Genomic DNA, 55,811 nt, shown 5'->3' with positions numbered 1-55,811 from the left:
GTCAACGGCACCCCCGGCCCCTACCTCGAGGTGTCCACCCGGCTCATCCGGCTGCGGGTGCTCAACGCTTCCAACACCCGGACCTACCACTTCGTCTTCGACGACGAGCGGACCTTCGACCTGATCGCCAGCGACGGCGGTCTGCTCCCCGCACCGACCCGGCTCACCGAGCTCACCCTCTCCCCCGCGGAGCGCGCCGAGATCGTCGTACGGATGAAGCCCCGCGAACGGACCGTCCTGCGCAGCCTCGAGACGCCCGGCGACAACAACCCCTGGTCGGGCGGCCAGGACCGCCTCGACGTCATCGAACTCCGCGCCGCCGACTCCCTGACATCCTCCCCCGATCTGCCCGCGCGCCTCGCCGAGCCTCCCGACCGTGCCGACGACGAGATCGTCGCGACCCGCGAGTTCCGCCTCACCGGTTCAGCGATCAACGGGGTCGACATGGACATGTCGCGCATCGACCTCGCCGCCGAGGTCGACACCACCGAACGGTGGGTCGTCCGCAACCCCGACGGGAATCCGCACAACTTCCACGTGCACGACGTGCAGTTCCAGATCTCGTCGTACGACGGAGCCGAACCGCCCCCCGAACTCGCCGGCTGGAAGGACACGGTCTGGCTGCCGCCGGGCACGGACGCCGAACTCCTCGTCCGCTTCGAGGACTACACCGACCCGAACCTGCCCTACATGTTCCACTGCCACGTGCTGCGCCACGAGGACGACGGCATGATGGGCCAGTTCGTCGTCGTCCGGCCCGGGCAGCAGCCCGGCGCCCCTCCCACCCACCACCACTGAGGTCGCCCGATGGTGCCCGTCTGTGTACAGCAGACGTGTGAGGTCTATGCGCAGACTTGCAGTGGCTATGCGGCGGCTGCCGCGGTCGGGGTGGAACGCTTCTCGGTGACGAAGTGGATCGCGGCCGGCGGTGGAGTCCGTCCGCGTCAGGGAAGACAGGCAGGCAGCGGAAAGCGGTTGCCGTATGAGGATGGCCTCGCGGATCGCGGCACTGCTGCGTGAGAAGGACTCCGCCGCGGTCGTCCAAGCATGGTTCCAGGGCATGAACCCGCGCCTGACGACGTCGCGCCCGCGCGGCTGCTGCTGAGGGGGACCTCGACCAGGTCTGCCCCAGTGTCCTCGCCGCCGACCGCGCGTTCGCCACGGCCAGATAACCCAGCCGGTGACACATGGCCCCAACTGGTTGTTGTTGACGCGGCCGAGCAGGTGTGGCGGGTCGGCTTCAAGCCCGGGAGCCCTGGGCCTGGTCGGGTTGGGAGTGGTCTGGCGCCGATGGGCGGTTCCATGGCCGCTGGGACGACCGCCAAGGCAACTTCCGCACCATCTACGCCGGCTCCACCCTTCTGGCTTGCCTGATCGAGGTCCTCGCCCGGCTGGTACCTCCTCGGGCCAGCGATTCCGACTGAGGCAACGGTCTTCCTCACCAGCAGAGGGCACGGCCCGACATCGAACCCGGGCGAGAGGATGGGGTCATGCGCAGCCTGAACCTCGACTCCCCGATCGTCGCGGCCCCGATGGCCGGCGGCCCGACCACCCCACAACTGCTGCACGCGGTCACCGCCGCCGGCTCGCTCGGCTTCGTCCCCGCTGGATACCGAACCGCAGCGCAGTTGTCCGATGACATCGCCGACGCCCGCTCTGGGAGTGGTCAGTTCGGCGTGAACCTGTTCGTACCTGACCCCAACCCGGTCGACATTGCCGCGGTCCGCCGCTACCGAGATCTCATCGCCGCCGAGGTCGAAGCGCTCGGCGCCGAGGTTGGACCGATCGTGCCGGAGGACGACGACGACTGGGACGCCAAGGTAGACCTCCTAGCGCGGGACCCGGTGCCGTGGGTGAGCTTCACCTTCGGGCTCCCCGACACCACCGTCGTCTCGAGGCTGCGAGCGGCCGGTTCACGACTCCTGATGACGGTGACGAACGTCGACGAAGCACGCGCCGCGGCCAACCTCGACCCGGACGGCCTCGTCGTGCAGTCGGCAGATGCCGGCGGACACCGCGGCACGTTCGACCAGCACCGCAACCCCGGCACAGAGAACCTAGTCAGCCTGGTGAGGGCGATCGTCGCAGCGACAAGGATTCCGGCCATTGCCGCCGGCGGCCTCGCGGACCAGGACTCCGTGCGTGCGGTCATGGACGCAGGAGCGGAAGCGGTAGCGATCGGCACTGCGCTGCTGCTCGCCGATGAAGCAGGCACCCGATCGACGCATCGGGCGGCGCTCACCGACCCGACCGCGACGACGACCACGATGCGCGCCTACACAGGTCGCGTCGCGCGTGGCGTTCGAACCGCCTTCAGCGACCGCTACGAGCCCCATGTCCCGGCCGCCTACCCCGCCGTTCACCACTTCACCTCTCCGATGCGGCGCTGGGCCGCACAGAACGACGACCCAGCCCACCTGCATCTGTGGGCGGGAACTGGGTTCAGGGGAGCCCAGGAAGTGCCCGCGTCGAGAGTGCTGGCTGCACTGCAGCCATGAAGTCATCCGCGGATCCACGGTTCCGCGATCGGCCTTGGTAACTGGCCCCACCGCGCGCTCCTGTAGTCGATGGGCTCGCGGAGCGACCCGGTGCCCGATCCCTAACCGGAGTGCCGCGTGACGAGGACGTCGGTGACGTTGCTCGTTCATAGCTGCCGGGTCTGGGTGCTGGCGGGAGGTAGGCGGCACGCACGCGCCAAACGGTCAGATCACCGCGGTCACGTTAGCTGGTGATCCGGTGGCGCCGGGGACGTTGAGAGGTTTGATCGTGAGGAAGGCGTCCCAGCGCTGCAGCTCACGCATACGTTGTGCTAGAGGTCCTAGGCGCCATAGCTCGCCCAATGGCATGCCGAGTTTGGCTAGGAATTCCTGGTGCATCATGCCGCGATCATTAGGGGCGGTCTCGCGGAATGGGGAGTTCGCCACTGGGGGTAGGCACTCGACGGCGAAGTTGTCTGCTGCGAGCACGGCCAGGCCGTTGTCCCATGCCCAGTCGAGGATGTCTTCACTCTGGCGGAGGCCCGAGGCTCGGCCGCTTGCTTGCTGGTCCTTCCGGGCTTCCGGTGAGAGACCTAGGAACCACTCGCTCCATCCCGTGTGCAGCATTACGACGTCCCCTGGCTGGGGCCTTACCGCCTGCGATGTGAGTGCGGACTCGATCGATTCGACTCCGATGCATTGTCCCTGCCGGTGGTCGATGCCACCGTTGGCTTTCATGTGTCCGGCTAAGTCGACGAGCAGTCCGCGGGTCGCGATTGGCCGATCCGCCCAGACCTGGATTCCCAGCTCTGCGGTGCCCGGCGAGATGCGTTCGTCCGGTACGCCGGCGTAGTTGCCGACGTCGTCGGCTCGTCGGTGGCGGAGACCGTCGATCTGCGTGGATGACTGGAGGTAGTAGTCGGTGAGGTAGTCGTCGCGATGGGCGGGGTGGTTGCTGTAGATGACGTGCCCGGCGGGCTTGCGGGCCTTGGACATGCCAGGCATGAACGCATTGATCGGGTAGTCCAGACCGAATACCTCTCCGAGTTGGATCGAGGCGGCTGCGGAGCGGATCGCGTCCTCATCCGCACGTGAGGGGGTGCCTCGCCAGGGATCGGTGAAGAGTCCCCAGGATGTCTTGTCGGGGAATCCTGCTCGGGCCTGGAGCTCCGAACGCCGAGGGAGACGCGGCGTGCCGGCGGACGTCATCGGACGGTCTCCTGGTTCGGCTGCTCGACCCGTGGCTTGGCGTAGAGAAGCAGGTAGGCGGCCACGGCCGAGACCGAGGACGCGATACACAGCACGGTCTTGAAGACGCCGTTGGGTCCGCCGACGATTCCGCCTGACCCCAGAATCAGGCCGAGTGCCTGCCAGGCGATCAGGAGGACACCGCCCAGCAGGGCGAGTACCAGTGACCCGATGAACACGGTGCGCAGAAGGGAGTGAGCCATGAGGTTCCTGTCAGACGGGGATTACGCCCGCTGCGACCATGACGCCGATGCCGAGGAGCGGCAGCGCGTAGTAGGTCAGCATGCGGCGGAAGGTGTGCAGTGGGTTGACGCCGGCGATCCCACAGGCGACGTACAACGGAGCGCCGCCGGGTGGGACCGCAGCTTCGCACGAGGAGAAGATCAAGACAGCGACTGCGGCCGTGGTCGCAGGCACGCCGGCTGCAACTAGGGCGGCGACGCCGACGGTACCGACCGCAGCCATTGTGGCGGTAGACGAGAGCGGGGCTGCGACGGCAATGACGATGATCCCGATGACCACGGCAAGCAGCCACACGGGGAGGTCCAGCCCGTTGAGGATGCCGGAGAGTTGTTCCGGCAGGCCGGTGGTGGCCAGGGCGTTGGCTCCGGCGAAGGCGAACAGGACGGTGACGCCGACAATCCCGAAGCGGGGAGCCGAACTGCCGATGAGCTCGAGCCAGGCTGCGGGGCTAGTTGGCAACTGCCCGCGTCCGAGCACCAGGCCGATGATGATCAGGATGACCGGCATCCAAAAGATCGGGCTGACAGCCTCGGCGACGTCGAGCCCTGTATGGTCGGTGAGCGCCTCGCCCACGGCTCCGGTGGTCAGGACCATGGGCACCGCGATGCCGACGAACAGCAGGATGGTCGGCCATCCAGCCCTGAACGCCACCCGCAGGCTTTGCCCGGTGGGCATGGGTGCCTCGGAACCAAGGCTTCGTCGGACGAAGATGAAGGTGACGATGAGCCGGTGAAGGACGCACCACAGGCCACCTACGAGCAGCGGGACGATGAGGTCATCCAGGTCGAGCATGGCTCCGGTGGCGGAGGAACCGACCAGGACGAACATCGAGGCGCTGAAGGGAAATGTGATTCCCATCCCGGCATTGCCCGCGACGATCGTGGCGGCAGTGGTGCGGTCGATACGGACCCGATCCATCCAGGGAATGGTGACCGAACCGACTGTCGCCGCGATGGCGGCCTGGTTATGGACAATGCTGCCCAGACCCGCTGAGGCGAGGGTAGAGACGTAGGCCGCGCCTCCTCGGCGGCGACCGATGGCCGCGTCAAGGAGGTTGATCATGCGGTGCGTGACGCCTGCCCGCTCAAGCAGGAAGCCCATGAAGACGAAGACCACGGTGGCGTAGACGATTTCATCGGTGAGTGCGGCGTACAGTGCCTCCCAGCCTGCGCTGAACACGTGTGTCCCGTTGAACAACGCAGCCACGAGGAACCCGAGGATCATCGCCTCGCCGACGTTGCGTCGCAGCAACGTGGTCCAGGCGAGAATGACGGCGAGATAGATCACCAGTGCCCACACGCCGATCATGAACCGACCCTTTCGTCCGGGCGGCTCTGGGCGGTCATGCGTTCCATAGCGGTTGCGGATGCGTCGGTCATCTCTGAGGGGACGCCGAGTTCGGTGAGGTAGGCGCTGGTGGAGCGCATCTCGGCGGAGCGGCGGCGAGCGTGCTTGACAGTTCCGTTGAGGAATCGATCGATGACGGCTTGGCCGTCGCCGGCGAGGACGTCGGTGATCTGACCACGGATCCAGTCTTCCATCCCGGCGGCGCGCCCGGCTGCTACCGCTTCCACGACGACGGAGGCCAGTCCCTTCATGAAGACGCTGCGGAGCAGCTTGTGGGCCATGGCGTCACCGACAGAGCCTTCGATGACCTCGATCCCAGCACCGATCGACTTCATCACTTCGGCCACCACGGCGGCACCGGGCCCCACGGCCATCAGGGGTGTGGCCACGCCCTGCTGGATGACCGGTCCTAGGATCGCGACGTCGGTCAGGGAGACGTCGGGTCTGTGTTCGAACAGGGCGATCAACCGGCGCTTGTCGACCGGACCGGATGAGGTGAAGTCGGCGTAGATCGCCCCTTCGGGCATCGCAGCTGCGGCTTCTGCAGCCACGGTGTGGCTGGCGGAGGCCGCCGTCAGCGTGATGACGAGCTCTGCCCCCTTCACCGCATCGGTCAGTAAGCCATGCACCGTGACGCCAGCCGGAGCGGTGTCGATGAACGGATCGTGACCGGAGACCCGGTGACCGGCAGCTACGAGAGCGGAACCGTAAACGCGGCCGACTTCGCCGAGTCCGACGATGGTGACTGATCGCGGAGTGTTCTCCTGCTGACCGGCAGGATCGTTCGTGGAGAGAGACATGTTGTTCTTTCGTTCTGTGGAGCGAGGTAGCGCTAGTGGAGGTCTCAGCCGTGGTCGAGCAGTCGGACCCCCAGGACGTTGCATGGAGCTTGGAGCAGCAGGGTCTGGGCCGTGCTGCCGAGCAGGAACTTGCCGGTTCGGGAGCGATGCCGCAGGCCGATGACGAGCAGATCTGCCGAGACCCGCCTGGCCTCGAGGAGCAGGGACTGAGCCACGGCGACGGCGTCGGGGATCTGCACGACCTCAACGTCCAGTTCTTGGCGGCGCAGGTGATCACGGGTCGCCAGTAGTTGGGCCTCGGGGACGAGTCCGCTGTCGGCATAAGCGGCGCCGGTCGAGGAGTTCACGATCACGAGTGGGGCGCGCTGGATTCGGGCCTCTGCCACGGCGGCGGTCAGGACCTGCTCACCGGCTCGGCCCGGCATGTAGCCGACCACGATGGTCACGGCCGGTTCCCTGGGTCGATGCCTGCCAGGGCTGCGTCGATCTCGTCGCGAGTGGCCTGCTCGGCGGCCTGCTTGGCCTCGGCACGAGTGGCGATCAGCTCCGCCGATTCCAGGGGGACGACGACCACGCCGTCCGCGTCGCCCAGGATGATGTCCCCGGGACGAACCACCACGCCACCCACGGCGACATCGACGTCCAAGGCATAGGGCCCGTCCTTATAGGGGCCAGCTGGTGTGCGGACGCGGGCGAAGACGGGCATGTCGTACTCCGCGAGTCCCTCGGCGTCACGCACCGCGCCGTCCAGCAGGAAGCCTGCGACTCCGCGGATCTTCGCCTTGCCGGCAATGAGCTCACCGATCAGAGCTCGTGACTCGTCACCACCGCCGCTGACCACGATGACATCGCCTGGCTGGACATGTTCGAGCGCCTGGTGGATCCCGAGGTTGTCGCCAGGCCTCGTCCAGACGGTGAAGGCAGTGCCGGAGAGGCAAGCACCGGGCCAGGCCGGTGAGATTCCGGCGTCGACCATGCCCAACCGCTGCATGGCATCGCCGATGTTGGCCACAGGGAGCCGGCGTAGCCGCTCCACGGTCTCGGGGGCCGGGGAGCCAGGTCGGGCAGAGGGCTGCCTGCCACCGGGGAGCATGGTGTCTGGGCGGACAACGGTGGAAGCGTGGTCGGTCATCAGTTGTTCTCCTGAACCAGCGGGTAAAGGTCGCTGAAGAGTTGTTCGGTCTCGTCCCAATACGCGGAGTAGTCCTCGGCGTTCATGTACGAGGCGGCCAGGCCGAGTTGGGTCATCTGCTTCTCGAAATCGGGGTCCTCCATCACTTCTCCGATCGCAGTCGAGACCTTGTCGACGATTTCCTCAGAGGTGCCAGCAGGGAAGGCGAATCCGCGTGAGGAGGCGATCTCCACGTCGTACCCGGCCTCTTCGAACGTCGGGACGTCGGGAAGGAAGGAGCTACGCTCGGCGTCCATCACCCCGACCACTCGGATTTTCCCCGATTCCTCAAGCGGTTTGAGGTCGCTGACGTTTGCCATCAGGAGGTCGGTGTTGCCACCGAGGAACGCCGTTGTGGCGGCCGAGGCGCCGTCGGCAAAGTGCACCGGCGCGATCTCCGCACCCGTCTCCTCTTGCAGTTTGGCCAGCGCGAAGTGTTCGTTGCTGGCCACACCAGTGGTGGTGGCCGTGAGCTGACCCGGCTCGGCCTTGGCGGCGTTGACGAGCTCTTCTGGCGTCTTGATGTCGCTGTCGGGAGCGACGGCGACCGCGGTGGGGTCGACGACTTGCAGTGCGACCGGTGCGAAGCTGTCTCGGTCGTAGGAGGCGTTTCTGCTCTCGTCGAGCACGGTCATGATCGCGGAGGGAAAAGTGGTAGCTGCCATGGTGTAACCGTCAGGTTCGGCGTTGGTCATGTACGTGTAGGCGATCTGGGAATTGGCGCCCGGCTTATTGACGACAGTGATGGTCGCGTTGAGCTTCTCCTCGAGCGCCGTGGCCACGAGTCGGGCGCCGGCATCTGTCGGGCCGCCGGCGTCGTATCCGACGACGAGTTCGATGGGTTTGCTTGGGTAGTCGCCGGTCTCGGCGGAGGTCGAGTTCTGCTGGGCGCAGGCTGCCAGCGGCAGCCCCACGAGTCCGATGACGGCCAGTGTGAGCGCCCGGGGTGAGCGGGTCATGGGAGTGGCCTTTCGTGTGTCGGGAGAGGTAGTCGGTGGATCAGACTTCGGCGTCGGTGGGCAGTCCTGCCTTCCGCTTCAGACCGCTGCCGAACAGGGACGCCGCCAGGATCAGTACGGCGACGAGGAGGAAGACCAGGGAGAGCGGCCGGTCGATGAAGATCGCGAAGGAGCCCTGGGAGATCTGGAGTGATTCCCGCAGCGCCCCTTCGATAAATGGACCGAGGATGAGGGTGAGCACCAGCGGTGCCAGGGGCAGGCCGACCTGACGGAAGACGAAACCGACCAGGCCGAAGAACACCATCACGTAGATGTCGATCACGCTGTTGCTGACGGCGTAGGAGCCGATCACGATGAACGCGAAGATGACGGCCCGCAGCACCGAGTAGGGGATCGCGAGGATCCTGGTCCACAGACCGACGAGAGGAACGTTGAGAAGCAGGAGAAGGAGGTTCCCGACGAACAGGCTCGCGATGATCGTCCAGACCAACTCCGGTTCGCTGCTGAACAGTTGAGGTCCCGGGGTCAACCCGTTCTGGAGGAACGCCCCCATCAGCACGGCGATCGCAGGCGAGGCGGGTATCCCTAGGGTGAACAGCGGGATGAAGGCGGCGTTGCTGTGGGCGTTGTTGGCGGTCTCCGGTGCGGCGACGCCCTCGATGGCACCCTGACCAAGTTCGTCGCGGTGCCGCGAGACCTTCTTTTCGGTGCTGTAGGCGAGCAGCGAGGAGATCGCGGAACTGACTCCCGGAATCAGCCCAATGACGGTTCCGATCCCGGAGGCACGGCCGATGGCGGGGGCGCTGCGCCGTACATCGGTTCGGTTTGGAAGCAGCTCCCGCAGGGTGGGTGCCTTGGGCCGCGGGGCGGCACCGCTAGTGGCGAGCATCTCGCCGAGTCCAAAGATGCCCACCAGGACGGGCACATAGCTGATTCCGTCGAAGAAGTGTGGGAGCCCGAAGGTGAACCGTGGCAGGCCCATCACCGGGTCGATCCCGACCATGGCGATGAGTAGGCCGAGACAGGCCGAGATCAGCCCCTTCAAGACAGACCGGCCGACCAACCCGACCAGCAACGCGAGACCAATCATCACCAGGGAGAAGAACTCCGGCGGGCCGATTCGCAGACCAAGCTCGGCCAGAGGCTGGGCCGCCACCACCAGTGCGAGGGTTGCGATGGTCCCCCCGATGAAGGAACCGACGCCCGCCGTCGTCAGCGCGACCCCAGCGCGACCGCGCAAGGTCATCTGATACCCGTCGATACAGGTGATGGCGGATTCGCCCTCGCCAGGGATATTGAGCAGGACGCTGGTGATCGTGCCGCCGTACGCGCCGCCATAGAAGATCGCAGCGAGCATGATGATCGCGCTGGTCGGGTCCATCGCCAGTGTGAGTGGGATCAGGATGGCCATGCCGGCCGTCGACCCGATCCCCGGCAGGATCCCGAGGATGGTGCCGAGTAGGCAGCCGATCAGGGCGAAGAGCAGATTCTGTGGGGAGAGCGCAGCGCCGAACCCTTCGGCCAGTGCGGTGAAGGTATCCACGTCTCACAGCCCCAGGTCTCGAAGAAACGGGATGGAGGACGTGGGAAGCGGCACCGTCAGGAACCGTGTGAAGATCGTGAAGACGCCGAAGCTGCCACACAAAGCGATCACGATCGACAGCACGGGCCCTCGTCGGCCGAGCACCATCAGGTGGTAGAGCAAGAACACGAGCATGCTCAGCTGGTAGCCGATCGGCTCGAGGCAGGCCGCGAGCACGCAAAGGCTTCCCAAGATCGCGATCACGGTGGACAGGTCGTACTCCGGCGTCGCCTCCTCGGCGGACACCTCGGCCACGTCAGTGCCTGAAGGGCTCCGCCAGGCGCGGACTTCCATCACCAGCCAGATGCCACCGAGCAGTGTGAGCGCGACTCCCAACCACAGCGGGAAGAAACCAGGGCCAGGTCCCAATTCGACCCAGTAGCCGAGCGTTCGCGACCCGAGTATCGCTGCCACACCGAGGCAAGTGACCAGGGCGGCGACCACGGCGTCAAGCCGCCGGGGCGACCGGTGCTCCGCGGTGACGGCGGCATCCGGGGTGGTCTTTGAACTACCCATGATTCTCATTCCGTGATAAGGTCTATCAAAACATGAGAACTATGCGTGACGGTACTCACGCTGTCAACACCCGGCGTGTAGGCGACCCGGCCGGTGGAGGACATCGGACGGAGTGGTCGATAATCGATCGCTGTGACCCGCCGATTCGGGACGAGAGAAGAGCAGTGACTCCAACCAAAACGTCGAACACGATGCGCTCCCTGGACCGGGCCATCGACGTCCTCGAGGTGCTCGAAGCGGCCCGCGCGCCCATCCGTCTCAGTGAGGTGGCGAGGCGAGCAGGACTCCACGTAGCCACAACGCAGCGGATCCTGAACGCACTCGAGGAGCGCGGGAGAGTCGAACATGATGAGGCCGGCTATCGCACCGGCGTTGCCATGCTCTTTGGGGCACACGCCTACCTGGCAACGAATCGGGTGGCCGCGGCAGCGCCGATCGTGCTTCAACAATTAGCGGCCTCGACAGGCCTGACCAGCTCTGTCTTCGTGCGCGCTGGCATCTCAAGAGCGGTAGTTGCCCGCATCCAGGGTGACGACCCCTTGAGGTACGTGCTGCCCATCGGTGAGCGACTTCCGCTCTACCTAGGCGCCGGCAAGGTCCTGGCGGCGTACATGGATTGGGATGCACTCCGGCCCGAACTGGAGGACACCCTCGGCCGCCCCGCTTTCATCCGCGCGAATGGCGTAGAGGTGACCCTCGACGAGTTCCACGAAGAGCTCAAGGAACTCCGCACGCGAGGATGGGTAGAGTCGCGAGACGAGCGGGTCAGTGGTGCCTCATCGGTGGGAGCCCCCGTCCTGACATCCCCCAACGTGTGTGTGGCCGCAATCCAGGTCGCGGGGCCAAGCCGCAATCCTGCCTTCGAAGACCCGACCTCACTCGGTGATGAGGTGCATCAAGCTGCCAGCGCGCTCGCCGCGCGCTTGGGCTGACAGGTTGTCGCTGCGCGATCACGACGTCACGACGGTTGGTCGGCCACCGGAGACTCAGCCGTGCGAATTGCTGGACCGCGCGGAACGGGATGGTCCTGATCGCGGCCGCTGCGCGTGAGTAGGCCGACTCTCCGTGCAAGGCTCCGCGGCTTGTGATCGAGCTCCTTCCCACGGCGCCGGGAGCAGTCGATGGCGACGAGCTACGTCAGGCTCTCGGCTCGTAGCCCTAACATCAAGGCGAGCCCCGACTCCGCCCGACGACTGTGAGGAAGGGAATGGGTGTGCGTAATTATTTCACCCGGCGCAGCCAGGAGCCTGACCCGTCCACAACTGCGTCGGCCGCGGCAGAACCAGCTCAGCACGGCGCTGCCGATGCCGCTCCTGGACGCAGCCTCGGCCGGCAGCGACGCAACCTTAACTCGGACGACCCGGCGACCATGTCCGAGGACCGGCTGGACCGCGAGCGACTTGCCGACCAGATGGCCCGCATTCTGCAGACCGTGTGAGCAGTCCGAGAGCTCCGTCGCAGCGCTGGTCGGCTCCTGGGGGTCCAGCAAAACCACCCTGATCGAAGAGATTGGGAAGAGCCTGATCGAAGAGATTGGGAAGAGCCTGGCGGAGTCGGGCTGGTACGTAACCACCCACAATCCGTGGGCGTACTCCGACCATGCGGGTGCGGTCGCTGGGTTCTTCAGCGCCATCCGTGACGCCGTTCCCGACGACGTTGTTGGCAAGCGGTGGCGCGAGAGCCTCGGCGGCTGCGTATCGCGCGCAGCGCCCATCGGTGCGGCCGGTGGCGCGCCACATTGGGCCGATGTGCAGTTCGTCAGCGCGGGTCCAGTCTCGTCCCGCAAGCCGAACGGCTACCGGTCCCCGACGCGAAGCCCGTCTGGATCGCTCCCAAGACTTCGCCTTACCCGATTGCGGATCGCTGTGTGATCGAGGCTGGGCTCGTGGTGCGGGAGGCCCGGACATCGAGCGGGGAGCGGATCGGGTTCGACAAGTCGACGGTCTCGCGCGAGAGCCGCCGGGGAAGATGGCGTAGTCAGGCCCGCCAGCGAAGGACCCAGTACATGACCCCGAACGGGTCCGCGGCGTAGTCGACCGCGGTGGTGCGAGCGCCGTCGAGGAGGTCGGCGAGTCGGGGGAGACAGGTGAGGTCGGCCCAGAGCTCCTCGGCGAGGGCGGGGTCGACGGAGCGGAGGGCGGCGGGGTCGGGGGTGCCGGTGTCCACCCCCAGGGCGAGGGCGATGCGCCGGTCGAACAGGTCGGCGCGGGGGTCGAGGTGGCCGGGCGCCTTCTCGGTGCGGCAGGCGGTGCCGTTGCCGACCACGAGGTAGGCCGCTTCGCGGGGACCGTCGAAGGTGTCGGGGACCTCGGAGCGGGCGAAATCGGCGGACAGGAGGGACCCGGCGACCCGTTCCCCCTGGGGCGAGGCGACCACGCGGACGTCGGGCCCGAGCCAGGCGACGGCGTCCAGGCAGGCCCGGCGCAGCGGTGCGACGGGGTCGGTTCGGGAGGCGTATTCGGGCAGCAGCGCGAGAGCGCCCGGCACGAGGGCGATGCGGGTCACTGGATCCCCCTGATCGCGTGGGTGGGACGGCGGCGCCCGGCGATGCTCCAGACCATGTCGACGGTGTCGCGGGTCTCGATCACCTCGTGCACCCGGAAGATCCGCGCGCCGGCGAGGGCGCAGACCGACGTGGCCGCCAGCGTGCCGGTGAGCCGCTCGCCGACCGGGCGGTCGAGGGTCTCGCCGACGAAGTCCTTGTTGGACAGCGAGACCAGCACCGGCCAGCCGGTGGCGACCATCTCGCCGAGCCGACGGGTGAGTTCGAGGGAGTGGAAGGTGTTCTTGCCGAAGTCGTGGGCCGGGTCGATCACCAGGGACTCGCGTGCCACGCCGGCGGCCAACGCCCGCTCGACGTACCCCACCGTGTCCTCGATCGCGGCGCGTACGACGTCGGCGTACTCGATCCGGTAGGGCCTGGTGCGCGGCGTGACGCCGCCGGTGTGGGTGCAGACCAGGGCGACGTCGTGGGCGGCGGCGACGTCGACGAGTTCGGGGTCGGCACCGCCCCAGGCGTCGTTGATCAGGTCGGCCCCGGCCCGGCAGACGGCGTCGCCCACCTCGGCCCGCCAGGTGTCCACGGAGATGACCACGTGGGGGAACGTGTCCCGCACCCGGGCGACGAAGTCGACCACCCGGGCCTTCTCCTCCGCCGGCCCGATCTCCACGCCGGGGGCCGCCTTGATCCCGCCGATGTCGACGATCTCGGCGCCCTGCTCGACGACGGTGCGCACCCGCTCGAAGGCTGCGTCCTCCGCCCAGGTCGCGCCCCGGTCGTAGAACGAGTCCGGGGTGCGGTTGACGATCGCCATCATCAGCGGCTGATCGTCGTCGAAGTGATGCCGGCCGAGCCTCATCGAACCTCCTGCGCCGGCGGCCGCTCAGCCACCAGCACCGATCGAGTGTCCCGGGTGATCCGGTCACCGGGCACGAACTGTTCCAACACGACCCGCTCCCCCTCCGCCTCGGCACCCACCCGGCGCGCCATCGCGGCGAGCAACTGGGTGGCCATCACGCCCAGGTCGAGCAGGTCCTGATGCCGGTGACCGCGGCGGCCCAGATCGACCTGGGCGAGCGCGCTCATCCCGTGGCCGGCCACGGTGTCGACCAGCGAGGCCAGCTCGACGGCGTACCCGGTCGGCACCGACAGCGTCTCGAAGAGGCTCCGGCGTACCGCCCACTCCCCCGCCAGCGGCTGGACCAGGTCGGCGAGTTCGGGGGCGAGCAGCGCGATCAGCGGACGGGCGACGAGTTCGGTGACCCGGCCACCGTCCAGCCCGTGTTCACCGGGGCGACGGTAGAAGCCCTTGACCAGGCTCACCTCCGGCCGGGTCAGCAGCGGCCCGAGCAGGCCGGGCACGAAGTGCTCGTCCCATTCGGTGAGGTCGGCGTCGATGAAGACGATCAGGTCGCCGGTGGCCACGAACAGCGACTTCCACATCGCCTCGCCCTTGCCCGGATGGCTCCCCAGGTCGGGACGGATGCCCGCGGCGGCGTGCACCACCGCGCCGGCCTCCGAGGCCACCCGTGCGGTGGCGTCGGTGGAGTCGGAGTCGATCACCACGACCTCGTCCACCAGCCGCTGTCCCGCCGGCGAGGACCGCAACCGGCGTACGACGTCACCCACCGTGGCCGCCTCGTTGCGGGCGGGCACGACCAGGCTGATCCGGTGCTCGCCCTTGGCCACCAGGAGCTCGTCCAGCGACCAGTCCTCCCAGTGGTGGGTGTTGTCCTCGAACCACCCGGCCATGCTCGCGACCCTATCCACCGGCCGGAGCGCGGCCGCGGCGGGTGCCCGCCAGGGCTTCGGACCGTGCGTCGAACCAGGCGTCGGGCCGCCTCGACGTGCGCTGCCGACCTCGGTGGGAGCCGGCGGTGCGACAGCCGATGCCGCACCGCCGGCCGCGACGGACTCGGCCGCGGAACGCCGGCTCAGCCGGCCTGGGAGGTCAGCTGCGCGGACATCAGTTCGATCACCTTCTGCAGTCCCTTGACCGGCCGGACCATCACGGTGAAATCGGTGATCAGACCCTCAGCGTTCCAGGTGAACATGTCGATGCCCTGCACCGAGATGCCGTCGAGGTCGCAGCTGAACTCGAGCACCGCGGAGTCCTCGGCATACCACTCCCGCTGGTAGACCAGGGTGGGGTTGAGCACCGCGAAGGCGGCAGCGAGGTACGCCGTGGTCCTCTCGATGCCCTCCTGCGGCGTGAAGACCGCGGGGCTCTTGAACACGACGTCCTGCGCCAGCAGTTCGGGGATCCGGGCGGGGTCCTTGCTCGCCGCGGCGGCGTGCCAGCGTCGCACCGTGTCCGGGGCCTCGGTCACGGCGCTCACAGGACGTACTCCGCCATCATCCGCATCACCTCGGGGTCGTTGTTGCCGACCAACAGGGTCGTCACGGGCGATTCCTTCCAGGCCTCGAGGTCATCTCGGATCTTCTCCTTCGGGCCGATCAGCGAGATCTTCTCCACCATCGAGGTGGGCACCGCCGCGATCGCCTCGGCCTTGCGCCCGGCCAGGTAGTGCTCCTGGATCACCGCGCACTCGGCCTCGAACCCCATCCGCGCCACCGCGGCGTAGTGGAAGTTGGCGCCCTTGGCCCCCATCCCGCCGACGTAGAGCGCCAGGAAGGGCCGCACCTGGTCGGCCGCCTTCTCCAGGTCGTCGTCGACGACGACGGAGGTGAGGCAGGAGATCTGGAAGTCGTCGGGCCGACCGCCCTCGCGGCGGGCGAAGCCCTCGGCCAGGGCGTCGTCGTAGTACTGGGTGTGCTCGGGGCCGTAGAGCATCGGGATCCAGCCGTCCGCGATCTCCCCGGCGAGGGCGACGTTCTTGGGTCCCTCGGCGGCCAGCAGGATCGGGATGTCGGTACGCCGGGGGTGCAGGGTCGACTTGAGCGGCTTGCCCAGGCCGGAGCTGCGCGGGCCCAGCGTGCCGTCGTAGGGCAGTCGGTAGAACTCGCCCTCGTAGGTGACCACCTCGCGCGCGAACGTCGCGCGCAGGATGTCGACGTACTCCCTCGTGCGGGCCAATGGCTTGGGATAGGGCTGGCCGTACCAGCCCTCCACCACCTGTGGTCCGGAGGCGCCGATCCCCAGCACCATCCGGCCCCCGGAGAGGTGGTCGAGGGTCATCGCCGCCATCGCGGTCGCGGTGGGGGTGCGCGCGGAGAGCTGGACGATGCCGGTGCCGAGCTTGAGGCGCGAGGTGTGCGCGCCGAGCCACGACAGCGGGGTGAAGCAGTCGCTGCCGTAGGCCTCGGCGGTCCACACCGAGTCGTAGCCCAGCTCCTCGGCGGTCTTGGCCGCCTCGACCATTCCCTGGGGCGGGCCCGAGCCCCAGTAGCCCTGGCCCAGTCCCAGCTTGAGTCCGCTCATGGGCTCACCCTAGTGCGAGCGTGAGCCGGGTCTCACCCCAACCGGGAGGCGAGATCGCCCAGGGTGACCTCCGGGTCGGTGGTGCCCTCGGGGGCGGGGCCGCCGACCAGGGCACGCAGGTCGTCGATGGCGTCCCAGTCGTTGGCGTGCATGCCGGCCACGATGACCCCGTCCTTGATCCACAGCGCGCTCAGGCCGGCGACCAGGTCGTCCCCTCGGATCGCCACCTCGTCGTAGCCGTCGGGGCCGACGCTGCCGACGTACTCGATACCCATGTCGTACTGATCGGTGAAGAAGTAGGGCAGTCGCTCGTACGGCGCCCCCTGGCCCAGCATCGCCCGCGCGGCCGCGCGGCCCTGGTGGATCGCGGTGTCCCAGTGCTCCACCCGGATCCGGCGACCGAGCACCGGGTGGTCGTGGTTGGCGACGTCGCCGGCGGCGAAGATCCGCGGGTCGCTGGTGCGCAGGGACGCGTCGACCAGGACGCCGTCCTCGACCGCGAGACCGGCAGCGCGGGCGAGCCGGTCGTCGGGGGCCACCCCGATCCCGACCGCGATCAGGTCGGGTCGCACGGTGTCGCCGTCGCTGAGCATGACCGCGCCGTCCGCCAGGGCCTCCTGCACGGTGACGCCGAGGCGCAGGTCGACGTCGTGGCTGCGGTGCAGGGCGGCGAAGTACGGCGCAACCTCCGGTCCGAGCACCTTGAGCAGGGGTTGATCGGCGGGGTCGACCACGGTGACCCGGATCCCGGCCTGGCGGGCGGCGGAGGCGATCTCCAGGCCGATCCAGCCGGCGCCGACGATCAGCAGGTGGCCGTCGGTCGCACCCACCAGCCAGCCCCGCAGGGCGACCGACTCCTCCAGGATCCGCAGGTAGGTGACCGGCAGATGGTGGGCGTCCAGCTCGGGCAGGCGGCGGGGCACCGACCCGGTCGCCAGCAGCAGCCGGTCATAGGCCAGATGGGTGTCGCCGAGCAGCACCTGCCCCGCGGCCGGGTCGAGCCCGGTGACGGCCGTGCCGGTGAACAGCGACACGTCGTGATCGGCGTACCACTGCGTCTCGAGCACCTGCGCGGACTCGGCCTCGGCGGTGCCGAGCAGGATCCCCTTGGACAGCGGCGGGCGCTCGTAGGGCGGGTGCGGCTCGGCCGCGACGAGACTGATCGGCCCGTCGTGACCGGCCTCGCGCAACTCCCGCACGGCACTGGCGCCGGCCAGGCCGCCACCCACCACGACGATGCTCGGACTGGAACCGTTCTCGGTCGTCATGGCAGCCAGCCTGCCCGGTGCGGCCCCCGCTGAACAGGGTCCGCCGCGCCGAGTGGGCCCCATCCCGCCGAACCGTCCCGGATTCCACCCCGCGCTGGAACCCCTGGGCCGGCCCGGCGGTCGGGGCCGAAGCTCACGCCCTCCAGCGGGCCCGGCCGACACCGATCTCGAGCAGGTCCTCGCCGATGACGAGTTCGCCGGAGAAGCCGCGCTGCGCCTTCCGCCAGGTCGAGGTGGGTGCCGTCCCCGGCACCATGTGGGTCAGGGCGAGGGTGCCGACCCCCGCGGGCTCGGCAACGTCGCGACCGACCTGCTCGATGGTGGTGTGCGAGATCAGCAGGTGCTCGCGCACCGACTCGGCCGTGCCGGGCGGCAGCGAGGCCGTGAGTTGGTCGACGAACGCCGGGTCGATGACCTCGTGCACCAGCACGTCGGCGCCGCGGGCCAGATCGATCAGGTTCTGGCTCACGCAGGTGTCGCCGGAGACCACCACCGAACCGTCGGGGGTGTCGAACCGGAAGCCGTAGGCCGGCGCGGTGGGCCGGTGGTCGACGAGGGTGGCGGTGACCTTGACGTCACCGTCCTCCCACACCCGGATCGGCGCATCCAGCCGGGGCGGGATGCCCTGCGGGTCGACGGTCCACAGGCCCGAGTGGTCGATGTCGTGCACCTGGAAGAGCGAATCGGGGTCGGGGAAGTTGCTGTCCCGCAGCCGGTCGTTGAAGTCCTGGGCGAAGGCGTTGCGCAGGTGCCGGGTCATGGACGAGATCCCCGGCGTCGGGTCCTCCGGGTTGACCAGCGCCGGTGCCGGGCGGGTCGGCGGGTAGACCCGGGTGAGGGTGTCGCGCGACCCCGGCCCGAAGACCTGGATCGGGTCGCCCGCACGCTCGACGATGTTCATCGACCCGGTCGCGTACACCGCCGGCCAGTCGACGGTGTGGTCGCTGTGCAGGTGGGTGAAGAAGATGCCGCGCACCCAGGACAGGCTCGACCCGAGCCCGGTGTCCGGTGCCAACCCGCTCTGCTCCAACCGGTTGAACGAACCGACGCCGAGGTCGACGACGTACACCTTGTCCTCGTAGACGATGGCGGTCGAGACCCCGTGCCGGTCGGGATCGACCAGCGCCGGGCCGCCCGCCGTACCCAGCATCACGACCCGGGTACGACGTCCGGCACCGCCGGGCACCTTGCCCCTGCCCTGTTCGAGCCGACCGCGCCGACCGGGCGAGGCAGCGGCCGGCGCGGCACCGGCGACACCCGCCGCCGCGATGCCCGCGGCACCGAGTCCCGCCATCGACAGCAGTCGACGACGGTCGGTCTTGGGGACCGAGGCGACGGCCTGGTTGAGGACATGACACATGAGGGGGCCTTTCGGGTCGGGAGTCGGTGAGGGAGGCTCAGGCTGCGACGGCGGTGCGCCGGGTCAGGAGCCGCCGGGTGAGCACGGCCATGACCAGGGCCACCACGCCGACGAGGATCAGCGCGCCGCCCAGTCCGCCGACCGCCGCGGTGAGGGCGACGATGAGCAGCGGGCAGATGAACTCGCCGAGGAACAGTGCGGCGGTCCACATCCCGGTGCCGCGGCCGCGGTCCTCGAAGGTGAGACCGGACAGCGCCCAGGTGAGCAGGGTCGGGAGCATCAGGCCGGTGCCGGCGGAGGCGATGATCGCGCCCGCCACGATCACCGGCAGCGCCTCGGTGAGACCGACCAGCGCCAGTCCCACGCCGGCCAGGGCGAACGCGGTGGGCAGCAGGACCGCCGTACCGCGCTGCGAGATCCGACCGAAGGTGAAGGCGCCGACCGCGGTGGCCAGCGAGGCGATCGCGGTGACCGCGCCGATCGCGGGCACGGCGGTGATGCCGATCTCGTCGAGCACGTAGGGCAGTTCCACGATCGGGGTGTAGAAGACGATGCCACCGAAGAGGGTCACCGCGGCCGGCACCAGCACCCGGTTCCACGGGAACGGCGGCAGCTCGTGCTTGGCGGCCGCGCCGGCCTTGTGCCCCTCGGCATGCGGCTGCCAGAGCAGGGTCGCGGCCAACACCGCGAAGATCAGGCTGGAGGCGTAGAGCCAGAACGGCGTGCGCCAGCTGTGCGCGCCCAGCGCACCGCCGAGGGCGAAGAAGAGGGTCGCAGAGACGGAGGCGAAGACCGTCTGCAGACCCAGCCAGCGGTCCCGCTCGCTGCCGGAGAAGTAGTCGGCGATCAGGGTGGTGCAGCAGGTCATGATCGCGGCCTCGGCGATGCCGACTCCGATGCGGCTGAGCACGATCGGGACCAGCCCGTCCAGCCAGATCGGGGCGGTGCCGAAGGCGGCGTACACGACCAGTCCGATCACCAGCAGCCGCTTGCGGCCGAACTTGTCCACGAACCCGCCGGCGAAGGGGGCCAGCAGACCCACCATCAGCGCCGGTGCGGTCAGGGTCAGCGGCACCAGCGCGGTGGCCTGGGCACCGTCGCCGAAGTGGTCCTGCATCGTCGGCAGGATCGGCGCCAGCAGCACCGCGCCCAGGATGGGAAGGCAGCTGATGAACATCAGCAGGAAGCCCTGGGTGCGCCCGGCTCGGGGCTGGGCACCAGGGCGGGAGGAGACGGCAGCAGCGGTGTTCGCTGACGTCAGAGGGTCGATTGGCATGGCGTTCTCCCGCGATGAGCCCGAGATGTTCACAGTGATCTGAGCGTGACGGCAGTCACGCACCGGAACAGCGTGCGGATCCGCACTGGGATGCGGAAGCGAATCTCACCGATACCGAGGTATCAGCCTCATGGATAAGCGCAGGTCAGGGCCGGAATCGCTGCTCCACGAGGCGCCCGGCCTCGGTCATCATCTCGCGCAGCCAGGCGTGCGCCGGGTCCGACCGGTAGATCGGGTGCCACCAGAACGCCTCCTTGAGCGGCGTCACCTCCCAGGGGCAGGGCAGCAGTCGTACGCCGGCGGCGTCGGCCAGCCGCACCGCGAGCTGCCGCTGGAGCAGCGCCACCCGGCGGGTGCCGGCCACCAGGTAGGGCACCGGCAGGAAGTTCTCGGTGACCACCTGGACCTCCGGCTCGAAGCCCAGCATGCTGAACTGCCGGGCGGCCGGGGTATACGCCGTCGGCGCATGGTGGGTGAGCACCCAGGGCATCTCGGCAAGCCGCTCCAGACTGATCCGGGCACCCACCTCGTCGTTGTCCGCCGACACCAGCAGCACCCAACTGTCGGTGTAGACCGGCGTCGAGGGCAGGTCTGCCAGGAAGCCGTGCGGGAGCACCATCCCGTCGACCACCCGCAGTGACTCGGGTGCTTCGTCGACCGAGGCATGGGTCTGGGCGGCGAACCGGAGCCGGGCGTGCGGCGCCGCGCGGGCCATCAGGGTGGCGAGATGGTCGCCCAGCACGCTCGCGGAGTAGTCCGAGGCGATGATGCTGAACTCGCGGGTGGTCGTGGCCGGATCGAAGGCGGGCGCGGCCTCGAACACCCGGCGTACTCCCGCCAGCGCACCTGCCGAGGCGGCCCGCAGTTGCACCGCCAGCGGGGAGAGGTCGTAGCGGTTGCCGATGCGCACCAGCAGTTCGTCGCCGAAGTGCCTGCGGAGGCGGCGCAGGGCCGCGGAGACCGCAGGCTGACTGAGCCCGAGCCGCTCGGCCGCACGGGTGACGTTGCGCTCCTCCAGGAGCGCATCGAGTGCGGGCAGGAGGTTGAGGTCGAGGTTGCGCAGGGGGTCCGCAGCCATGGACGAATGCTAGCGCGGCATTCACCGGACGGATACCGACCATCGGCGATCGGGTCTTCCCTGATAGTGCGTGCGCGGCGACAGTGGTAGCCGTCACAGCCCCTGTCCCCTACCCCGCCCGGAGGTCGCTGATGCCCGCCGTACGTTCCGTTCTCGTGATCGGCGCGGGTGCCGCCGGCACCGCGACCGCGATCCGCCTCGCCGAGGCCGGCGTCTCGGTCGACCTGGTCGAGGCCAAGCCGGACGTCTCCGCGCTCGGCTCCGGGATCACCCTGCAGGGCAACGCCCTGCGCGTCCTGGAGCAGCTCGGCGTGTGGGAGCAGGTCGAGGCGGAGGGCTACGGCTACGACACCCTCGGCCTACGCGCCCCCGACCCGGCCGGCACCCTGATCGTGGAGCTGACCGAGGACCGCACCGGCGGCCCCGACCTGCCCGCCACGATGGGGATGTACCGCCCCACCCTCGCCCGGATCCTCGCCGACCGGGCCAGCGACGCGGGCGCCAAGCTCCGCTTCGGCCTCACCGCCACCGGCCTCGAGCAGGACGCCGACGGCGTCACGGTGAGCTTCGCCGACGGTTCGACCGGACGGTACGACGTCGTGGTCGGCGCCGACGGGATCGGCTCGTGGACCCGGGCCCAGATCGGCATCGAGACCCGGCCGGAGCCGGTCGGCATGGGCATCTGGCGGGCCTTCACCGCCCGGCCGGACTCGGTGACGCGCACCGACCTGGTCTACGGCGGGCCGTCGTACATCGCGGGCTACTGCCCCACCTCCGAGGACAGCCTCTACGCCTACATCGTCGAGCCCGCCCAGGACCGCACCGGCCTCACCCCCGAGGAGGGCCTCACGGTGATGCGGGAACTCTCCGAGGGCTACCACGGGCCCTGGGACGAGATCCGCGCCCACCTCACCGTGCCCGACCGGGTCAACCACACCCACTTCGAGAGCCACGTCGTGGACGGCGCGTGGAACCGCGGCCGGGTCGTGATCATCGGCGACGCCGCGCACAGCTGCCCCCCGACCCTGGCCCAGGGTGCGGCCCAGGCACTCGAGGACGCCGTCGTCCTGGCCGAACTGCTGACCACCCACGACACCCTCGACCACGTCTGGCCGGCGCTCACCGACCGCCGCCTCCCCCGCGCGAAGGCCGTCGTCGAGGCCTCCCTCCAGCTGTGCCGGTGGCTGCTGGATCACGAACAGGGCGACGTGCCCGGCCTGATGGGCCGGATCGCTGCCCTCGTCTCCGAGCCCGCCTGACCTCTCGTACTGAACCACCCAAGGACCACCGAAGGACCACCCCATGACCCAGTCATCACTCGTCTCCGAGTCCCCGCTTTGGGCGCCGAGCGAGCGCCTCATCACCCACCTTCGCCACGTCGACCTGGCCGTGCCGGACTACGACAAGCAGCTGAAGTTCTACACCGAGACCTGGGGTCTGTCGGCCGAGACGACCGACACGGGGATCTCATTCCTGGCTGCGGAGGGCTCGCCCGAGCAGTACTCGGTGCGGCTGCGGAAGTCGGACCAGAAGCGGCTCGACCTGGTCGCCTTCGGCGCCGCCTCGCCGGCCGATGTGGACGCGATGGCCGCCCGGCTGATCGCCTCCGGCGTCCAGCTCGTGACCGAACCCGGCATCATGAACACCCCCGGCGGCGGCTACGGCTTCCGCTTCTTCGACAACGACGGCCGCACCCTCGAGGTCTCCTGCGACGTCGCGGTGCGCAAGCACCGCAAGGTCGAGGAGGGCGAGTCGATCCCGGTCAAGCTCTCCCACGTCGTACTCAACTCGCCGAACCCCGAGCAGACCGTGGCGTTCTACCAGCGCCACCTCGGCTTCGCGCTCTCCGACACCCTGGGCCACCCGCACATGGGCGAGGTGATGTGGTTCCTGCGCACCAACTCCTTCCACCACTCCATCGCGATCGCCCGCGGACCGCACGTGGCGCTGCACCACGCGTCCTTCGAGCTGCGCGGCCTCGACGAGTACATGCGCGGCACCGGCCGACTGCTGCGGGCCGGCACCGAGAAGATCTGGGGCCCGGGCCGACACCTGGCCGGCAACAACACCTTCTCCTACTTCCTCGACCCGCACGGCAACACCATCGAGTACACGACCGAGCTCGAGGAGCTCGACGAGGACACCTGGCACCCCCACCTATACGACTTCTCCGACCCGGAGGTCACCGACCAGTGGGGCACCGCCAACCCGATGGACGAACTGGTCGCCAGCCAGTCCTTCAACGACCCCGACAAGGGCTGCTTCGTCGCGCCCCCGGTCTGACCCGCCCGAGTCACTCGCGACCCATCCGTCACCGCGCCCAGGGGAAAGGTGCACTTGCTGGCCGATGTTCGGCCTGGAAACGCACCTTTCCCCGGTGAACCGGTGAAACGTCCACCCCCACCACCCAAGGAGCCCGATGAAACTCGCCACCTACCTCGCCCCCGGGACCGCCAACCCGCGGGTGGGCGTGGTCCGCGTCGAAGAGGGGCTGATCCACCCGCTTCCGGCGGGGATGGACATGCGCAGCCTGATCGACGGGGGCAGGGTCAACCTGGACCGTCTCGCCACCAAGGCGCTCGCGGTCGAGGGCCGGCCGCTGGCCGACGTACGGCTGCTTCCTCCGCTGGTGCCCGCGTCGGTGCGAGACTTCGTGGCCTTCGAGGAGCACGTGCAGGGTGTACGCCGCTCGGTGGACGGCGTCGCCGGCGTACCGGACGCCTGGTACGACGCGCCGACGTTCTACTTCACCAACCCGCACGCGATCATCGGTCCCGAGGACGAGGCGGTCTTCCCGGCCGCCTGCCAGGCTAGGGACTTCGAGCTCGAGGTCGCGGTCGTGGTGGGCGGCGAGGGCCGCTCGGTGTCGGTGGACGCGGCGCGGGACCTGGTCTTCGGCTACACCCTGTTCAACGACTGGTCCGCCCGAGACCTGCAGGGCCGTGAGATGCAGGTCAACCTCGGCCCGGCCAAGGGCAAGGACTTCTCCACCACGCTCGGCCCGTGGATCGTCACGGCCGACGAACTCGAGCCTTACCGCGACGCGGACGGGTTCCTCGACCTGGCCTGCCGGGTCACGATCAACGGCGAGGAGATCGGCAGCGACCTGTTGTCCAACATCGGGTGGACCTTCGAGACGATGATCGCCTATGCCTCCCGCGACAGCCGGGTGGTGGCCGGCGACGTGCTGGGGTCGGGCACCGTCGGCAACGGCGGCTGCCTCGGCGAACTCTGGGGCCTGCGCGGCACCCAGGACCCGCCGCCGCTCCAGCCCGGCGACGTGGTCACGATCGAGGTCGAGGGCATCGGCTCCGTGACGAACACCGTGGCCGTGGCCGACCCCGCCCCCGCGCTCCCGCCGGTGCGACGCCGCGACCAGGCGGCCGCGCGCGCGGCCCGAGCGGACCGGAAGGTCGACGCGTGACCCGACTCCGAGGACGAACCGTCGTCGTGACCGGTGCCGCCTCCGGCATCGGCGCAGCAGTGGTCGAGGCGGTGCACCGCGAGGGCGGTACGCCGATCGCGGTCGACCGCGAGCCCGGCGACGGTGTTCGGCCGCTCGACGTCACCGACGGTGGAGCCTGGGCCGACCTGGCCACCGAGCTCACCGCCGTCCACGGCCTGGTCAACTGCGCCGGCGTCACCTGGCGGGCGCGGGTCGGCGACCTGACCGCCGAGGCGATGCACGCGGTCTACGACGTCAACGTCGTCGGCCCGACCCTGGGCCTCCAGGCCCTCCTCCCGCTGATGGGGGCCGGCGCCTCGATCGTGAACGTCGGCTCGCTGGCCGCCCTCCAGGGCCACTACCCGGCGGCCTACACCACCAGCAAATGGGCCGTCCGCGGCCTGACCCACTCGGCTGCCCTGGAGCTGGGTGGGCGCGGCATCCGGGTCAACGCCGTGCACCCCGGCTTCATCGACACCCCGATGACCGCCTCCGCCCCGGACGTCTTCCGGGACGCCTCGGTGGCGGAGGCTCCCCTGGGTCGACCGGGAAGCCCCGCGGAGGTGGCCGCCGTGGTCGCCTTCCTGCTCTCCGATGAGGCGTCGTACGTGACCGGCGCCGAGATCCCCGTCGACGGCGGTGCCTCCTCCCATGCCGGCGCCAAGACAGTCAGCGACGCGCTGCGCCCGCACTACGTCGCACCCTGACCCGCCCACGCAAGACCAGCCCAACCACCAGTAAGAGGACAACAGATGTACGAGTACTTCCCCGGCAACTACGTGTGGAACCTGGGCGTCGTGGCGACCCTGAACTCCGGCGGGACCATCGACGAGGTGGACCGGGCCTGCCGGCCGCTGCGCGAGCTGGCCGCCCAGGGCTCAGACGTCGGCACCCGCGAGTTCATGGCCGCCTGGCGCGCCGTCGCCGACCAGCTCGAGGAGCAGGCGGTCGAGGCGGAGAAGGCCGGTCACCGGCGTACCGCCGGGCAGAAGTACTTCCGGGCCAGCGTCTATGTCTCCCAGGCCGAGCGGATGCAGAGCGCCAAGGACCCCAGCCGCAACGCGGAGTACCAGCGCAGTGTCGACCTGCTGGTGAAGAGCTTCGAGTTCATCGACCCCGCCAGCTCCAAGGTCGCGGTGCCCTACACCGAGAACGGCGTGGAGACCTCGCTGCCGGCGTACTTCCACAACGCCTCGACCGACGGCACCCCCGCCCCGGTGATGATCGTGTGGAACGGTCTGGACTCCACCAAGGAGATGATGCTCGGCTCCGACATCCACCACGAGCTCGCCGCCCGCGGCATCTCGACCCTGATGGTCGACTGCGGTGGTGCCGGCGAGGCGCTGCGGCTGCAGGGGCTGACCGCGCGGATCGACACCGAGGCCTGGGCGGCGGCCTGCATCGACTGGCTGGAGGCTCGCGAGGACGTCCGGGCGGACCGGATCGGCCTGGTCGGCTGGTCCCTGGGCGGCTACTACGCCCCGCGTGCGGCCGCCTTCGAGAAGCGGCTGGCCCTGTGCGTCGCCTGGGGCGCGAACCACAACTGGGGCGCGGTGCAGAAGCGCCGTCTCGACCGTGAGGGCGAGAACCCGGTGCCGCACTACTGGGACCACGTGCTGTGGGTGTGGGGCCAGCCCGACGTCGACACCTTCATCGACTTCGCCGAGGACATCCACCTCGACGGCGTGGTCGAGAAGATCACCGTGCCCTTCCTGATCGCGCACGGGGAGAACGACCGGCAGATCCCGCTCGAGTACGCCCACCGCAGCTACGACCAGGCGGTGAACAGCCCCAAGCGCCAGCTGCGTGTCTTCACCCCCGAGGAGGGCGCGACCGAGCACATCGGCCTCGACCACTTCCCGCACGTGGTCGGCTACATCTCCGACTGGGTGAGCGACACCTTCGCCGAGCTCGACGCCGGCACCCTGTCCGCGGGCGGTGTGGCATGAGCCCCGAGGAACTGGACCGCACCGACCCCGAGGGTGCGATCAAGGCCACCACCGACCGGGTCCGCAACTGGGGCCGCTGGGGCGAGGACGACGTGCTCGGCACGATGAACTTCCTCACCGACGAGTTACGCCGGGCGGCTGCCACGCTGGTCCGCACGGGGGCGTCGTACTCGCTCTCGCTGCCCTTCGACATGGACGGCCCGCAGAAGGGCTGGCGCCGGCGTACCAACCCGGTGCACACGATGCTCGACACCGGCACCGACGCGGTCGCCGGCATCCAGGGCTTCCCGCACGGGCTCGGTGGCGCGGACGACGTGATCGCGATGCCGCTGCAGTGCTCGACCCAGTGGGACGGCCTGGGTCACATCTTCGACCGCGGCCACGCCTGGAACGGCCGCCCGGCCGACCAGGTCGTCACCTCGCTCGGCGACGGCGTCACCGGGATCGAGACCGTGGCGGACGTGATCTCGGGTCGGGGTGTGCTGCTCGACGTGGGCCGCGCGGTCGGCGAGGACGGCGAACTCCCCGACGGCTTCGCGATCACCGAGGAGCACCTGCGCGCCACCATCGAGGCGCAGGGTCCCTCCTCCGCGGTCGGTACCGGCGACATCGTCCTGGTCCGCACCGGTCAGCTGACCCGCGCCCGTCGCGGCGTCGCCGCCGGCGAGGGCTGGGGCGAGTACGCCGGCGGCCCGGCCCCCGGCCTCTCCTTCACCACCGCCGACTGGCTGCACGACACCGAGATCGCCGCGATCGCCACCGACACCTGGGGCTTCGAGGTCCGGCCGAACGAGTTCGACGTCGCCTTCCAGCCCCTGCACCAGGTCGCGATCCCCAACATCGGTCTCTTCCTGGGCGAGATGTGGGACCTCGACGCGCTCGCCGAGGCGTCTGCGGAGGACGGTCGCTACGACTTCTTCCTCACCGCCGGTCCGCTGCGGGTCACCGGTGCGGTCGGGTCACCGGTCAACCCGATCGCGGTCCGCTGAGCCTCCACGCCATCGACCGGCCCGGCTGAGCACTCAGCCGGGCCGATCTGTCCGGATACCTCGGTCGACCCCGTCGACACCCCGGGCGCTCGTCGTCCGGTGCTCCCCTCAGACGGGGGCGCAGTCGTGCCCGCAACCGTCGTCGGGGACCGGCCCGTCCGCGTGCGAGCGCGGCCGGTGGAGTACGGCGGAGGCCGGTTCGACCCGCACGTCCTCGCCCTCGGGCCGAGCGGTGCCGTCGATGAGCAGGCTGTACCCCTTCGGTCGCAGCGGCGGGAACACCAGGGTCACGACGTCGTTGCCGGCCAGGTTGCTCAGGGTGCCGCGGCCGGGACCGGTGACGAGCAGCCGGGTGCCGTCGTACTCCGGATCGACCGTGACCACCTTGACCCGGCCATCGTTGGTCGTGAGCAGGTAGCCACTGCCGAAATCGGTCAGCGCGCTCTTCAGGTCATCGATCTGCACCGGGATGCTCATCCGGACAGTCCAGCACGGCGCGGCACCCGCCACCACCCCGGTCGGGCACTGGCAGGATGAGCGCCGAACTGGCCCGAGTCGTCGTTCGTGTGTCCTGGAGGAAGCATGTCGATCTGCCCTGACCCCGTGCGATCCGGGAGCTCACATGGGTGAGGCGATCGGCGATGTCCTCCCACTCGCGCTGGGTGTGGCGATCAGCCCGATCCCGGTCATCGCCGCGATCCTGATGCTGCTCTCGCCGAAGGCGAAGGTCACCAGCACCGGGTTCCTGCTCGGCTGGGTGGTCGGCATCGTGGTGGCGGTCACCGCCTTCACGTTGCTCTCCTCGCTCCTCCCGGAGGAGGACTCCGGCAGCCAACCGATCGCCGGCACCATCCAACTGGTGCTCGGCGCCCTGATGGTGGTGCTGGCCGCGGGTCAGTGGCGCAAACGGCCCGGCGCGGACGAGGAGCCCACGATGCCGGGCTGGATGCAGGCGATCGACAAGCTCGGGTTCCCGGCCGCCGTCGGGATCGGCTTCCTTCTCTCCGCGCTCAACCCCAAGAACCTCCTGCTCGGCGCGGGCGCGGGCCTCGACCTCGGCGCCGCGGCACTCGGCACCGGGTCGACGATCGTGGTGATCGCGATCTTCACCGTGATCGCCGCCTCGACCGTGGCCGTGCCGGTGATCGGCTACCTGCTGGCCGCAGACAAACTGCGCGGCGCCCTCGGCTCCCTGCGCGACTGGCTACAGCGCGAGAACGCCGTCATCATGGCGGTGCTGCTGGTCGTCATCGGCGTCTCCCTGGTGGGCAAGGGCCTGGGCCAGTTCTGAGACGGCCGGTGCGCCCCAGGCGTACGGTCGACGCCATGACTCCGGCAGAACTGCTGACCGACGGCTTCGACCGTGTCCTGGATGACCTCGAGCGGACCCTCGACGGCCTCACCGTCGACCAGCTCACCCACCGGGCGAGTGGCGAGGCCAACACGATCGCCTGGCTGGCCTGGCACCTGACCCGGGTGCAGGACGACCACATCGCCGACGTCGCCGGCAGGGAGCAGGTGTGGACCTCCCAGGGGTACGCCGACCGCTTCGCCCTACCGCTCGACGTCGGCGACACCGGCTTCGGCCACACCTCCGCTCAGGTCGCCGTCGTACGCGCGCCGGCCGCACTGCTGCTCGACTACTACCGTGCCACCCACGCCGAGACGCTGGCGTTCGTCGCCACCGTCGGCGAGGCCGACCTCGACCGGATCGTCGACACCCGCTGGGACCCGCCGGTGACGCTCGGTGTCCGGCTGGTCAGCGTCATGAACGACGACACCCAGCACGTCGGCCAGGCGGCGTACCTCCGCGGTCTGGTCGAGTCGGACCACCGCTGAGGGGATGCCCGGGATGAGCGCATCGACGTCCTCGACCAGGAAGCCGGCGGCGTGGCTCTCGCTGCTCCCGTTCCTGGCTGCCGTGGCTGCGGTATCGATCCTCGGCGGGCTGGCGGCCTCGGGATCGAGCCAGACCTATCGGAGCCTGGAACTGCCGCCGTTCGCGCCGCCGTCGTGGTTGTTCGGTCCGGTGTGGACCGTGCTCTACGTGATGATCGGCGTCGCGGGCTGGCTGGTCTGGCGCGCGGCCGGTGCCGGGCCGGGACTGTGGGCATGGATCGTCCAACTGCTGCTCAACCTGGCCTGGACCCCACTGTTCTTCGCCTCCGACCGGTACGGCTGGGCCTTGGTCGACATCGTGGTCCTGTGGGTGGCCGTCCTCGTCACGATGGTGCTCGCCTGGCCCGTCAGCCGGTCGGCGGCGTGGCTGCTGGCGCCCTACCTGGCCTGGGTGGGCTACGCGACCGCGCTCAACGCCGGGATCGTCGTGCTCAACTGAGCGCGCGATCGGCCTCCACCGGGCCCGCTGGGGCGCCGACCTCGCTCAGGCGGGGACCAGTCGCACGGGCAGCGAGGCCCAGGCACGCAGGGTGTTGTTGAGGTGGCGGCGGGACTCGCCGGCGGGCTCGATCGCCCGGACCCGCGAGGCGAGTGCGCGCAGGACGCACTCGGCCTCCAGCCGGGCGACGTGCTGGCCGACGCACTGGTGCAGCCCCATCCCGAAGCCGACGTGGCCGGACGGGTCGCGGGACAGGTCGAACCGGTCGGGGTCGGTCCAGCGGCGCGGGTCGCGGTTGGCCGACCCCAGGAACATCAGGATCTTCTCCCCCGCCGGGATCACCGCGTCGCCGAGCGGTACGTCGACGGTGGCCGTGCGGAAGAACGTCTGGACCGGGCTGGCCCACCTGATCGCCTCGTCGAAGGCCACCCGGGCGCGGCCCGGGTCGCGGCGCAACAACTCCCACTGATCGGGCGCGCTCAGGAAGCCGTCGATCACGGCGGCGAGCGCGTGCACGGTCGTGTCGACTCCGGCGGTCAGCAGCGATCGGACGATCAGCGGGGCCTGATCGTGCGTGATGTCGCCGCGGTCGGCGGCCTCCCAGATCCGGGCGCCGAACCCGTCCGGGGTCAGCCGGTCGCGTGCGCACTGCTCCCCCACCCATCCGGAGACCTCGGGCAGCCCGGCCTGGCCCTTCTCGACGAGATGGTTCGGCGGGCCGAAGGCGTTGAAGGCGTGGTCTCCGTAGGGCAGCAGGTGTTCGCGGCCGTCCGGGCCGAGCCCGACCGCGTCGGGGAAGACCCGCAGCGGGTACGCCTCGGCGAGGTCGGCGACGGCGTCGATGGTCCCCCGGTCCAGCAACGAGTCGACCAGGTCGTCGGCGGTCTGCTGCCACGACTCCCGGAGCCGGCGCAGCGAACGCGGAGCGAGGATCGGCTCGAGCACGTGCCGGGGGGCGTCGTGTCCCGGCGGGTCGGTCTCGAGGAGCAGGCTCGGCGGTCGCCACGGCTTCTCCCGGCGGAAGTTGCTCAGCCCGACGCCGGCTCCCGACTGGAACCGCTGCCAGTCGACCAGCGCTGCATGCACCTCGGCATAGCGACCCATCGCGTAGACGTCGTACCTCTCCAGGTGGACGACCTGGCCGGCCTCGCGGAGCTCGTGGTGGAAGGGCAGCGGGTCGGCGAGGACGTCGTCGCCGAACGGGTCGGTCGCGCTGGTAGGTACGGCGGTGGTGAGGGTCATCGGGGTCTCCGGGTTCGGGGTGGTCAGGCGTCGAGCACGAGCAGGTCGCAGGCGGCCCGCGAGACGCACGGGTAGAAGCAGTCGCCGCGGCGGCGGTCCTCGTCGTCGAGCAGCGAGTCGCGGTGGTCGGGGGTGCCGTCGATGACGCCGGTCTCGCAGGTCCCGCAGATGCCCTGCCGGCACGACGCGAGGATGGGTACGCCGGCGCCCGCGACCGCGTCGAGCACGCTCGACCCCGGCTCCACGGTGACCGTGACGCCCGAGCGGGCGAGTTCGACCTCGAAGGAGGTGCTCCGCACCGGTGGCGGTATCGCACCGGCCACGAACCGCTCGGTGCGCAGGTGCCCCGCGGGCAGCCCGGCCGCGGCCACCCGGACGGCGTCGAGCAGCGGCTCCGGGCCGCAGCAGTAGACCTTGGTGCCGGCCGGCTGGTCGCCGATCACGCTCAGGTCCAGGAGCCCGTACTCGTCCTGCGGCCGCACCAGGACGCGGTCGCCCCACCGGGCCAACTGGTCCAGGAACGCCATCGAGGCGCGATGGCGGCCGCCGTACAGGAGCGTCCAGGGGATGTCGAGCATCGCCGCCTGCTCCATCATCGGCAGCAGCGGGGTGATCCCGATGCCGCCCGCGATGAACAGGTAGTGATCGGCGGGCGCGAGGGCGAAGTTGTTGCGCGGTCCGGCCAACTCGACCCGGTCGCCCTCGGCGAGCTCGTCGTGCACGTACGCCGACCCGCCCCGGCCGGCCGGCTCGCGCAGGACGGCCACCCGGTAGGTGTGGGGGTCCCAGCGGTCGCCGCACAGCGAGTACTGGCGGGTGAGCCCGTTGTCGAAGGTCAGGTCGACGTGCGACCCCGGCGTCCAGTCGGGAAGCCGGCCATCGTCCGCCGCTGACAGGGTGAGCCCGCGGACACCTTCGGCCAGGGTTTCGACGCGCGTCACTCGCAGCCCGACCTTGCCCCCGGAGGAGGGTGCGGCCGGGGCCACCTGGCGGGGTGAGGCATCGGACGTGATCGACATGCCGGAGAGCATGCGCCGCCTGTGACACCCCTCACGACCTAGATCCCATTCAATGGGTCGCCACCCGGGTCAGGGCCCTTCCGTCACCGTCGGGATGGACGGCATCCGCGTGGCACCGGATCGTCCCGCCCCACCCCATCCCAGCGTCGCGACAGCCGGCCACGAAGCCGGGTCACGGGGCGCGGGGAGCACGCAGGGCCCGTTCGAGTCCGCGGGCCGCTGTGCGAAGGACGCCGATGTGGGTCCAGGCGTCGGGGTCGTTGGGGACCACGACGGAGAGCGCGGCCATCACCCTGCCGAGCGGGTCGCGGACAGGTACCGCGATGCCGGTGGCGGCAGGGTCGATGAACCCGGCGCACAGGGCGTGGCCCTGGTGGCGGATGTCGGCGAGGAGCCGGCGTACCGTCTCGGGGTCGGTGACCGTGGCGGGGGTGAAGGGCCGCAGCGGTGCGGCGAGCACCGCCTCCCGCAGCGGCCGGGGCGCATGGGCGAGCAGCACCAGCCCGCCCGAGGAGGCGTGCAACGGCAGTCGCCCGGCGACCTTGGTGAGGTTGATGACCGCGCCGCGAGCCGAGAGCCGCTCGAGGAAGAGCACCTCGCGCCCGTCCAGCACACCGAGCTGGGTGTGGTGGCCGACGACCGCCTGGATGTCCTCCATGAAGGGCATCGCGACCTGCCGGAGCGCGAGCGTCGGGGACGCGCGGGAGGCCAGCTCCCACAGCCGCACGCCGACCCGCACGCGACGCTCGTCGTCGCGACGAAGCAGTCCGTGGGCGACCAGTTGTTCGACCAGGCGTGAGGTCGTCGAGGAGGGCAGGTCGGCCCGCGCGGCGAGTTCGCCGATCGTCAGCGCGGGGGTGTCCGGGTCGAAGGCCTCCAGGATCCGGACCACGCGCTCGATCAATGAGTCCCCCGAGGGTGAGCGCGCCATGCCCTCAGGATCGCAAAGGTGGTGCCGCACTGCCGAGCGGGTGACGGAGCGGGTGACGGGCGGTACGGGTTGGGGCTACGGTGGCATACCGTCGGTATGTCCACGCGACAGGAGATGCTGTGCTCGAGCTCTCGCCCACGTCCTGGGGCCTCCGCGGCCGCGAACTCACCCACGGCACCGCACGCCGCGCCGCCGAACCGGTCAAGCCGGTCGTGCGCTGGGGCATCGACCACCTGCTCCCCCGGCAGGTGATGCGGCGAGCGGCCGCCAAGGGTGATCTGCAGGGCCGCCTGATCGTGGAGTCCGCCGGCCGGCGCATCGAGGACCTGACCGACCTCTTCGATGACATCCGGAGCAGGGGCCCGCTGCACGCGGGGGCGATCAGCCACATCACCGCACACCACGGGGTCCTCAAGGAGGCGCTGGGCAGTCCCGACGTCGTCTCCGGCATCATCCCCGGCAACGCCGAGCACCTGCTCCGCCTGAGCCGATGGGCCGACCAGGGCGTCTTCCACCCGTTGCGGCCGCCGTCCCTGCTGGCCACCGAACCGCCCGACCACACCCGCTACCGCAGGCTGGTCACCCGGGTCTTCACCGCCAAGGCCGTGGCCGGGCTCCGCACGCGCACCGAGGCGATCGCCGCCGACCTGCTCGACGGGCTCGAGGCCCGGACCGCGGCGGGCGAGGAGATCGACCTGGTCGAGGAGTACTGCGGGCTGCTCCCCGTCACGGTCATCTCGGAGATCCTGGGCGTGCCGATCTCGGAACGGGAGCGGGTGCTCGCGATGGGTGCCGGCGGTGCCGCGAGCCTGGACATGGGGCTCGGCTGGTCCGAGTTCCGGGCCGTGGAAGCGTCCCTCGCCCGGTTCGAGGAGTGGCTGTCCGCGCACCTGGAACGACTGCGCGCCGAACCCGGCGACAACCTGCTCTCCCAGCTCATCGCCGCCTCCGAGGACGGCGTCGGCCTCTCCGAGAAGGAACTCCGCGCCACCGCCGGTCTGGTCTTCGCCGCCGGCTTCGAGACGACCGTCAACCTGCTCGGCAACGGCATCGCCCTGCTGCACGACCACCCCGAGCAACTGGCCCGGCTGCGGGCCGAACCCGCACTGTGGCCCAACGCCGTCGACGAGGTGCTCCGGTACGACCCGCCGGTGCTGATCACCGGGCGGGTCGTCGTACGCGACACCCGGATCGGGGGCGTCGAGGTGCCCCGCGGCTCGGTGGTGACCACCGTGCTGGCCGGAGCCAACCGCGATCCGGCCGTCTTCACCGACCCCGACGTCTTCGACGTGGCGCGCGACAACGCCCGCGAGCACGTCTCCTTCTCGTCCGGCCGGCACTACTGCCTGGGCGCGGCCCTGGCCCGGATGGAGGGAGAGGTCGGCCTGCGGGCCCTCTTCGACCGGTTCCCCGACCTCACCCTGCGCCCCGACGCCGGGCGTCGACCCACCCGCATCCTGCGTGGGTACGCCGCCCTCCCGGCCCGGCTCCGACCGGGCTCGGACCCGGCACGCCTTGAGCGCGCACGAGACCGGTCCGTGCTGAGACCGCCCACACCCCCGACGGGGGTGTAACAATCCGGCCGTGCCCCCTTCATCTGCCACCACCGTCGCGGTCGTCGGCGGCGGCATCCTCGGCCTGGCGATCGCCCGCGAGATCCTCCAGCGGCGCCCCGGCGTCCGGGTGCAGGTGTTCGAGCAGGAGGACCGGGTGGGCGCCCACCAGACCGGCCACAACTCGGGCGTCGTCCATGCCGGCATCTACTACCGGCCGGGCAGCCTCAAGGCGGAGCTGTGCACCCGCGGGCGGGCCCTGCTGCGCGACTACTGCGCCGAGCATGCCCTGCCCTACGACGAGTGCGGCAAGCTCGTGGTCGCCGTCGACGGGAGCGAGCTCGACCGGTTCGACGCGCTCGAGAAGACCGCCCGGGCCAACGGCGTACCCGGCCTGCGGCGCCTGGACGGACGCGAGATCGCCGAGGTCGAACCCCACGCCGCCGGCGTGGCCGCACTGCACTCGCCGCACACGGCGATCACCGACTACGTCGCCGTCTGCGGCAGCCTCGCCGGCGAGATCGAGAGCTCCGGCGGCGAGGTGCTGCTGCGCCGCGAGGTGACCGCGGCCCGGCGACGGGCGGGCGGCATCGAGGTCAGCGTGCGGCACGGCGGATGGGTGGAGCAGCACCGGGTCGATCAGCTGATCCTCTGCGCCGGCCTGCAGGCCGACCGGCTCGGGGCCAGGATCGACGGCGATCCGACCCCCCGGATCGTGCCGTTCCGCGGCGAGTACATGCGGGTGAGCGAGGCCAAGCGGGAGCTGGTCCGCGGGATGGTCTACCCGGTCCCCGACCCCCGCTACCCCTTCCTCGGCGTCCATTTCACCCGCCGCGTCGACGGCAGTCTCGAGGTCGGCCCCAACGCGTTCCTCTCGCTGAGCCGGCGGCACTACTCCCGCGCCGCGCTCACCCCTCGCGACCTGGCCGCCACCCTCAGCTGGCCCGGTTTCTGGAGGTTCTCCGCCGAACACTGGCGCACCGGCCTGACCGAACTGCGCGGCGTCCTCTCGGTGCGCTCCTACATGGAGTCCGCCCAGCGCTACGTGCCCGACATCGGCCCCGCCGACGTACGCCGCGCCGGTCTCGGCCTGCGCGCCCAGGCCCTGGACCGGGACGGCTCGCTGGTGGACGACTTCCGGATCCACCGGTCCGACGGCATCACCAGCGTCCGCAACGCCCCCTCCCCCGCCGCCACCTCCAGCCTGGCCATCGCCGAGTACGTCGTCGACCGGCTCTGAGCCGCTCTCGCAGCGGTCCCCCGCGGGTCAGGTGCGTGAGCGCAGCGTGCGGTCGGTGACGGCGAGGACCAGGCAGAGGGTGGAACAGGCCAGGATGATCGCGCCGACCAGGTGCATGTCGGCGTCGGAGGGCTGCTCGCCGAAGGTGGCCCCGAGGACGCCGGAGGAGAGGATGGCGCCGAGGTAGACGAAGGTGCGGGAGAGCCCCGACGCGGTGCCGAGCTGATCGCTCGGCGCCTGCCGGTAGAGCACCTGCTGGTTCGACACGCTGGCGAGGCCCTGGGCCACCCCGAACAGGGCGGCGAGCACGAGCAGGTAAGGGATCGAGCTCTCCGAGGTGACACCGATCAGCATCAGCGCGCCCAGCATGGGCGTCACCGAGGCGACCAGGATCGGCCCGCGCACCTTGCTGGTCCGGGCGATCGCGAACGACATCACCCCCGCGAGCGCAGCCGTGGGGAACTGGAGCAGCCCCGCCTGCGACGCGCTGAAGCCGGCGTCGTCCTGCACCCACTGGCTGTAGCCGTAGGTCATCGAGTAGAAGCCCAGGTAGAGCAGGAACATCCGCAGGTAGGTGCGGGTCAGCCCGCCGTTGGCCACCAGCATCCGTAGGTCGATGAAGGGTCGCGCGGCGCGCAACTCCCACGCCACCAGCCCGGCCAGCGAGACCCCGCCGACCACCAGCAGCCACCAGGTCGGGTCGTCGAGGCGCATCGCGAACACCAACAGCGAGCAGACCGTCGCACCGAAGAGCAGGATGCCCACCGGGTCCAGGTCGCTCACCCGGGCGCGTTCCCCCTCGGGCCGGGGCGGGTCGGAGGGCACCCACCACCAGGTCATCAGCAGCGCCGCGACCGCGAGGGGCACGTTGACCAGGAAGATCGAGCGCCAGCCGAACAGAGCGATCAGCAGCCCACCGAGCACGGGCCCGATCGCGGCGCTGGTGAGGTTCGAGATCGAGATCGCCGAGAGCACCACCGGTGGCGTCGCTACGCCGTGGGCGGTCGCTCGACGACGGATCATCGCCATCACGGAGGGATACGCCGCCGACGTACCGATCCCCAACAGCACCCGGGAGGCCACCACCGCCCCGAATCCGTCGGCCAGAGAGGGCAGCAGGCCCGCGGCGATCACCACCAGCAGTCCGACGACGTACACCCGACGCGGGCCGAGCACGTCCCCGATCCGGCCGAGGGTGGGCTGCGCGATCGCGCTGGCCAGGTAGAGGCTCGCCACCAGCCACACCACGGTGCTGCTGGAGACGCCGAGGTCACGGCTGATCGGGACCAGCGCGACCGAGATCATGGTGGTGTTGATCGGATTGAGCAGCGGCCCGATCAACAGCGGCGTCATGAATCGGCCGCTGAAGACCTTCTCGTTGGCGGGCATCCCTGTTGTTCTACACCCCTCGGGCCGTGCCGCCGGAAACCCGCGGCCTCGCCGGTGGCGACGCCCGGAGTGCGATTGGCTAGGCTCTGCGAGTGCTCATCATCGCCCTGATCCTGTTCGGCATGGTCATCGGCGCGGCCGCGCAGCTGATCGTCGGTCGCCCGCAAGGCCGCATCGACTGGCCGATGGCCTTCGTCTCCGGTCTCGTCGGCTCCTTCGTCGGCGGCCTGCTGGCCAGCCTCATCGCCGGCGACGGTCTGGCGATCCGCCCCAGCGGCATCATCGGCTCCATCGTCGGAGCGATCGTCGTCACCCTGATCTGGCGACTCGTCCGCTCCCGCCAGCAGGCCTGATCCCACCCCCGGCACCACGCCGGGTGCCCCATCCGGTCGGCCGCCTCGGACGTTGACCGGGGTACCGACCCGGGCCAACACCGCGTCGCCGGAGAAGCAACGGCTACCGACCCCCGACGCGACGCCCGTCTGGGTCGCGGCCCAGATGCTCACCGATCGCGGGTCGGCGACGGGTGAGCGCGCCCTCACGGAGCCGCGCGTCAGCGGATCCGTGTACGTCGGGCGCGCGGCGATACTGGGGAGCGTGGAGTACGTGTCGAGGGCGCCGCGACCGCCGCTGGACAGGCTGATCATCGACCTCTACTACCTGGACGGTGAGCCGCCGTACCGTCGACTGACGCTGCCGGCCGCTCCGGCACCCCTGCTCATCGTCAATCTGGGGGCGCCGTTCCACATCCGTGCGGGCAGCGACGTCGACACGGCCGAGTACGACGATGGCTGCGTGGTCGGCGCGCCCACTCGTGCGTGGGAGTTCGGATACCCGATCCCGAGCCGGTCGGTCGGCGTGCACTTCAGGCCGTGGGGGCTGGCGCCGTTCGTGCCGATGGCGGCGGCCGAGTTGTGCGACCGTCCGGCGACGATCGAGCAGGTGTGGGGCAGGCCCGCGACCGCCGGCCTGCGAGACCAACTGGCCGAACTAGACGAACCCGGCCAGATGCTGACGCTGCTCGAGGAGGCGTTGCTGGGTCAGCTGCGCGAGATCCACGGTCTGGATCTGGTCCGCCACGTGAGCACCGCCATTGCGGAGACCGGTGGGAGGGTGTCGATCGGCGACCTGAGCGCGGCGGGAGGTGTCAGCAGCACCTATCTGGCGCGATGCTTCCAGCAGATCATCGGCATCACGCCGAAGCGGCTGGCCCGGGCGCACCGGTTCTCCACCACCGTGCTCGCCATCGACCCCGCCGAACCGATCAACTGGGCCGACCTCGCCGCTCGCGCCGGCTACTTCGACCAGGCGCACTTCGCCCGCGAGTTCCGGGAGTTCACCGGCTTCACCCCGACCCGGTACATCGAGGTCCGGAGGCGTTTCCTGCGCGAGCATCCCGGCCACGTGCTCGACGGCTGGCCGCTGCCGGCCGATTGATTTCGTACAAGAGCAAGACGCCCGACGCGGCGCAGACTTCGGGGACACATCCCGACGGAGGAGTCTCATGAGCAAGGTAGTGATGTACGCGTCAGTGTCGGTCGACGGCTTCATCGCGGCCGAGAACGACGACCCTGGGCCACTGTTCGAGTGGCTGGTGAGCGGTGAGGTCGCGTTGGACGAGAGCGGAGTGTTGAAGGTGTCGCAGGCCTCCTACGACTACGTCCGACCGTACTGGGACGAGATCGGAGCGACCGTCGCCGGACGCCATGTCTTCGACATCACCGACGGCTGGGACGGGGTGCCGCCAGGCGGGGTCGACCACCTCGTAGTCGTCAGCCACCGGCCGCCGCCCGAGGGCTGGGACCTGGAGGCGCCCTTCCACTTCGTCGACGGGATCAAGGCGGCGGTGGCCAAGGCGCGGGAGCTCGCGGGTGACCGCACGGTCGAGGTAGCGGCAGGGGATGTCGGCGGCCAGTGCCTCGCCGCGGGTCTCATCGACGAGGTGCGGATGGACGTCATCCCGGTCGTGCTGGGGTCCGGAAAGCGCTTCTTCGGGTCGATCGACACTCCGCATCTGTTGGAAGATCCCGACGTGGTGACTCGGGGCAACCGAGTGCTTCACCTGCGCTATCCCGTGCGCCGGTGAAGGTTCCCTACCCGGTGGCGTCGACTGGGCGACGATCCGGGCAGTCTCTGGACGTGCCCGGATCGTCGCGCGCCGTGCGGTGGATGTCTCGTCAAGGTGCCCGCGGTGTTGGCGCCGGGTTGTCCTGCATGTGTCCGGCCGACGCCGCGATCCAGGTCGCGGAGCCGGCCGGACGGTGAGCGGTCCTCAGCCGCGCAACCCGTTCATGTTGGCGGCGCTGATGTGGGTGAAGCGCAGGGACTGGCCGGGGTCGGCGGTTCCTCCGGGGGCGTTGTCCTGCTCGTAGTTGGGGTTGTGGAAGCCCTTCGCACCCTGCTTGCGGAAGAACCGGGCGAAGTCGATGTCGCTGCGTGGATCGCCGAACGGCACCATGTCGTAGCCGTTGCCGACGCCGGGTGGTTGCGTGGTGCGATCACCGTCCTTGGCGTGGTAGAGGGCGTAGCGCTTCGTCTGCCGGGCAACCTGCGCGAGCGGGTCGAAGATGTCCTCGACCCGGTCACCGTTCTCGTCGTAGCGCCACCGCCACTGGTGCTGGGCGACGTGTGCCCAGAAGATGTCCATCTCCACGACCACGAGCGAGGGGTCGGTGGTGTCGAGGTAGTGCTGCATGAGGCGCTTTCCCGACTCCGCGCGCACCTGGGTCGGTGCGATCGGGGCGCCGGTGACGCGGTCTTCGGTGACGGTCACCATCGGGCCGTCCTGGAGGAAGTGGTACGCCGGTGAGTGGTTGTGGGTGTACATCTGGATGCCGTACTCGCCGACGCTGAGCTGATTGAGTGCGGTCCACTTCTCACCGGCGATGGTCCAGGGCTCGATGTTGCGGTTGCCGGCGTTGGTCGGGTCTCCGCCGGTGCCCATGTAGGGCATACCGAGGATCGCGGCGAACTCCAGCTCGGTCCGCAGTCGCAGCTCGTCGGCCGCGGACATGACCCCGCCCGGGCTGTTCGGCCCGTTCCAGGTGCTCGGGACGAAACCGTGATTGCCGATCGCCTCGAGGCCGAACTCGTCGAGGAAGCCACGCAGGCGTCCGGCATAGTCGAGGTAGGCCGCCCGACCGGCCGCGTTGCCATCGGTGGGGTAGGACGCGGTCCCACCGGGGTTGGCGGCGTTCTGTCCGTAGCCGGCGAACTCGACCTGCTTGATGCCGACCCCTGCGAAGAACTCGAAGAGCTCCCGCCACCCACCCGGGAGCGGCACCAGGGGGCCGAGGTCGGTCGGGTCCTCCGGGAAGCCGGGACCACCCAAGAACCCCATCACCGGGTTACCGGTCGCGATCGCCAAGCGCCCGGGGACATCTCGCTGGCTGAAGGTGATCGTCCCTACCTTGCTCGGCGGGATCAACCGCCCGTTCGCCGCCGACGCGGTCGACATCGTGCCGATCTGCCCAAGTCCCACGGCTCCGATCGCGACCCCGGCGCTCGCGCCGATGAACCCTCGCCGACTCAGGGCCGAGCCGGACGAACTCCGCTTGCCTGCTCCCATGCTTCCTCCTCTGCACGCGGCACGCCCGGGGACGCACCGGCGGACGGCGAAGGGCATCTGGAATGGCATTGTCCCGACCGCAGAGACGCTCACCGGAGTGATCGACACACCTGCCCCGAGAACGTCGACAGCCCCACCCTTCTGTGGTGTAGATCACACAGCAGGGTGGCCTACGCTCCTCACACATTCAATAGGGCACCCGCGATCTTTCGTCTCCTACTGTCGAAAGATGCCCAGTCATCGCCTTCCAGCACGGTAGTCGTCCTGGACACGGGCCGCCCGGGAGGAGCCCCCCTACTGCTCGATGAGCAGGTGCTTCATCCGGGAGATCTCGATCGTCTGGTCGGACTCGATGTGCTGCGCCAGCTGGAAGATGGCCGGCTCCTGTCCGCCCTCTCCGTTCAGCAGGTCCTGCACCATGATGACCGCGCCCTCGTGGTGGCGGATCATGTACTGCAGGAACAGCCGGTCGAACCGTGCACCGCGCGCCGCGGACAATTGGGAGAGCTCAGCATCGGTGAGCATCCCCGGCATCTGCATGTCGTGCCCGCTGCCGTGCTCGTGATGTACCCCCGGCAGCTCCTCGCCACGCTCGGTCAGCCAGCGCTCGAGCTGGGCGATCTCGTCCAGCTGGGAGATGGCCATCCGCTCCGTGAGCTTGGGCAGGTCGGTGGTGTCGGTGCGGGCGGCCACCAGGTCGATCATCGTCAGCGCCTGTTGGTGGTGCGGGATCATGTTCTGCACGAAGCCGACGTCCGCGTCGGTGTACGCCGGTGCCTCGATCGCATCGATCTCGTCCTCACTCAGCTCGCTGTTGGATTCACCGGGACCGCCGAGCTGGACGACAGGTGCCCGGTCCTCCGGCTCGTCCCCACCGTCGGAGGTGCACCCCGAGAGGACTGTCAGTGCAGCCAGCGCGAGAGCTTGAGCCGCAAGGTTCCGCGGGCGGGTCAGCATCAATTGGGCCCCTCGCATCCACCACTCGACGTTTGCTCGTCTCGCTTCTGGCGCGTCACGATGAACGACACTACTGTGCCTCACAGTGGGTCCTGGTCGGCAACGTCGCCGCACGTCTGCGACCACGTGAGCGACCGGACCAGCACACTGGGAGGTCGTGGCATGTACGGCAAGCTTCGCAGTCTGGTCGGGCGCACCCGAAGCCGCGCGATCGCGGCGGCAGGCGCCGCTCTGCTGCTGGCGACGTTGGCGCCGGCGTCTGCGGTCGCGGACCCACCGGACCCCGATGACCCAAGGGTCGGCCTTGCCCCCGGCTACTTCCCCTGGACCGACGTGTCCAGCAACGTCGACCTCCTCGACAACGACCCGCGGGAGGGCGCGTTCAACACGGCTCCGATCGGCTTCACCGGCATCGGAACCGCCAACTCCGACCTCGCCTTCAGCGGCGACAACGCGATCGTCGGCAGTTTCAACGGCTTCCAGGTCTATGACCTCTCCGACCCGGACGACCCTACGCTGCGCGCGAGCTTCGTGTGCCCAGGTGGCCAGGGTGACCCCTCTGTGTACGGTGATCTGCTCTTCATCTCCGTCGAGGAGACCCGCGGCCGGATCGACTGCGGCACCCAGGGCGCTCCCGGCGCGGTCAACCCGGAGCGGTTCCGTGGCGTCAGGATCTTCGACATCAGCGACATCGACAACCCCGTGCAGCTACCAGGTGTTCAGACGTGCCGGGGATCCCACACGCACACGCTCGTCACCGACCCTGACGACCCCGACAACGTCTACATCTACAACTCCGGCACCTCTGGTGTGCGGCCGGCGGCCGAGCTCGCCGGCTGTATGGACCAGAACCCCAACAACCCGGCTCCCGTGACCTCAGGCGATCCGACCCAGTGGCGTATCGACGTCATCAAGGTGCCCCTGGATGCCCCGGAGACGGCGGCGGTCGTCAGCCAGCCCCGCATCTTCACCGACCCGGCGACGGGTGCCCTCAACGGTCTGCAGAACACCGTGCCCGGCACCCTGCATCCGTCGGGCACGCCGTACTCGCCCTTGCCCAACACCAACACCTGCCACGACATCACGTCGTTCCATGAGTTGCAGGTGGCAGCAGGTGCCTGCCAGGGCAACGGGATCCTGCTCGACACCTCCGACCCGGTGAATCCGGTTCGGCTCGACGCCGTCAGTGATCCGAACTACTCCTACTGGCACTCGGCGACGCTGAACAACGACGGCACCACGGCGGTGTTCACCGACGAGTGGGGCGGCGGGACCAGCGCGCGCTGCCGCGCCACCGATCAGCTCGAGTGGGGCGCCGACTCGTTCTACGAGATCGACAACGGGCAGATGGAGTTCGCCAGCTACTTCAAGATGCCGGCGGTGCAGACCGCGCAGGAGAACTGCGTGGCGCACAACTCCTCGCTGGTGCCCGTGCCGGGCCGCGACATCATCGTTCAGGCCTGGTACCAGGGCGGCCTGTCGCTCGTCGACTTCTCCGACGCGGCGAACCCGGTCGAGATCGGCTACTTCGACCGTGGACCCATCACGGTCCCGCAGAACCCCACCGGCCTCAATCTGGGCGGGCTGTGGGCGACGTACTGGTACAACGGCAACGTCTACGGCACCGAGATCGCACGCGGCTTCGACACGTTCGGGTTGCTCGAGAACGAGCTGCTGTCGGAGAACGAGCTCGGCGCGGCCAAGGAGGTCCAGGTCGCGGAGTTCAACGCCCAGCACCAGACCGAGATCGTCTGGGAGCCGAGCTTCAACGTCGCTGGGGCGTACTTCGACCAGGCGGTGCGAGCCGGCTCCCTGCCCGAGAAGACCGAGGACAAGGTCGGGAAGCACCTCGAGAAGGCGGAGAAGCTGCACGCCAAGGGCCAGACGGCGTCAGTCATCGCTCAGTTGAACAATGCGATCCGGGTCCTCGACGACTCCGACCTGCGCGACGCACTGACCGACCTGCGCCACTCGATCGCCCAGTAGTGGCCTGAGTCGAACCGCGATCTGGTCCATGACGACATCGGCGTCGGGCATCGCGGACGATGTCGAGGGTGTCCGGTGCGTGCCCAGCGAACACAACGGAGTGGGTGCACTCGTCCTTGCCGGCTCCAGCGGCCGGGTCGACACCGCACGCGCACGGGTCCTTGCCGGCGCCGGGGTGGTGGCGGAGTCCATCCGCTGGTTCGGCGGTCGGGGCCAGCACGAGGGGCCGTGGGAGATCGCTCTCGAACTGTTCCTCGACCGCGTCGAACTGCTCCGTCGTGAGTGCGACCGGGTGATCGTGCTGGGCACCTCGTTCGGCGCGGAGGCCGCGCTGCTGACCGGGGCACTGTCGGATCACGTCGATGCCGTCGTCGCGTTCGCACCATCGGACGTGGTGTGGGCGGGAGTCACGCCCGAGGGACGTGTCACCTCGCATTGGAGCCACCACGGTCGGCCGCTCCCGTTCGTGCCCTTCGATGAGACCTGGGAACCGGACGATGATCCGCCGGCGTACGTCGATCTCTATCGCCGCTCGTTCCTGACCTTCCCCGAAGCCGCCAGCGACGCGGCGATTCCGGTCGAAGGAATCCGCCGACTCGTCCTGGTCGCCGGGGGCGATGACCGGGTGTGGCCCGCGGTCGAGCATGCTGAACGGATCCGCGCCCGCCGCGCGGCACACGGGCTCGAAACCACCGTCCTCTCCGACCCTGAAGCAGGTCACCGCACGGTCCTCCCGGGCGAGCCCGTGGTCGCCGCGGGGATGAGCATGCAGCGTGGGGGCACCGAGCGCGCCGACCGGCGGCTGGGCGGCGAGGCGTGGTCGGCGATCGAGGATCTACTCCGTTGACCTGATGTTCAGCTCGCACCGGGCGGGTCCCAACGCGGACGCACACCGTCGTCGTGAGGTGAACGCGTTGACGCCCTCATCGAGCGCGATGGCGTCGTCCCGATGGTGCGCCCAGCGGACCGAAGACACATCCGACACTGGGCTCACAGCCGGTCGGGGTTCCTCGGCTGGGACGAGAGAACGGCTTGAGCCGACGCGGTCTACGGGGCCGGGGGCGGCGTCGGTCCGCCCAAGACGCGGTAGGTGGTCTGGACCATCCCGCCGTCGAGTACTGCGGTGCGCACGTGTTCGAGGCGCACATCTCCGCCGAGCGGCCCGAACAGCGTGGGCCCATCGCCGATGAGCACGGGCACGTGCGACAGCGTGAGCTCGTCGACGAGTCCGGAGGCAAGGAACCAACGAACCGTCTGGCCGCCGTCGACGTAGACGCGCCGACGGCCGTCCCGCTGCAACGCGTCGACGGCCGCCTCGGCCGAGCGGTGCACAGTGATCCGTGGATCCCCGTCTGCGGCCAGGGTCGTGCTGATCACATGCACCGGCCGACCCAGGTAGGGCCACTGCTCCTCAGCAGCGATGGCCGCGTAGGTCCTCCGGCCCATCACTACCGCCTCGACGGACTCTACGAAGGGCGTGAAGCCGGCATCCCCAGCGGCGGCGCCTCGGCTGGTCAGCCACTCGAGGTCGCCATCGGGCCGGGCGATGCGGCCGTCGACGCTCAACCCCAGGAAGACGGCGGCGCGGAGGGACTGCTGCGATGCGGCCATAGGGCCGATCATCTCAGCAGCGACCGGCCCTCACCCGACCGTTCATGCGCATCCTTCGATCCATCCCATTCTGATCGTCGCCTTCGGCGCGCGCGGACACAGGTCCCATCAGTCGTCGAAGCCCACGAAGGTCGCTGCCTCCGTGATGGGCTTGCGCCGCGAGACCACCGCGTTCGCAGGGAACGACTCGTCCGGCCACCCCATCGCGACACAGGTCTGGATCACCTGGTCCTCGGCGATCCCGGCCTCGGCGCGCACGACCGGCGACTGCATGATCCCTTGGGTGTTGACCACGCAGCCCAGTCCGCGCGACCACGCCGCATTGACCAGGGCGTTGGTCACCGCCCCACAATCGAAGACGGCGATGTCGTTGCCCAGCAGCACGCGGTCATAGGTGACGACGATCGAGACCGGGGCGTCGAACTGGCGGAAGCCACGCAGCACCCAGTCCTGGCGCATGTCGGCGTCGTCGCGTGCGATGCCCATCGCCTCGAACAGTTGCTTGGCGATCTCGATCTGTCGCTCGCGGTGCGGCCCGGCGTACTGCTCGCCCTTGCGGAATTCGCGCGAATCAGGCACGCCGGCGAGCGTGCGCTCGGTGTTGCCCGCGCGGATCCGGTCGAGGGCCGCTCCCGTGACGACGGTGAAGTTCCAAGGCTGCGAGTTGAGTGAGGACGGAGCACGCAGCGCGAGCGTGAGCACCTCCTCGATTAACTCCCGGGGCACCGGCGCTGCCTTGAACCCGCGGATGCTGCGGCGCCCTTGCACCACGTCGTCGTATGTCTTCATCAGTTCCTCCACATCAAGCACCGTCGCTCGCCGCGCTCGTGCCGGCGACCCCGCCGAGTATGTCGCGGCGTCCGGCGCAGCGCACCCAGCATCATGCTCAACGGTGAGGCCGGTTCGCGCGGGCGGCGTCCGAGGATCCGCCCGCCCGTCTGCGCCGACGAGGCTCGCGTGCTGCGCGACCACCGGACCCCACGGAATGTGACGAACCCTTCCTGCCCGGCGCGTGAGGGCTGGGAATGGTCGAGGGCGCGGACCCGTTCCTCCTGATGCACAGCCACACCCCAACCGGGCACAGGAGTAGTCATGCGCGCAGTCGTCCACCAGGAGTTCGGCAACCCTGAGGAGGTCCTCGGGGTCGAGGAGGTGCCGCTGCCCGAGCCCGGCGAGGGCGAGGTGCGGCTGCGGGTCATCGCCACGCCCATCCACAACCACGACCTGTGGACGATCCGCGGCGAGTACGGCTTCAAGCCCGACCTGCCGGCCCGTGCCGGCACCGAGCTGGTCGGCGTGGTCGACGCGCTCGGCGAGGGCGTCGACGGCCTCGAGGTCGGACAGCGGGTCGCCACCGGCGCCGCGTTCGGTGCCTGGGCCGAGTACGTCGTCACCCGGGCCGGCGGCCTGGTCCCGGTCGCGGATGGACTCTCCGACGAGGCCGCCGCCCAGCTGGTCGCGATGCCGTTCAGCGCGATCAGCCTGCTGGAGTCCCTCGAGCTGTCCGCCGGCGACTGGCTGATCCAGAACGCCGCCAACGGTGCGGTCGGCCGGATGCTCGCCCAGCTCGCCGCCGCACGCGGCGTCAACGTGATCGGCCTGGTCCGGCGCGACGCCGGCATCGAGGAGCTCGCCGCCCACGGGATCGACAAGGTCATCTCGACCGCGAACGACGACTGGGCCGAGCAGGTCCACGAGCTCACCGGCGGCGCCCCGATCAGGGTGGGCGTCGACTCCGTCGGCGGTTCGGCCGCGGGCGACGTACTGGCGCAGCTGGCGGAGGGCGGCACGCTGGTCGTCTTCGGTGCGATGAACTCCCCGCGTCTGGACCTCTCCTCCGGCGACGTGATCTTCAAGGAGGCCACGGTCAAGGGCTTCTGGGGCAGCAAGGTGGTCGTCTCGATGCCGACCGAGCAGCGGCTTCGGCTGTTCGGCGAGCTCATCCAGCGTGCATCCGACGGTTCGCTGACCCTCCCGGTCGAGGCGACCCACTCGCTGGAGGACGTGCGTACGGCGGCCGCCGCGAACGCACGGCCGGGCCGGGCCGGCAAGATCCTGCTCCGCCCCTGACCCGGGCGCAGGGCGGGCGACCGCCCGGTTCGAGTTGCCCTGGGGCCGCGCGCTGAGGCGCCCCGACACCGTCCGAGCGCCCACGACACGGCATAGCGAGGTAGCTCCGTAATGCTGTGCGGCGGGTGATCGGTTGCGCGTGGCTAGGCTGCCGCCATGTCGATGGACCACGCCGATGCGGTGTTCTTCGAGGACGCCGAGGCGTTCGAAGTCTGGCTGGCCGACAACGCCTCGACCGCCTCGCACGTGTGGGTGCGGATAGCAAAGAAGGGCACCGGCGTCAGGTCGGTCGACTGGACGACGGCCGTGGATGTCGCCCTGTGCTTCGGTTGGATCGACGGCATCGCCCGGCGGATCGACGACGAGTGGTACGTGCAGCGGTTCACCCCGCGGCGGACGAGGAGCGTCTGGTCGAAGATCAACCGGGAGCGCATCGATCGCCTCACCGCCGAGGGGCGGATGCGCCCCGCCGGCCTGGCCGAGGTGGAGCGAGCGAAGGCGGACGGCCGCTGGGAGGCCGCCTATGACGGCCCGGCCACCGCGGTGGTGCCCGATGACCTCGCGGCCGCCCTGGCCGCGCGCGGTCTCACCGATGTCTTCGCCGCGCTCGACGGCCGCAACCGCTTCGCCGTCCTGAACCGCATCCAGACCGCGGTGCGCGCTGAGACCCGCACCCGCCGCATCGAGAAGCTCACCGACGCCCTCGCCCAGGGCAAGACCCCCTACCCGGCGCCGAAGAAGCAGCCCGGTACCTAGCACGGCACAGCCGAGTCGCGATGTTGACCAGGCGCCTGATCGCCTGCGGCGGCGAACACCGCGCGCGCACGGACAAGCACGTGTGTTCGGGTCCGGAACGGCAGAAGCCCCGGATCTGGGATCCGGGGCTTCTGTCATGGTGCGCGAGGGGGGAGTTGAACCCCCACGCCCTTTCGGGCACACGGACCTGAACCGTGCGCGTCTGCCTATTCCGCCACTCGCGCAAGCAGCCCCCGTAGGTTATCCCACGGTCTTCACAACTCCCAAACCGGGGGGACGCCCCCGTCCGGAGCCCACTCGCAACCCCGGCGCACGGCGGTCCGGAGAGGTGTGAGGGGTGCCTCGCGGGGCGGAGTGGCGGCGGCCGGATGATGCCTGACACGATCGTGATGACCGGACCGGGATCGGCGTGCGTCCGAGGGCGGCGCGGTGAGAGGGTGCCTGAGGCCTGCCCCGTTACGATCGTCGGGCCCGGGCTCGGTCCGAGCGCGCGATCATGGGGGCCACAGACAAGCACGACACCGCAAGCACGACACACCGGAAGGAGGCGACATGGGCAAGCTGCAGAAGTTCGAGCAGCGGCTCGAGCAGGCAATCTCCGGTGTGTTCGCCCGGGCGTTCCGCTCGGCGGTGCAGCCGGTGGAGATCGCCGCCGCGCTGGAGCGCGAATGCGACAACAACGCCCAGATCCTCTCCCGCGAACGGCGGCTGGTCCCCAACGACTTCCACGTGGAGCTCTCCGGGAGCGACCTCGAGCGGCTCGCGCCGTACGACTCCGCCCTGGCCGGAGACCTGACCCAGCAGTTGGAGGAGCACGCCCAGAAGCAGGGCTATGTCTTCCCGGGTCCGATCTCGATCGGTTTCGAGGGCAGCGAGGAGCTCACCACGGGTCGCTTCCGCATCCGGAGTACGGCGAAGGCCTCGGTGCGCGGCCAGGCCTCCCAGACCCAGGTGGGTCGGGCGCGGGTGCTGCTCGAGGTCAACGGCACCCGTCACCCGATCCAGGCGGGGCTGGTCGTGGGCCGTGGCACCGACGCCGACGTACGCATCAACGACCCCGGCGTGAGCCGACGCCACATCGAGTTCCGCACCCGCGAGGAGCCCGACGGGCCGCACATCGAGGTGGTCGACCTCGGCTCGACCAACGGCATGCTGGTCAACGGCCAGAAGCTGGCCCGGTCGGTGCTCGACAACGGCAGCGAGGTGCGGATCGGCACCACCACCATGACCGTGCGCGTGATCGAGGACTCCGGTGTCTGAGCTGACCCTCTTCCTCGTCAGGATCGGCTTCCTCGCGATCCTGTGGATCTTCGTCCTCTCCGCCATCTCGGTGGTGCGCACCGACATGTTCGGGGCCCGCCTGCCCGCGGCGGAGCGGGCCGGCAAGTCCGGCAAGAAGGCCAAGCAGCCCAAGGCGGCCAAGCCCCGCAAGGGCGCGCCCACCCAGGTGATGGTCGTCGAGGGCGCCAACACCGGCGAGCGGGCCGACCTCGCCCAGGCCCCGATCATCATCGGGCGTGGCACCGACGCGGCGATCCGACTCGACGACGACTACGTCTCCACCCGGCACGCGCGGATCGCGGCCAGCGGGGAGGACTGGTTCGTCGAGGACCTCGGCTCCACCAACGGCACCTACGTCGGCACCGTCCGGATCACTCAGCCCACCACCATCACCACGGGCGTCCAGGTGCGGATCGGCAAGACGATCCTGGAGCTGAGGAAGTAAGTGTTGCGACTCAGGTTCGCGGCCATCTCCGACGTGGGGCGGGTGCGCAAGGACAACCAGGACGCCGGGTACGCCGGCCCCTGGCTGCTCACCGTCTGCGACGGTGTCGGCGGAGCGGCCCGTGGCGACATCGCCTCGAGCACCGCCGTCCAGCAGTTGCGCCGCCTCGACGACGAGCCGGTCGCCGACCACACGCCCGACGACCTGCTCGGCGAGGTGTCGGGGGCGCTGGTCCGGGCGCACGATCGGATCGGTGAGCTCGTCGATGCCGACCCGGCCCTGGACGGCACCAGCACGACCGCGGTGGTGGCCCGCTTCGACGGCGCCCGGATCGGGATCGGGCACGTCGGTGACAGCCGCGCCTACCTCTACCGCGACGGGGAGCTGACCCAGCTCACCCACGACCACACCTTCGTCCAGTCCCTCATCGACGAGGGCCGGATCACCGAGGAGGAGGCGCGCGTCCACCCGCACCGCAACCTCATCCTCCGGGCCCTGGACGGCGTGCGGGACGTCGACCCCGACCTGTTCGTGGTCGAACTGGCCCAGGGCGACCGGCTGATGTTGTGCAGCGACGGCGTCTGCGGCTCACTGGAGGACCACCGGCTCGGCGACGTACTGGCCACCGGCAGCGCCGACTACGCCGCCGTCGAGCTCGTGCGGGCCGCGCTGGAGGCCGGGTCGAGCGACAACGTCACCTGCGTGGTGGCCGACGTGGTCAGCGACGACGACGTCGACGAGCTGACCGAGGTCGAGGATCTCGAACCCCTACTGGTCGGCGCCGCCGCCGAGCTCCGCCGCCGGCATCCCACCGGCCGCCGGATGTTCCGCGGACACCGCAGCGGCGACACCGGCGAGCTGGAGCCGATCACGGCCGACCTGGCCGAGGACGATGTCGCGCCGCCTCCGGGTGCCATCCCGACCGACCCCGACCCGGAGGCCTACCGGTATGCCCCGCGGCCACCGCATCGGTTCGGCTGGCTGAGCAACGTGCTGGGTGCCTGCGTGGTGATCGGGGTGATCTGGGTGATCGCCGCCGGTGCCTGGTCGTGGTCCCAGCAGCAGTTCTACGTGGGCGAGGAGGAGGGCACGGTGACCATCTTCCGCGGGCTCGACACCGAGTTCGCCGGCATCGCGCTCTCCGAACCCTTCGAGACCACCGACATCACCCTGGACGAGCTCTCCGAGTTCGACGCCGACAAGGTGCGTGGCGGGATCTCCGCGGAAGACCTCGACGACGCCCACGCCTCCGTCGACGCCCTCGCCGAGCGCGTCCAGCCGACCGGGTCGTCACTCGGCCTGACCACCGACCCGGGTACCGATCCATCCGAGAGCGAGGAGCCGAGCGCATCCCCGTCCACCCCGTCATCCTCGGGCGAGCTGAACAACGAGCCGAGCGAGGACGCGACCCCCTGATGCCCTCGATGACCCCGTTCGGATTCACCCACCGCAGCCGCCGTGGGGCCGAAGCCTTCCTGCTGGTGCTGGCGCTCGCCGTCGGCATCGGGGCCTACCTGTACGTCGACCTCGGCGTCCGCGGCGAGTTCCCCCCGAACGCCTGGCTGTACAGCGGCTGGCTGGTGCTGCTGGTCCTCGCCGCCCATGTCACGATCCGGCTGGTGGCGCCGTACGCCGATCCGGTCCTGCTCCCCGTCGCGGCCGCGCTCAACGGGCTCGGCATGGCCGAGATCCACCGACTCGACCTGGCCGCCGGCGAGGACAGCGCCGTGGCCGAGCGGCAGCTCCTGTGGATGACGGTGGGCATCGTGCTCTTCATCGCCACCCTGGTGTTCCTGCGCGACCACCGCGTGCTGCAGCGCTACACCTACACCTGCGGGCTCGGCGCCGTCGTGCTCCTGCTGTTGCCGATGCTCCCGGTGATCGGCCAGGAGATCAACGGCGCCCGGATCTGGATCCACATCGGCCCGCTCAGCTTCCAGCCCGGCGAGATCGCCAAGATCCTGCTGGTGATCGCGTTCGCCGGCTACCTGGTGTTGCACCGCGACGCGCTGGCGCTGGCCGGACGCCGGGTGCTCTTCGTCGACCTGCCGCGCGGGCGCGACCTCGGCCCGCTGCTGCTGATGTTCGGCCTGGCCATGCTCATCCTGGTCGGGCAGAAGGACCTCGGCTCCAGCCTGCTGTTCTTCGGGATCTTCGTGATCATGCTCTACGTCGCCACCGAGCGACCCGGGTGGTTGATCGTCTCCGGCAGCCTGTTCGTCGCCGGGTTGGCGACGATCTACGCGCTGGCCACCTACGTGCCCGCGATCGGCAAGTACATGGCACACGTGAAGACCCGGATCGACATCTGGCTGCACCCCTTCTCCTACTACGGCGAAGGCACCACGGACGCCGGCCGGCAGCTGGTGGAGGCGATGTACGGCATGGCCTGGGGCGGCCTGATCGGGCGCGGCTTCGGTGAGGGCCAGCCGTGGCGGATCTCGTACGCCAACTCCGACATGATCATCGCGGCGATCGGTGAGGAGCTCGGTCTGACCGCGGTCATCGCGATCCTGGTCTGCTACGGACTGTTCGTCGAGCGCGGTCTCAAGGCGGCGCTGATCTCCCGCGACGACTTCGGCAAGCTGCTGGCCACGGGTCTCGCGTTCGTGGTCGGCCTCCAGGTCTTCGTGATCGTGGGCGGCATCCTCCGCCTCATCCCGCTCACCGGCCTGACCACTCCGTTCATGTCGGCGGGCGGCTCGTCGCTGGTGGCCAACTGGGTGATCGTGGCGCTGCTCCTCCGCGTCTCCGACCAGGCCAGGCGGCCGCTGCCCGATCTCCAGCCCACCGAGACGCCCGACGACGCCGCGACCCAGGTGGTGAAGCTGTGAACAAGCCGATCCGGATCGTCGCCATCCTGTGCCTGGCCATGGTCGCTGCCCTGCTGGTGGGCGCCACCTGGCGTCAGTTCTTCAAGGCCGACGACTTCGCCGACGACGCCACCAACCGGCGGGTGGTCGACGAGGAGTTCTCCCGCGACCGCGGCGCCATCCTGGTCGGTCGCACCCCGGTGGCCGACACCAAGCCGAGCGATGACCGCTACGAGTACCAGCGCACCTACCCCGAGCCGTTCCTCTACGCCCCGGTCACCGGCTACTACGCCTACGGCGGTTCGATCACCGGAGTCGAGCGCTCGCAGAACTCCATCCTGTCCGGCGAGGACGACCGGCTCTTCGTCAAGCGCCTGGTCGACATGGTGACCAACGACGCCACCCAGGGGGGCGACGTCGCCCTCACCATCGACGCGGACGCCCAGCGCGCGGCGTACGACGCCCTGACCGACCTGCCGGGGGACGTCCAGGGGGCCGTGGTGGCGATCGAGCCGAAGACCGGCAAGATCCTGGCCAACGTCACCAGCCCCTCGTTCAACACCAACGACCTGGCCGTGCACGACCAGAACCAGTGGAGCAAGAACGCCAAGCGCCTGGAGAACGACGAGGACCAGCCGCTGCTCAACCGCGGCGTCCAGACCGCGCTGGCGCCCGGCTCGACGTTCAAGATCGTCACCGCCGCCGCCGCGATCTCCTCGGGCAAGTACGACGCCGACAGCATGGTGCCCGGCGGCGCGACGTACCAGCTGCCGCTCACCAGCGGCGAGTCCGGACAGATCGGCAACGAGGGCCGCGACTGCGGCAGCGGGCCGATCCCGTTCAAGCAGGCCATGGAGAACTCCTGCAACACCAGCTTCGCAGCGCTCGCCAACGAGGTCGGCGCGGACGCGATGTTGGAGCAGGCCGAGAAGTTCGGCTTCAACCAGGAGTACTTCGACGACCTCCAGCGCACCGATGGGGAGAGCATCCAGGCGATCTCCGTCTTCCCCGAGGACATGGACGAGGCCCAGACCGGGCAGGCGGGCATCGGCCAGTTCGACGTACGGGCGACGCCGCTCCAGATGGCGATGGTCTCGGCCGGGGTGGCCAACCAGGGTGTGGTGATGAAGCCCTACCTGGTCGACGAGCTCCAGTCCGCCGACTCCGAGGTGCTCGAGCGCACCGACCCCGAGCAGCTGCACCGTGCGCTCTCCGCGGAGGACGCTCAGGAGGTCACCGACCTGATGGTGGCGACGGTGGCCGAGGGCACCGCCTACCCGGCGGCCATCGACGGGATCGACGTCGCCGGCAAGACCGGCACCGCGCAGAGCGGCATCGAGGACGTCCCGCCGTACGCCTGGTTCACCTCCTTCGCCCCGGCCGAGAACGCGCAGGTGGCGGTGGCCGTGATGATCCAGTCCGCCGACATCCCTCGTGAGGAGATCGCCGGCGGCGTGTACGGCGGCCCGATCGCCAAGGCAGTGATGGAAGCAGTGATCGACGAGTGACCGAACAGTTCGCGGACGCCCGGGACCGTTACCGCCTCGACCACCGCATCGCGGTCGGCGGGATGGGCGAGGTGTGGCGCGCGACCGACACCACCTTGGACCGCGAGGTCGCGATCAAGCTGCTCAAGCAGGAGTACGCCGGCGACCCGGTGTTCCGGGCACGGTTCGAGGCCGAGGCGCGGCATGCCGCGGTGCTCTCCCACCCGGGGATCGCCGCGGTCTTCGACGTCGGCGAAGCCCCCCAGCCGGACGGCAGCCTGCGCCCGTACCTCGTGATGGAACTGGTCGACGGTCGACCGCTCAGCGACCTGCTGCACCGGGGTCAGGCGCTCGACCCCGACGCCGTCCGCGAACTGCTCGTCCAGGCGGCCGACGCGCTCGCGGCGGCGCACCGCGCCGGCATCGTGCACCGCGACGTCAAGCCGGCCAACCTGATGGTCACCCACGACCGGAAGATCAAGATCACCGACTTCGGCATCGCCCGGGCGGCCTCGGGCGCGGCGATCACCAACGCCGGTGAGGTGATGGGCACCCCCCAGTACCTCTCCCCCGAGCAGGCGCGTGGCGATCGGGTCACCCCCGCCTCCGACGTCTACGGGCTCGGTGTGGTCGCCTACGAGTGCCTGACCGGTCGGCGACCCTTCGAGAAGGAGACGCCGGTCGCCACCGCTCTGGCGCACCTGCACGACCCGGTCCCGGAGCTGCCGGACACCGTGCCGGCGGACCTGAGCGCCGTGGTCACCCGGGCCCTCGCCAAGGACCCCGCGGACCGGTACGCCGACGCGGAGGCCTTCGCAGCCGCGCTGCGCAGCGCCGACGGCACGGCCACCCAGGTGATCGCCGCCCCGGCTGCGGGTCCTGCGACCGCCGTACTCACCGGCGTGGTGCCGGCGGCGGGTGCTGCCGCGGGAGTTGCGGGAGCCGCGGCGGCCACGGAGGCGGAGGCGCCCGTCGAGCCGGAGGAGCGCAAGAGCCGCAAGAAGCTCTGGCTGTGGATCGCAGGCATCGTGCTGGTGCTCCTCATCGCGTTCCTCGGCTGGAGGCTGCTCAACGGTGAGGACGATCGGGATCCGGTCGCGCCGGCCCCGAGCAGCGACACCCCCTCGCCGTCCGAGTCGGAGGAGCCGACCGAGGAGCCCACCCAGGAGCCCACGCAGGAGCCGACCGAAGAGCCCACGGAGGAGCCCACGCAGGAGCCGACCGAAGAGCCCACGGAGGAGCCCACGGACGAGCCGACCGAGGAACCCACCGAAGAGCCCACGGACGAGCCGACCGAGGAACCCACCGAAGAGCCCACGGACGAGCCGACCGAGGAACCCACCGAGGAACCCACGGACGAGCCGACCCAGGCCACCGACCAACCCACTCAGGCTCCCGACACCTCGCAACCTGCTGATGGCACCGACAGCCCCGCAGCCTCCGGTCCCACGGCTCAGGAGAGCGAGGGCGCCGGAGCCCGACCGGTGCTGCCGGACTCCGGCGTGGACCGAACAGACGCGGCCGCCGTCGACCCA

The 55,811-nt window shown here is 69.9% G+C and carries 56 protein-coding genes and 1 tRNA gene (1 of these 57 running past the window's edge); 29 read left to right on the top strand and 28 right to left on the bottom strand.

Annotated elements, in window-relative coordinates; all coding sequences use genetic code 11:
- Together G515_RS0100290 and G515_RS0100280 are read left to right on the top strand one after the other, a co-directional pair.
- Nucleotides 1–798, top strand: partial view of a multicopper oxidase family protein gene (locus G515_RS0100290; RefSeq protein ID WP_084652855.1) — the 3' portion only. Its footprint begins 687 nt before the window's first position; 798 of the gene's 1,485 nt are visible here — the last part of the coding sequence; its start codon lies off the left edge, out of view; its stop codon occupies nt 796–798.
- A gap of 692 nt (nt 799–1,490) precedes the next feature.
- Nucleotides 1,491–2,498: a nitronate monooxygenase gene (locus tag G515_RS0100280; protein ID WP_028658527.1), complete on the top strand. Its 1,008-nt coding sequence runs from the start codon at nt 1,491–1,493 to the stop codon at nt 2,496–2,498.
- Between the two features lie 204 nt (nt 2,499–2,702).
- Here G515_RS0100280 and G515_RS0100275 read toward each other — a convergent pair whose 3' ends face one another.
- Genes G515_RS0100275 through G515_RS0100235 form a run of 9 tightly spaced genes read right to left on the bottom strand, consistent with a single transcriptional unit; the run spans nt 2,703 to nt 10,271 of the window.
- On the bottom strand, nt 2,703–3,686 hold the full coding sequence (locus G515_RS0100275) for a cyclase family protein (protein ID WP_028658526.1): 984 nt from the start codon (nt 3,684–3,686) through the stop codon (nt 2,703–2,705).
- Nucleotides 3,683–3,928 carry a hypothetical protein gene (locus tag G515_RS0100270; protein WP_028658525.1) on the bottom strand — a complete coding sequence of 82 codons (246 nt, stop codon included), beginning with the start codon at nt 3,926–3,928 and terminating at the stop codon, nt 3,683–3,685. Before G515_RS0100270 ends, G515_RS0100275 begins: the two co-directional genes overlap by 4 nt.
- A gap of 10 nt (nt 3,929–3,938) precedes the next feature.
- A complete protein-coding gene (locus G515_RS0100265; protein WP_028658524.1) occupies nt 3,939–5,276 on the bottom strand; it encodes a TRAP transporter large permease subunit in 1,338 nt (445 codons plus the stop codon).
- A complete protein-coding gene (locus G515_RS18700; protein ID WP_051217678.1) occupies nt 5,273–6,115 on the bottom strand; it encodes an NAD(P)-dependent oxidoreductase in 843 nt (280 codons plus the stop codon). The genes G515_RS0100265 and G515_RS18700 overlap by 4 nt, the downstream gene beginning before the upstream one ends.
- Nucleotides 6,116–6,159: 44 nt before the next feature.
- Nucleotides 6,160–6,561, bottom strand: a complete 402-nt coding sequence (locus G515_RS0100255; protein ID WP_028658523.1) for a universal stress protein — start codon at nt 6,559–6,561, stop codon at nt 6,160–6,162.
- On the bottom strand, nt 6,558–7,247 hold the full coding sequence (locus G515_RS0100250) for an RraA family protein (RefSeq protein WP_028658522.1): 690 nt from the start codon (nt 7,245–7,247) through the stop codon (nt 6,558–6,560). Before G515_RS0100250 ends, G515_RS0100255 begins: the two co-directional genes overlap by 4 nt.
- Nucleotides 7,247–8,245, bottom strand: coding sequence for a Bug family tripartite tricarboxylate transporter substrate binding protein (locus G515_RS0100245; RefSeq protein ID WP_028658521.1), 999 nt, complete (start codon nt 8,243–8,245; stop codon nt 7,247–7,249). The genes G515_RS0100250 and G515_RS0100245 overlap by 1 nt, the downstream gene beginning before the upstream one ends.
- A gap of 40 nt (nt 8,246–8,285) precedes the next feature.
- Nucleotides 8,286–9,788, bottom strand: coding sequence for a tripartite tricarboxylate transporter permease (locus tag G515_RS0100240; RefSeq protein ID WP_028658520.1), 1,503 nt, complete (start codon nt 9,786–9,788; stop codon nt 8,286–8,288).
- A gap of 3 nt (nt 9,789–9,791) precedes the next feature.
- On the bottom strand, nt 9,792–10,271 hold the full coding sequence (locus G515_RS0100235) for a tripartite tricarboxylate transporter TctB family protein (RefSeq protein WP_169570384.1): 480 nt from the start codon (nt 10,269–10,271) through the stop codon (nt 9,792–9,794).
- Between the two features lie 263 nt (nt 10,272–10,534).
- Here G515_RS0100235 and G515_RS0100230 point away from each other — a divergent pair, with 263 nt between their 5' ends.
- The 3 genes from G515_RS0100230 (at nt 10,535) to G515_RS23975 (ending at nt 12,214) form a co-directional block, all read left to right on the top strand.
- On the top strand, nt 10,535–11,275 hold the full coding sequence (locus tag G515_RS0100230; protein ID WP_036553554.1) for an IclR family transcriptional regulator: 741 nt from the start codon (nt 10,535–10,537) through the stop codon (nt 11,273–11,275).
- Nucleotides 11,276–11,550: 275 nt separating this feature from the next.
- Entirely contained in the window at nt 11,551–11,781 is a 231-nt protein-coding gene (locus G515_RS23425; RefSeq protein ID WP_169570378.1) for a hypothetical protein, read from the top strand.
- Nucleotides 11,744–12,214 (top strand): P-loop NTPase fold protein, encoded by a 471-nt coding sequence (locus G515_RS23975; protein ID WP_169570382.1) that lies wholly within the window; start codon nt 11,744–11,746, stop codon nt 12,212–12,214. Before G515_RS23425 ends, G515_RS23975 begins: the two co-directional genes overlap by 38 nt.
- A gap of 106 nt (nt 12,215–12,320) precedes the next feature.
- Here G515_RS23975 and G515_RS0100220 read toward each other — a convergent pair whose 3' ends face one another.
- The 9 genes from G515_RS0100220 to G515_RS0100180 form a co-directional block, all read right to left on the bottom strand.
- Nucleotides 12,321–12,848: a class III extradiol ring-cleavage dioxygenase family protein gene (locus G515_RS0100220; RefSeq protein ID WP_028658516.1), complete on the bottom strand. Its 528-nt coding sequence runs from the start codon at nt 12,846–12,848 to the stop codon at nt 12,321–12,323.
- Entirely contained in the window at nt 12,845–13,702 is an 858-nt protein-coding gene (gene folP / locus G515_RS0100215; RefSeq protein ID WP_028658515.1) for a dihydropteroate synthase, read from the bottom strand. Before folP ends, G515_RS0100220 begins: the two co-directional genes overlap by 4 nt.
- A complete protein-coding gene (locus tag G515_RS0100210; RefSeq protein ID WP_028658514.1) occupies nt 13,699–14,595 on the bottom strand; it encodes a glucosyl-3-phosphoglycerate synthase in 897 nt (298 codons plus the stop codon). Before G515_RS0100210 ends, folP begins: the two co-directional genes overlap by 4 nt.
- A gap of 182 nt (nt 14,596–14,777) precedes the next feature.
- Nucleotides 14,778–15,182 (bottom strand): nuclear transport factor 2 family protein, encoded by a 405-nt coding sequence (locus G515_RS0100205; protein WP_245565102.1) that lies wholly within the window; start codon nt 15,180–15,182, stop codon nt 14,778–14,780.
- The gene (locus G515_RS0100200; protein WP_028658512.1) at nt 15,179–16,225 is read right to left on the bottom strand and encodes an LLM class F420-dependent oxidoreductase; all 1,047 of its coding nucleotides are present in this window, start codon (nt 16,223–16,225) and stop codon (nt 15,179–15,181) included. Before G515_RS0100200 ends, G515_RS0100205 begins: the two co-directional genes overlap by 4 nt.
- A gap of 32 nt (nt 16,226–16,257) precedes the next feature.
- Nucleotides 16,258–17,493: an NAD(P)/FAD-dependent oxidoreductase gene (locus G515_RS18695; protein WP_036553551.1), complete on the bottom strand. Its 1,236-nt coding sequence runs from the start codon at nt 17,491–17,493 to the stop codon at nt 16,258–16,260.
- A gap of 133 nt (nt 17,494–17,626) precedes the next feature.
- Entirely contained in the window at nt 17,627–18,853 is a 1,227-nt protein-coding gene (locus G515_RS0100190) for an MBL fold metallo-hydrolase (RefSeq protein ID WP_028658511.1), read from the bottom strand.
- A 37-nt stretch (nt 18,854–18,890) separates the two neighbouring features.
- Nucleotides 18,891–20,129 (bottom strand): MFS transporter, encoded by a 1,239-nt coding sequence (locus tag G515_RS0100185; RefSeq protein WP_036553547.1) that lies wholly within the window; start codon nt 20,127–20,129, stop codon nt 18,891–18,893.
- 145 nt (nt 20,130–20,274) lie between these two features.
- Complete coding sequence (locus G515_RS0100180) at nt 20,275–21,207, bottom strand: LysR family transcriptional regulator (protein WP_028658509.1); 933 nt, start codon at nt 21,205–21,207, stop codon at nt 20,275–20,277.
- A gap of 131 nt (nt 21,208–21,338) precedes the next feature.
- Between G515_RS0100180 and G515_RS0100175 the strand changes: the two genes are divergently transcribed.
- The 6 genes from G515_RS0100175 (at nt 21,339) to G515_RS0100150 (ending at nt 27,590) form a co-directional block, all read left to right on the top strand.
- Nucleotides 21,339–22,466 (top strand): FAD-dependent monooxygenase, encoded by a 1,128-nt coding sequence (locus G515_RS0100175; RefSeq protein ID WP_028658508.1) that lies wholly within the window; start codon nt 21,339–21,341, stop codon nt 22,464–22,466.
- Between the two features lie 43 nt (nt 22,467–22,509).
- Entirely contained in the window at nt 22,510–23,490 is a 981-nt protein-coding gene (locus tag G515_RS0100170) for a VOC family protein (protein WP_051217677.1), read from the top strand.
- Nucleotides 23,491–23,626: 136 nt separating this feature from the next.
- Complete coding sequence (locus tag G515_RS0100165) at nt 23,627–24,631, top strand: fumarylacetoacetate hydrolase family protein (protein ID WP_028658506.1); 1,005 nt, start codon at nt 23,627–23,629, stop codon at nt 24,629–24,631.
- A complete protein-coding gene (locus G515_RS0100160; RefSeq protein WP_028658505.1) occupies nt 24,628–25,359 on the top strand; it encodes an SDR family NAD(P)-dependent oxidoreductase in 732 nt (243 codons plus the stop codon). Before G515_RS0100165 ends, G515_RS0100160 begins: the two co-directional genes overlap by 4 nt.
- 45 nt (nt 25,360–25,404) lie before the next feature.
- Nucleotides 25,405–26,601 carry an alpha/beta hydrolase family protein gene (locus tag G515_RS0100155; RefSeq protein WP_028658504.1) on the top strand — a complete coding sequence of 399 codons (1,197 nt, stop codon included), beginning with the start codon at nt 25,405–25,407 and terminating at the stop codon, nt 26,599–26,601.
- Complete coding sequence (locus tag G515_RS0100150; protein ID WP_028658503.1) at nt 26,598–27,590, top strand: cyclase family protein; 993 nt, start codon at nt 26,598–26,600, stop codon at nt 27,588–27,590. The genes G515_RS0100155 and G515_RS0100150 overlap by 4 nt, the downstream gene beginning before the upstream one ends.
- Nucleotides 27,591–27,698: 108 nt before the next feature.
- Here G515_RS0100150 and G515_RS0100145 read toward each other — a convergent pair whose 3' ends face one another.
- Entirely contained in the window at nt 27,699–28,067 is a 369-nt protein-coding gene (locus tag G515_RS0100145; RefSeq protein WP_028658502.1) for a hypothetical protein, read from the bottom strand.
- 145 nt (nt 28,068–28,212) lie between these two features.
- Between G515_RS0100145 and G515_RS0100140 the strand changes: the two genes are divergently transcribed.
- From G515_RS0100140 to G515_RS0100130, 3 genes are read left to right on the top strand one after another with little or no spacing between them, the layout of a single operon-like run.
- Nucleotides 28,213–28,881 (top strand): GAP family protein, encoded by a 669-nt coding sequence (locus G515_RS0100140; protein WP_028658501.1) that lies wholly within the window; start codon nt 28,213–28,215, stop codon nt 28,879–28,881.
- A 35-nt stretch (nt 28,882–28,916) separates the two neighbouring features.
- Nucleotides 28,917–29,429 (top strand): mycothiol transferase, encoded by a 513-nt coding sequence (locus G515_RS0100135; protein WP_028658500.1) that lies wholly within the window; start codon nt 28,917–28,919, stop codon nt 29,427–29,429.
- A gap of 13 nt (nt 29,430–29,442) precedes the next feature.
- Nucleotides 29,443–29,928: a TspO/MBR family protein gene (locus tag G515_RS0100130; RefSeq protein WP_028658499.1), complete on the top strand. Its 486-nt coding sequence runs from the start codon at nt 29,443–29,445 to the stop codon at nt 29,926–29,928.
- A gap of 45 nt (nt 29,929–29,973) precedes the next feature.
- Here G515_RS0100130 and G515_RS0100125 read toward each other — a convergent pair whose 3' ends face one another.
- From G515_RS0100125 to G515_RS0100115, 3 genes are all read right to left on the bottom strand, one after another.
- The gene (locus G515_RS0100125; RefSeq protein ID WP_028658498.1) at nt 29,974–31,170 is read right to left on the bottom strand and encodes a cytochrome P450; all 1,197 of its coding nucleotides are present in this window, start codon (nt 31,168–31,170) and stop codon (nt 29,974–29,976) included.
- A gap of 23 nt (nt 31,171–31,193) precedes the next feature.
- Nucleotides 31,194–32,189, bottom strand: coding sequence for a PDR/VanB family oxidoreductase (locus G515_RS0100120; RefSeq protein WP_084652860.1), 996 nt, complete (start codon nt 32,187–32,189; stop codon nt 31,194–31,196).
- A 172-nt stretch (nt 32,190–32,361) separates the two neighbouring features.
- Nucleotides 32,362–33,120 (bottom strand): IclR family transcriptional regulator, encoded by a 759-nt coding sequence (locus tag G515_RS0100115; protein ID WP_028658496.1) that lies wholly within the window; start codon nt 33,118–33,120, stop codon nt 32,362–32,364.
- A gap of 119 nt (nt 33,121–33,239) precedes the next feature.
- On the opposite strand from G515_RS0100115, the gene G515_RS18690 reads away from it, so the two are divergent.
- Together G515_RS18690 and lhgO are read left to right on the top strand one after the other, a co-directional pair.
- On the top strand, nt 33,240–34,694 hold the full coding sequence (locus G515_RS18690) for a cytochrome P450 (RefSeq protein ID WP_211220904.1): 1,455 nt from the start codon (nt 33,240–33,242) through the stop codon (nt 34,692–34,694).
- 10 nt (nt 34,695–34,704) lie between these two features.
- Nucleotides 34,705–35,913, top strand: a complete 1,209-nt coding sequence (gene lhgO, locus G515_RS0100105) for an L-2-hydroxyglutarate oxidase (protein WP_028658495.1) — start codon at nt 34,705–34,707, stop codon at nt 35,911–35,913.
- Nucleotides 35,914–35,940: 27 nt separating this feature from the next.
- Here the strand turns inward: lhgO and G515_RS18685 are convergent, their stop codons facing one another.
- On the bottom strand, nt 35,941–37,302 hold the full coding sequence (locus G515_RS18685) for an MFS transporter (protein WP_051217676.1): 1,362 nt from the start codon (nt 37,300–37,302) through the stop codon (nt 35,941–35,943).
- A gap of 92 nt (nt 37,303–37,394) precedes the next feature.
- Here G515_RS18685 and G515_RS0100095 point away from each other — a divergent pair, with 92 nt between their 5' ends.
- The 3 genes from G515_RS0100095 (at nt 37,395) to G515_RS0100085 (ending at nt 39,388) form a co-directional block, all read left to right on the top strand.
- Nucleotides 37,395–37,655: a GlsB/YeaQ/YmgE family stress response membrane protein gene (locus tag G515_RS0100095; RefSeq protein ID WP_028658494.1), complete on the top strand. Its 261-nt coding sequence runs from the start codon at nt 37,395–37,397 to the stop codon at nt 37,653–37,655.
- A 52-nt stretch (nt 37,656–37,707) separates the two neighbouring features.
- Entirely contained in the window at nt 37,708–38,739 is a 1,032-nt protein-coding gene (locus G515_RS0100090) for a helix-turn-helix domain-containing protein (protein ID WP_245565100.1), read from the top strand.
- Between the two features lie 67 nt (nt 38,740–38,806).
- Nucleotides 38,807–39,388: a dihydrofolate reductase family protein gene (locus G515_RS0100085; protein WP_028658492.1), complete on the top strand. Its 582-nt coding sequence runs from the start codon at nt 38,807–38,809 to the stop codon at nt 39,386–39,388.
- A 186-nt stretch (nt 39,389–39,574) separates the two neighbouring features.
- Here the strand turns inward: G515_RS0100085 and G515_RS18680 are convergent, their stop codons facing one another.
- Entirely contained in the window at nt 39,575–40,759 is a 1,185-nt protein-coding gene (locus G515_RS18680; RefSeq protein ID WP_245565099.1) for a sugar phosphate isomerase/epimerase family protein, read from the bottom strand.
- A 405-nt stretch (nt 40,760–41,164) separates the two neighbouring features.
- Nucleotides 41,165–41,827, bottom strand: coding sequence for a DUF305 domain-containing protein (locus G515_RS0100075; RefSeq protein ID WP_051217674.1), 663 nt, complete (start codon nt 41,825–41,827; stop codon nt 41,165–41,167).
- Between the two features lie 162 nt (nt 41,828–41,989).
- On the opposite strand from G515_RS0100075, the gene G515_RS0100070 reads away from it, so the two are divergent.
- Nucleotides 41,990–43,813, top strand: a complete 1,824-nt coding sequence (locus G515_RS0100070; RefSeq protein WP_157570938.1) for an LVIVD repeat-containing protein — start codon at nt 41,990–41,992, stop codon at nt 43,811–43,813.
- A gap of 79 nt (nt 43,814–43,892) precedes the next feature.
- Nucleotides 43,893–44,660, top strand: coding sequence for an alpha/beta fold hydrolase (locus tag G515_RS0100065; RefSeq protein ID WP_169570380.1), 768 nt, complete (start codon nt 43,893–43,895; stop codon nt 44,658–44,660).
- A gap of 200 nt (nt 44,661–44,860) precedes the next feature.
- Here G515_RS0100065 and G515_RS0100060 read toward each other — a convergent pair whose 3' ends face one another.
- On the bottom strand, nt 44,861–45,424 hold the full coding sequence (locus tag G515_RS0100060) for a dihydrofolate reductase family protein (protein ID WP_028658488.1): 564 nt from the start codon (nt 45,422–45,424) through the stop codon (nt 44,861–44,863).
- 108 nt (nt 45,425–45,532) lie between these two features.
- On the bottom strand, nt 45,533–46,213 hold the full coding sequence (locus G515_RS0100055; RefSeq protein WP_036553571.1) for a nitroreductase: 681 nt from the start codon (nt 46,211–46,213) through the stop codon (nt 45,533–45,535).
- A gap of 303 nt (nt 46,214–46,516) precedes the next feature.
- On the opposite strand from G515_RS0100055, the gene G515_RS0100050 reads away from it, so the two are divergent.
- Together G515_RS0100050 and G515_RS0100045 are read left to right on the top strand one after the other, a co-directional pair.
- A complete protein-coding gene (locus G515_RS0100050; RefSeq protein ID WP_028658486.1) occupies nt 46,517–47,494 on the top strand; it encodes a zinc-binding dehydrogenase in 978 nt (325 codons plus the stop codon).
- Between the two features lie 156 nt (nt 47,495–47,650).
- Complete coding sequence (locus G515_RS0100045; protein ID WP_028658485.1) at nt 47,651–48,250, top strand: YdeI/OmpD-associated family protein; 600 nt, start codon at nt 47,651–47,653, stop codon at nt 48,248–48,250.
- A gap of 137 nt (nt 48,251–48,387) precedes the next feature.
- Here the strand turns inward: G515_RS0100045 and G515_RS0100035 are convergent.
- Nucleotides 48,388–48,474, bottom strand: a tRNA-Leu gene (locus G515_RS0100035).
- A gap of 328 nt (nt 48,475–48,802) precedes the next feature.
- Here G515_RS0100035 and G515_RS0100030 point away from each other — a divergent pair.
- The 6 genes from G515_RS0100030 to G515_RS18670 form a co-directional block, all read left to right on the top strand.
- Complete coding sequence (locus G515_RS0100030) at nt 48,803–49,510, top strand: FHA domain-containing protein (protein WP_028658484.1); 708 nt, start codon at nt 48,803–48,805, stop codon at nt 49,508–49,510.
- The gene (locus G515_RS0100025) at nt 49,503–49,976 is read left to right on the top strand and encodes an FHA domain-containing protein FhaB/FipA (protein WP_028658483.1); all 474 of its coding nucleotides are present in this window, start codon (nt 49,503–49,505) and stop codon (nt 49,974–49,976) included. The genes G515_RS0100030 and G515_RS0100025 overlap by 8 nt, the downstream gene beginning before the upstream one ends.
- A gap of 3 nt (nt 49,977–49,979) precedes the next feature.
- Entirely contained in the window at nt 49,980–51,392 is a 1,413-nt protein-coding gene (locus G515_RS18675) for a PP2C family protein-serine/threonine phosphatase (RefSeq protein ID WP_245565097.1), read from the top strand.
- Nucleotides 51,392–52,810, top strand: coding sequence for an FtsW/RodA/SpoVE family cell cycle protein (locus tag G515_RS0100015; RefSeq protein WP_028658482.1), 1,419 nt, complete (start codon nt 51,392–51,394; stop codon nt 52,808–52,810). Before G515_RS18675 ends, G515_RS0100015 begins: the two co-directional genes overlap by 1 nt.
- Nucleotides 52,807–54,297 carry a peptidoglycan D,D-transpeptidase FtsI family protein gene (locus tag G515_RS0100010; protein ID WP_028658481.1) on the top strand — a complete coding sequence of 497 codons (1,491 nt, stop codon included), beginning with the start codon at nt 52,807–52,809 and terminating at the stop codon, nt 54,295–54,297. Before G515_RS0100015 ends, G515_RS0100010 begins: the two co-directional genes overlap by 4 nt.
- A partial coding sequence (locus tag G515_RS18670) for a protein kinase domain-containing protein (RefSeq protein ID WP_051217673.1) occupies nt 54,294–55,811 on the top strand: 1,518 nt, incomplete at its 3' end. The genes G515_RS0100010 and G515_RS18670, both read left to right, overlap by 4 nt.

Origin of the sequence: Nocardioides insulae DSM 17944, from assembly GCF_000422825.1 — a bacterium.
GTDB lineage: Bacteria > Actinomycetota > Actinomycetes > Propionibacteriales > Nocardioidaceae > Nocardioides > Nocardioides insulae.
Note: the sequence above shows the minus strand (reverse complement) of the source record. Positions and strands in the feature narration are given on the sequence as shown.

Excerpts from the sequence above, each read along its gene's own strand:
- G515_RS0100280 (WP_028658527.1), top strand. The coding sequence starts at position 1,491 with ATGCGCAGCCTGAACCTCGACTCCCCGATCGTCGCGGCCCCGATGGCC.
- G515_RS0100275 (WP_028658526.1), bottom strand. The coding sequence starts at position 3,686 with ATGACGTCCGCCGGCACGCCGCGTCTCCCTCGGCGTTCGGAGCTCCAG.
- G515_RS0100270 (WP_028658525.1), bottom strand. The coding sequence starts at position 3,928 with ATGGCTCACTCCCTTCTGCGCACCGTGTTCATCGGGTCACTGGTACTC.
- G515_RS0100265 (WP_028658524.1), bottom strand. The coding sequence starts at position 5,276 with ATGATCGGCGTGTGGGCACTGGTGATCTATCTCGCCGTCATTCTCGCC.
- G515_RS18700 (WP_051217678.1), bottom strand. The coding sequence starts at position 6,115 with ATGTCTCTCTCCACGAACGATCCTGCCGGTCAGCAGGAGAACACTCCG.
- G515_RS0100250 (WP_028658522.1), bottom strand. The coding sequence starts at position 7,247 with ATGACCGACCACGCTTCCACCGTTGTCCGCCCAGACACCATGCTCCCC.
- G515_RS0100245 (WP_028658521.1), bottom strand. The coding sequence starts at position 8,245 with ATGACCCGCTCACCCCGGGCGCTCACACTGGCCGTCATCGGACTCGTG.
- G515_RS0100230 (WP_036553554.1), top strand. The coding sequence starts at position 10,535 with ATGCGCTCCCTGGACCGGGCCATCGACGTCCTCGAGGTGCTCGAAGCG.
- G515_RS23425 (WP_169570378.1), top strand. The coding sequence starts at position 11,551 with ATGGGTGTGCGTAATTATTTCACCCGGCGCAGCCAGGAGCCTGACCCG.
- folP (WP_028658515.1), bottom strand. The coding sequence starts at position 13,702 with ATGAGGCTCGGCCGGCATCACTTCGACGACGATCAGCCGCTGATGATG.
- G515_RS0100210 (WP_028658514.1), bottom strand. The coding sequence starts at position 14,595 with ATGGCCGGGTGGTTCGAGGACAACACCCACCACTGGGAGGACTGGTCG.
- G515_RS0100200 (WP_028658512.1), bottom strand. The coding sequence starts at position 16,225 with ATGAGCGGACTCAAGCTGGGACTGGGCCAGGGCTACTGGGGCTCGGGC.
- G515_RS18695 (WP_036553551.1), bottom strand. The coding sequence starts at position 17,493 with ATGACGACCGAGAACGGTTCCAGTCCGAGCATCGTCGTGGTGGGTGGC.
- G515_RS0100190 (WP_028658511.1), bottom strand. The coding sequence starts at position 18,853 with ATGTGTCATGTCCTCAACCAGGCCGTCGCCTCGGTCCCCAAGACCGAC.
- G515_RS0100185 (WP_036553547.1), bottom strand. The coding sequence starts at position 20,129 with ATGCCAATCGACCCTCTGACGTCAGCGAACACCGCTGCTGCCGTCTCC.
- G515_RS0100180 (WP_028658509.1), bottom strand. The coding sequence starts at position 21,207 with ATGGCTGCGGACCCCCTGCGCAACCTCGACCTCAACCTCCTGCCCGCA.
- G515_RS0100175 (WP_028658508.1), top strand. The coding sequence starts at position 21,339 with ATGCCCGCCGTACGTTCCGTTCTCGTGATCGGCGCGGGTGCCGCCGGC.
- G515_RS0100170 (WP_051217677.1), top strand. The coding sequence starts at position 22,510 with ATGACCCAGTCATCACTCGTCTCCGAGTCCCCGCTTTGGGCGCCGAGC.
- G515_RS0100165 (WP_028658506.1), top strand. The coding sequence starts at position 23,627 with ATGAAACTCGCCACCTACCTCGCCCCCGGGACCGCCAACCCGCGGGTG.
- G515_RS0100155 (WP_028658504.1), top strand. The coding sequence starts at position 25,405 with ATGTACGAGTACTTCCCCGGCAACTACGTGTGGAACCTGGGCGTCGTG.
- G515_RS0100150 (WP_028658503.1), top strand. The coding sequence starts at position 26,598 with ATGAGCCCCGAGGAACTGGACCGCACCGACCCCGAGGGTGCGATCAAG.
- G515_RS0100145 (WP_028658502.1), bottom strand. The coding sequence starts at position 28,067 with ATGAGCATCCCGGTGCAGATCGATGACCTGAAGAGCGCGCTGACCGAT.
- G515_RS0100140 (WP_028658501.1), top strand. The coding sequence starts at position 28,213 with ATGGGTGAGGCGATCGGCGATGTCCTCCCACTCGCGCTGGGTGTGGCG.
- G515_RS0100135 (WP_028658500.1), top strand. The coding sequence starts at position 28,917 with ATGACTCCGGCAGAACTGCTGACCGACGGCTTCGACCGTGTCCTGGAT.
- G515_RS0100130 (WP_028658499.1), top strand. The coding sequence starts at position 29,443 with ATGAGCGCATCGACGTCCTCGACCAGGAAGCCGGCGGCGTGGCTCTCG.
- G515_RS0100125 (WP_028658498.1), bottom strand. The coding sequence starts at position 31,170 with ATGACCCTCACCACCGCCGTACCTACCAGCGCGACCGACCCGTTCGGC.
- G515_RS0100120 (WP_084652860.1), bottom strand. The coding sequence starts at position 32,189 with ATGTCGATCACGTCCGATGCCTCACCCCGCCAGGTGGCCCCGGCCGCA.
- G515_RS0100115 (WP_028658496.1), bottom strand. The coding sequence starts at position 33,120 with ATGGCGCGCTCACCCTCGGGGGACTCATTGATCGAGCGCGTGGTCCGG.
- G515_RS18685 (WP_051217676.1), bottom strand. The coding sequence starts at position 37,302 with ATGCCCGCCAACGAGAAGGTCTTCAGCGGCCGATTCATGACGCCGCTG.
- G515_RS0100085 (WP_028658492.1), top strand. The coding sequence starts at position 38,807 with ATGAGCAAGGTAGTGATGTACGCGTCAGTGTCGGTCGACGGCTTCATC.
- G515_RS18680 (WP_245565099.1), bottom strand. The coding sequence starts at position 40,759 with ATGTCGACCGCGTCGGCGGCGAACGGGCGGTTGATCCCGCCGAGCAAG.
- G515_RS0100075 (WP_051217674.1), bottom strand. The coding sequence starts at position 41,827 with ATGCTGACCCGCCCGCGGAACCTTGCGGCTCAAGCTCTCGCGCTGGCT.
- G515_RS0100070 (WP_157570938.1), top strand. The coding sequence starts at position 41,990 with ATGTACGGCAAGCTTCGCAGTCTGGTCGGGCGCACCCGAAGCCGCGCG.
- G515_RS0100060 (WP_028658488.1), bottom strand. The coding sequence starts at position 45,424 with ATGGCCGCATCGCAGCAGTCCCTCCGCGCCGCCGTCTTCCTGGGGTTG.
- G515_RS0100055 (WP_036553571.1), bottom strand. The coding sequence starts at position 46,213 with ATGAAGACATACGACGACGTGGTGCAAGGGCGCCGCAGCATCCGCGGG.
- G515_RS0100050 (WP_028658486.1), top strand. The coding sequence starts at position 46,517 with ATGCGCGCAGTCGTCCACCAGGAGTTCGGCAACCCTGAGGAGGTCCTC.
- G515_RS0100045 (WP_028658485.1), top strand. The coding sequence starts at position 47,651 with ATGTCGATGGACCACGCCGATGCGGTGTTCTTCGAGGACGCCGAGGCG.
- G515_RS0100030 (WP_028658484.1), top strand. The coding sequence starts at position 48,803 with ATGGGCAAGCTGCAGAAGTTCGAGCAGCGGCTCGAGCAGGCAATCTCC.
- G515_RS0100015 (WP_028658482.1), top strand. The coding sequence starts at position 51,392 with ATGCCCTCGATGACCCCGTTCGGATTCACCCACCGCAGCCGCCGTGGG.